This window comes from Acidithrix ferrooxidans, from assembly GCF_000949295.1.
GTDB lineage: Bacteria > Actinomycetota > Acidimicrobiia > Acidimicrobiales > Acidimicrobiaceae > Acidithrix > Acidithrix ferrooxidans.
The window spans coordinates 1-49,113 of the sequence record NZ_JXYS01000073.1; the positions used below are offsets into that span (position 1 = coordinate 1).

39 protein-coding genes are annotated in these 49,113 nt (G+C 48.0%); 23 read left to right on the forward strand and 16 right to left on the reverse strand.

The annotated features are described in order from the left end of the window. Positions 1–199: 199 nt before the first annotated feature. The 6 genes from AXFE_RS18535 (at position 200) to AXFE_RS11090 (ending at position 3,046) form a co-directional block, all read left to right on the forward strand. Complete coding sequence (locus tag AXFE_RS18535) at positions 200–478, forward strand: zinc ribbon domain-containing protein (RefSeq protein ID WP_082058688.1); 279 nt, start codon at positions 200–202, stop codon at positions 476–478. Further along, positions 479–742 carry a hypothetical protein gene (locus AXFE_RS19385; protein WP_152626043.1) on the forward strand — a complete coding sequence of 88 codons (264 nt, stop codon included), beginning with the start codon at positions 479–481 and terminating at the stop codon, positions 740–742. 196 nt (positions 743–938) lie between these two features. Further along, the gene (locus AXFE_RS11070; RefSeq protein ID WP_052605922.1) at positions 939–1,265 is read left to right on the forward strand and encodes a hypothetical protein; all 327 of its coding nucleotides are present in this window, start codon (positions 939–941) and stop codon (positions 1,263–1,265) included. Positions 1,266–2,116: 851 nt separating this feature from the next. Further along, complete coding sequence (locus tag AXFE_RS11080; protein WP_052605924.1) at positions 2,117–2,299, forward strand: hypothetical protein; 183 nt, start codon at positions 2,117–2,119, stop codon at positions 2,297–2,299. 70 nt (positions 2,300–2,369) lie between these two features. Then, on the forward strand, positions 2,370–2,648 hold the full coding sequence (locus AXFE_RS11085; protein WP_268749158.1) for a type II toxin-antitoxin system Phd/YefM family antitoxin: 279 nt from the start codon (positions 2,370–2,372) through the stop codon (positions 2,646–2,648). After that, positions 2,645–3,046 carry a type II toxin-antitoxin system VapC family toxin gene (locus tag AXFE_RS11090; protein WP_052605926.1) on the forward strand — a complete coding sequence of 134 codons (402 nt, stop codon included), beginning with the start codon at positions 2,645–2,647 and terminating at the stop codon, positions 3,044–3,046. The genes AXFE_RS11085 and AXFE_RS11090 overlap by 4 nt, the downstream gene beginning before the upstream one ends. A gap of 359 nt (positions 3,047–3,405) precedes the next feature. Here AXFE_RS11090 and AXFE_RS11095 read toward each other — a convergent pair whose 3' ends face one another. After that, positions 3,406–3,846, reverse strand: a complete 441-nt coding sequence (locus tag AXFE_RS11095; protein ID WP_052605927.1) for a hypothetical protein — start codon at positions 3,844–3,846, stop codon at positions 3,406–3,408. A 263-nt stretch (positions 3,847–4,109) separates the two neighbouring features. Between AXFE_RS11095 and AXFE_RS19390 the strand changes: the two genes are divergently transcribed. The 3 genes from AXFE_RS19390 (at position 4,110) to AXFE_RS11110 (ending at position 8,460) form a co-directional block, all read left to right on the forward strand. Then, positions 4,110–4,310, forward strand: a complete 201-nt coding sequence (locus tag AXFE_RS19390) for a hypothetical protein (protein ID WP_152626044.1) — start codon at positions 4,110–4,112, stop codon at positions 4,308–4,310. A gap of 186 nt (positions 4,311–4,496) precedes the next feature. Further along, positions 4,497–5,915: an ATP-binding protein gene (locus tag AXFE_RS11105; protein WP_052605929.1), complete on the forward strand. Its 1,419-nt coding sequence runs from the start codon at positions 4,497–4,499 to the stop codon at positions 5,913–5,915. A gap of 1,318 nt (positions 5,916–7,233) precedes the next feature. Continuing rightward, on the forward strand, positions 7,234–8,460 hold the full coding sequence (locus tag AXFE_RS11110; protein WP_052605930.1) for an MFS transporter: 1,227 nt from the start codon (positions 7,234–7,236) through the stop codon (positions 8,458–8,460). On the opposite strand, the gene AXFE_RS11115 is transcribed toward AXFE_RS11110, so the two are convergent. After that, entirely contained in the window at positions 8,457–9,320 is an 864-nt protein-coding gene (locus AXFE_RS11115; protein WP_052605931.1) for an SMP-30/gluconolactonase/LRE family protein, read from the reverse strand. The two genes, AXFE_RS11110 and AXFE_RS11115, sit on opposite strands and share 4 nt — an antisense overlap. A gap of 508 nt (positions 9,321–9,828) precedes the next feature. After that, positions 9,829–11,001 carry an ABC transporter ATP-binding protein gene (locus AXFE_RS11120; protein ID WP_052605955.1) on the reverse strand — a complete coding sequence of 391 codons (1,173 nt, stop codon included), beginning with the start codon at positions 10,999–11,001 and terminating at the stop codon, positions 9,829–9,831. A gap of 384 nt (positions 11,002–11,385) precedes the next feature. Between AXFE_RS11120 and AXFE_RS11125 the strand changes: the two genes are divergently transcribed. The 7 genes from AXFE_RS11125 to AXFE_RS11155 all read left to right on the forward strand — a co-directional run bounded on the left by AXFE_RS11125 (position 11,386) and on the right by AXFE_RS11155 (position 18,930). After that, positions 11,386–12,105: a FadR/GntR family transcriptional regulator gene (locus tag AXFE_RS11125; RefSeq protein WP_052605932.1), complete on the forward strand. Its 720-nt coding sequence runs from the start codon at positions 11,386–11,388 to the stop codon at positions 12,103–12,105. A gap of 111 nt (positions 12,106–12,216) precedes the next feature. Continuing rightward, complete coding sequence (locus tag AXFE_RS11130) at positions 12,217–12,513, forward strand: UxaA family hydrolase (protein WP_052605933.1); 297 nt, start codon at positions 12,217–12,219, stop codon at positions 12,511–12,513. Beyond that, positions 12,495–13,652 (forward strand): UxaA family hydrolase, encoded by a 1,158-nt coding sequence (locus AXFE_RS11135; protein ID WP_052605934.1) that lies wholly within the window; start codon positions 12,495–12,497, stop codon positions 13,650–13,652. The genes AXFE_RS11130 and AXFE_RS11135 overlap by 19 nt, the downstream gene beginning before the upstream one ends. 2 nt (positions 13,653–13,654) lie before the next feature. Then, positions 13,655–15,127: an NAD-dependent succinate-semialdehyde dehydrogenase gene (locus AXFE_RS11140; RefSeq protein WP_200891267.1), complete on the forward strand. Its 1,473-nt coding sequence runs from the start codon at positions 13,655–13,657 to the stop codon at positions 15,125–15,127. Next, on the forward strand, positions 15,124–16,842 hold the full coding sequence (locus AXFE_RS11145) for an IlvD/Edd family dehydratase (RefSeq protein ID WP_052605935.1): 1,719 nt from the start codon (positions 15,124–15,126) through the stop codon (positions 16,840–16,842). Before AXFE_RS11140 ends, AXFE_RS11145 begins: the two co-directional genes overlap by 4 nt. Beyond that, positions 16,839–17,630, forward strand: a complete 792-nt coding sequence (locus tag AXFE_RS11150; protein WP_052605936.1) for an SDR family NAD(P)-dependent oxidoreductase — start codon at positions 16,839–16,841, stop codon at positions 17,628–17,630. The genes AXFE_RS11145 and AXFE_RS11150 overlap by 4 nt, the downstream gene beginning before the upstream one ends. Positions 17,631–18,021: 391 nt before the next feature. Then, positions 18,022–18,930 (forward strand): dihydrodipicolinate synthase family protein, encoded by a 909-nt coding sequence (locus AXFE_RS11155; protein WP_052605937.1) that lies wholly within the window; start codon positions 18,022–18,024, stop codon positions 18,928–18,930. Here AXFE_RS11155 and AXFE_RS11160 read toward each other — a convergent pair. Continuing rightward, positions 18,927–19,967, reverse strand: coding sequence for an Ldh family oxidoreductase (locus AXFE_RS11160; RefSeq protein WP_052605938.1), 1,041 nt, complete (start codon positions 19,965–19,967; stop codon positions 18,927–18,929). The two genes, AXFE_RS11155 and AXFE_RS11160, sit on opposite strands and share 4 nt — an antisense overlap. 158 nt (positions 19,968–20,125) lie before the next feature. On the opposite strand from AXFE_RS11160, the gene AXFE_RS11165 reads away from it, so the two are divergent. Then, positions 20,126–21,121 (forward strand): hydroxyacid dehydrogenase, encoded by a 996-nt coding sequence (locus AXFE_RS11165; protein WP_052605939.1) that lies wholly within the window; start codon positions 20,126–20,128, stop codon positions 21,119–21,121. A gap of 73 nt (positions 21,122–21,194) precedes the next feature. Here the strand turns inward: AXFE_RS11165 and AXFE_RS20035 are convergent, their stop codons facing one another. The 9 genes from AXFE_RS20035 to AXFE_RS11210 all read right to left on the reverse strand — a co-directional run bounded on the left by AXFE_RS20035 (position 21,195) and on the right by AXFE_RS11210 (position 36,486). Continuing rightward, positions 21,195–21,341: a hypothetical protein gene (locus AXFE_RS20035; protein WP_160291835.1), complete on the reverse strand. Its 147-nt coding sequence runs from the start codon at positions 21,339–21,341 to the stop codon at positions 21,195–21,197. Between the two features lie 20 nt (positions 21,342–21,361). Beyond that, a complete protein-coding gene (locus AXFE_RS11170) occupies positions 21,362–22,738 on the reverse strand; it encodes an ABC transporter substrate-binding protein (protein ID WP_052605940.1) in 1,377 nt (458 codons plus the stop codon). A gap of 214 nt (positions 22,739–22,952) precedes the next feature. After that, a complete protein-coding gene (locus tag AXFE_RS11175; protein ID WP_052605941.1) occupies positions 22,953–25,367 on the reverse strand; it encodes a glycoside hydrolase family 31 protein in 2,415 nt (804 codons plus the stop codon). Next, positions 25,367–26,266 carry a carbohydrate ABC transporter permease gene (locus AXFE_RS11180; protein ID WP_160291836.1) on the reverse strand — a complete coding sequence of 300 codons (900 nt, stop codon included), beginning with the start codon at positions 26,264–26,266 and terminating at the stop codon, positions 25,367–25,369. Before AXFE_RS11180 ends, AXFE_RS11175 begins: the two co-directional genes overlap by 1 nt. Positions 26,267–26,292: 26 nt before the next feature. After that, on the reverse strand, positions 26,293–27,249 hold the full coding sequence (locus AXFE_RS11185) for a carbohydrate ABC transporter permease (RefSeq protein ID WP_052605943.1): 957 nt from the start codon (positions 27,247–27,249) through the stop codon (positions 26,293–26,295). 1,420 nt (positions 27,250–28,669) lie between these two features. Continuing rightward, entirely contained in the window at positions 28,670–29,251 is a 582-nt protein-coding gene (locus AXFE_RS11190; RefSeq protein ID WP_152626046.1) for a signal peptidase I, read from the reverse strand. 420 nt (positions 29,252–29,671) lie between these two features. Next, a complete protein-coding gene (locus AXFE_RS11200) occupies positions 29,672–30,277 on the reverse strand; it encodes a hypothetical protein (RefSeq protein WP_052605946.1) in 606 nt (201 codons plus the stop codon). Between the two features lie 1,448 nt (positions 30,278–31,725). After that, positions 31,726–33,837 carry a DEAD/DEAH box helicase gene (locus tag AXFE_RS11205; RefSeq protein WP_052605947.1) on the reverse strand — a complete coding sequence of 704 codons (2,112 nt, stop codon included), beginning with the start codon at positions 33,835–33,837 and terminating at the stop codon, positions 31,726–31,728. A 1,125-nt stretch (positions 33,838–34,962) separates the two neighbouring features. After that, positions 34,963–36,486, reverse strand: a complete 1,524-nt coding sequence (locus tag AXFE_RS11210; RefSeq protein ID WP_082058692.1) for an MFS transporter — start codon at positions 36,484–36,486, stop codon at positions 34,963–34,965. 133 nt (positions 36,487–36,619) lie between these two features. Here AXFE_RS11210 and AXFE_RS11215 point away from each other — a divergent pair, with 133 nt between their 5' ends. Beyond that, positions 36,620–37,279: a TetR/AcrR family transcriptional regulator gene (locus tag AXFE_RS11215; RefSeq protein ID WP_052605958.1), complete on the forward strand. Its 660-nt coding sequence runs from the start codon at positions 36,620–36,622 to the stop codon at positions 37,277–37,279. Between the two features lie 1,471 nt (positions 37,280–38,750). Here the strand turns inward: AXFE_RS11215 and AXFE_RS11220 are convergent. The 3 genes from AXFE_RS11220 to AXFE_RS11230 all read right to left on the reverse strand — a co-directional run bounded on the left by AXFE_RS11220 (position 38,751) and on the right by AXFE_RS11230 (position 42,379). Beyond that, positions 38,751–39,683 carry an LLM class F420-dependent oxidoreductase gene (locus tag AXFE_RS11220; protein ID WP_052605948.1) on the reverse strand — a complete coding sequence of 311 codons (933 nt, stop codon included), beginning with the start codon at positions 39,681–39,683 and terminating at the stop codon, positions 38,751–38,753. 342 nt (positions 39,684–40,025) lie between these two features. Further along, complete coding sequence (locus tag AXFE_RS11225; RefSeq protein WP_052605949.1) at positions 40,026–41,684, reverse strand: serine/threonine protein kinase; 1,659 nt, start codon at positions 41,682–41,684, stop codon at positions 40,026–40,028. After that, the gene (locus tag AXFE_RS11230; protein WP_052605950.1) at positions 41,684–42,379 is read right to left on the reverse strand and encodes a hypothetical protein; all 696 of its coding nucleotides are present in this window, start codon (positions 42,377–42,379) and stop codon (positions 41,684–41,686) included. The genes AXFE_RS11225 and AXFE_RS11230 overlap by 1 nt, the downstream gene beginning before the upstream one ends. Positions 42,380–42,927: 548 nt before the next feature. Between AXFE_RS11230 and AXFE_RS11235 the strand changes: the two genes are divergently transcribed. From AXFE_RS11235 to AXFE_RS11255, 5 genes are all read left to right on the forward strand, one after another. Then, the gene (locus tag AXFE_RS11235; RefSeq protein ID WP_052605951.1) at positions 42,928–44,550 is read left to right on the forward strand and encodes a hypothetical protein; all 1,623 of its coding nucleotides are present in this window, start codon (positions 42,928–42,930) and stop codon (positions 44,548–44,550) included. A 660-nt stretch (positions 44,551–45,210) separates the two neighbouring features. Continuing rightward, positions 45,211–46,173, forward strand: coding sequence for a N(4)-(beta-N-acetylglucosaminyl)-L-asparaginase (locus AXFE_RS11240; RefSeq protein WP_200891268.1), 963 nt, complete (start codon positions 45,211–45,213; stop codon positions 46,171–46,173). A 343-nt stretch (positions 46,174–46,516) separates the two neighbouring features. Continuing rightward, the gene (locus AXFE_RS11245) at positions 46,517–47,485 is read left to right on the forward strand and encodes an aldo/keto reductase (RefSeq protein WP_052605952.1); all 969 of its coding nucleotides are present in this window, start codon (positions 46,517–46,519) and stop codon (positions 47,483–47,485) included. Positions 47,486–48,316: 831 nt separating this feature from the next. Then, positions 48,317–48,730, forward strand: coding sequence for a hypothetical protein (locus tag AXFE_RS20040; RefSeq protein WP_052605953.1), 414 nt, complete (start codon positions 48,317–48,319; stop codon positions 48,728–48,730). Next, a complete protein-coding gene (locus AXFE_RS11255) occupies positions 48,630–49,109 on the forward strand; it encodes an IS630 family transposase (RefSeq protein WP_160291837.1) in 480 nt (159 codons plus the stop codon). Before AXFE_RS20040 ends, AXFE_RS11255 begins: the two co-directional genes overlap by 101 nt. The last annotated feature ends 4 nt before the right edge of the window (positions 49,110–49,113 follow it).

Below are 49,113 nucleotides of genomic sequence, written 5' to 3' on the forward strand. Positions count from 1 at the left end.
TCGGGCGCTGCAATCAAAGAAGTGGTCTACGGAGAGGGCAATCGCACCAGAGCTAATGGACGAGCTCCCCAACATCCATCACAACGGCCAAAAGAAATCATCACCGAAGATCTGTCTCACCTAGGGGGTAAGGGCTAAGTCTAAGAAGATATCTCGACTCTGCTCATCGTGGGCAAGGGACGAGAACCAAGAACGCATTATGGTACATGCGCATGTCGGAACCTCCGGCATTAAAACGGTCAACGCGGCCTACACCAGCCAAACATCTCCTAATCCAACGTGTGGGTATGTCTCTTTCGACAACCGAAGCGGGGATGTGTTTCACTGTCGTAACCCTTATTGGGATTGCAATTGGCAGGGCGATGCAGATCACGTAGCCTCCATGAACATCAAATCAAGGATCCAAGATCACCAGATCGACCGGTTCACTCCCTACACGGAAGTGAGAAAGATTCTTGACGCGAGGTTCCTACGCTAAATGGAAAGCCGGAACATCCTCGAAGATGCCAAGGATAGCGCTCACGGCAGGACTCCAAGGATACCACGACAACGCGAGTTGGACGTGGGAGGTGTGCAACCACCGACTCGCCCTAGTTCTGCCCCGTGGATGGGGCAGAACACGCAAAGGCGTCTGGAGAGCGAAAACAAAAGAGGTGCATATGAATGTATATGTATTTCGGAGCGGATTGGAACTAGGGCGCTGGGACCCTACTCTCCCTATTCGAATAAGAGCCTAAAATAAGCACTCCAAAAAATAACCATGACGAGAGAAGATCTTGAACGAACTGATGATTGTTTGGTGTTATTGAACCTAAATCGGGTGTGGTTTTCGAACCGGACTTGTAACGGCGACTGGGATAAGGAATATCTCTTTAGTTCTTCAGTTTGATATGATTGGTTTGATCGGACCCATGACCGACAGATAAGGGAGGTCGAAGATGACAGCAACCCTGAAGATGACGCATAAATCCATCGGGGCGGAAGTTAGAAGGGGTACCTATGATATTTTAGTCGATGGCCGACTGGCGGGATCGGTTAAAATGAATGCAACCACAGAGATTAAAATTGTCCCCGGACCCCACAGCTTGCAACTTCGCAATGGTCGAAATTCCAGCCGCGTTCAGAAGTTTGAGGCTGCCGAGAGTCAAACCGTCTCTTATCGATGCACCGGCAAGAGCTTTCTCCCTATCTTCCTTGCATCTTTTGTCATCTCCGATTTGGCCCTTCAGCTACGTCGTGTCGATGATGGCCACTCTCAATTGTGAAGCTTTTGCTAGTGGGTATTTAGCCATTAGTGCTGAATTGGATGACCCGGAACTAATTCTTCCTAACTGCGACCCCCAACTTCTTTTTTTCATCTTCATATCGGGTGATTTTGACTCCTTTATATCTTTCGATAACCCCAATGGCTGGTAGGACTCTCCTTGTTTATTTGCCGAGCTGTCCAAGGGGTGCCAACACCAGAGTGTTCTTGTGGTCGACCTCTAAAATATGGCTTTGTGGGAGATACTTAAATTGGAGAGGTCGAGGCATACTGCCCCTTGATATGCCTGACTAGTGGACCTTGGCAATCGTTGACAATCATTTGAAGGAGACTTCCTTGGGAGTTGACGATAGCGATGAAGGAAGTTGACGTTCTCTCCAACATAGATCTTTCTATTCTTGTCGAGTAGGTACACGACAGGCCAATTTTGAAGTTTGTATGTTACGGAAACTACTGCTTCGTCGAGCAATTCTTCTGGACTTTTTCGTATAATAGAGAATTGAGCAGGTCCGCTAGGGGCAATTTCAATGTTCACTTTACCTCGATACCTTTAGGTCGATATTTTCTAGGCTATCTGATTCGAGTCCGTGATGGGTGAGGTGTAACGCGGATTTTATTTTGAATTACTCGTGTCGATGCGATGGCACTGATTCGAATTTACAGCAATATTTTGATTTGTGCTCCTACTTAACGAGAGATAAATTCGGCCATACGAAATCAGATCGATCATCCGGATTATTAGGCGCGCTGAAATCCACAGATTTAGTTTTAGGTACTCGCAACGCGAATCTCGAATCTTATCGCTTGAGCATTAATAGTTGTATTTGTTATGGGATTTCCGTAACAGGAAGGGTGGCTGAAAATGTTAGTGCAGGAGGCTCTCACGACCGGACCCTACGTGGAAGCCATGGAATGAGAGCGCTTGCCTGTCTTCAAGCGATTCTTGACGTGATCCAGCCGACAATGGAAAAGGCGGAACTGATGCTTCTTGGATCGATATTGAATGCTGATCGATCCAAGAGGGTTCGTTTTTAGATATCTCTGGTTTGAATCTCAATATATCAACTTTCAGATAAAGTAGCACTTAATGTGCTACTTTATCTATATGATTAGGATTGGTGTTAAAGAGTTGCGGCAGAATGCCAGTAAGTATCTAGAGCAAGTGAAGCGCGGCGAAATTATTGAAGTTACCGCGCGAGGAGCTTTGGTAGCACTTATTTCTTCTCCCTATCGAGAGTCCGACGGATTCGAAGGGCTCGTCGCAAGGGGCCAAATAATTCCACCTGTCAATCAATTTCAAATCCCTAAGCATCGACGCAAGTTATCGCCGGGTGTCGTTTCCGATGATGTCCTTAATGATCTGCGTGAAGAGCGATTCGAATGATTTATTTGGACACTTCTGCCCTTGTCAAGCTGGTCATCGACGAGGAGGAAAGTGTGGCTCTGATAGATTGGCTCGGGATAAATGCAGATGCCTTGAAAGTTACTAGTCAACTAGCTCACGTTGAGCTGATTCGAGCGTGCAACCGACTTGACGATACTTTGACTCCCTTTGCCCGATCTCTTTTATCTGGCATTGGTAGCATCCCGATAACTAGCAATGTCTTGAATATTGCTTCTGACCTAAAACCATATGAGTTACGAAGTTTAGATTCGATTCATTTGGCAAGTGCGATCTCAATTGGTAGCTCACTTTCATATTTTGTTGCGTATGATTTGCGTTTATGTGCAGCAGCTGGCGAAGCGGGGTTCAGCGTCGAGTCGCCATCGAGAGTGGATTAGAGTCCGACTTCGGATTAGCAGCGGTCAATTGTGTTGCAACTATCAGGTAGTTCCAGCCACGCAAATCGGAAGTGTCGCATAAGTCGATGAGCGTCGGAAACCCTTAGGGGACTAAAGCTTAAATTAGATCGTTTTGAATCGTTCGTTGGCAGTGAGGGCGACGTTTTAGTACGCCGATTGCGATTTCCGACCAATTGCTCAAGGCGTTGTATTTTTCGAAGTTGCCTTGCGCAGTGATGGCGTCTCCAAATTTGTATCAGAGGAAGTTCACGTAAATCGCTCAAATTCATGTGCCAATAATCTCCAAGGTGACAGTACGTCTTTCGTTGGCGTAGGAAGAATGTAGCAATGGTTGCTGCCTAAATGCCACCAATTTTTTGCGTCAAAGTCGACGTTAGGATGCCGACCAATACTTCTCGACTAACGCCGACGGCTGAGTCAAGGAACTGCTTAAGTTTGGAACGTTTTTCAGGATCCGTTTCCGATTCAATGGCAATTGGAACGCCACGAATTAGAGATTCAATCACTAACTCCTCGGATGGCCACTGCCCGGATGCGCGCCGTGCGGCTGATGTGACTAGGTAGGGTCCAGGGTCTCCTCCATTAATGAATTCTCTGAGGGTGATGTACTCCTCTCCGAGAGCATGAGTAGCTGCGCGGACTTCCTCTTTTGATCTGGACAAGTGCTCGGCGACCTCGTTTATTGAGAGTAAACTATGGGGCCTTTTCTCATTGAGAAGCTCGATGATGGCTTCAAGTACCGGAAGGTCTCGTTCAAACCAAGTGGACGGAACTGACATGTAACTCCCCTTCTGAGCCCGATTGATGGTGGTAAGTTCAGCTTCCCACTGTTACCTGAGAGAGGTGCGGTCGGGAAAGGGCAACTGAAATTTGCCACTCCCTTTGCTGTTTTCATTGCTGTAGCACCTTTGTAAGTCACCATTATTATTCTGCCTAGCGGCAGTTACAGTCTCTGCGCCCATTAACGTTCCTGTGCTAATGGGGAGCGAATGTCGCACCGCAGCCTTTTGTAAACCTTGTTACTAGATCCAGTGAGAATGTTGTGATTCCTTCGGAAGGCACTCGATACTTGTTACGTAGGTCGCTCGAGCACTGCTACGGTTTACGCATGTTGCGGTGTTGTGTTCACGACTGCAACTTTCGCTCCGCGCAAGAGGCCCTCGACTTTTTGAGCAGCGTCTTTCATGAAAATCAGCTTGATGCAAGGTCGAAGTTCGCACTGTTGGAGATGCTTGAGAGCTAAGTTGCACCTTGGAGACTTGACCCAGGGAAGGTAGATTCCAGGTCCGCGTTGACGCTTTGGTGAAAGCCAGTTCTCTGCATTCATAGCGGTTGGTGCGTTAATGTACGAAAAACAATCCTTTAGATACTAACATTTATGTTACTTACATTAATGTTAGTAACATGAATTATTGGCTTGTGAGGTATTATGCCGGGCTTTGTTGGTCGTCAGACTCAGTTGAATTCGCTTGATCGATTGCTAGGGCGTATTCGGTCAGAGATTAATACCGATCTTCCGGGACGTTGCATACTCATGCGTGGTCGACGTCGGGTTGGCAAGAGTCGACTGGTGGAGGTCTTTGCCAACCGTTCGGGGATACCGACGCTCTATTTCACGGCATCGCGCCAGCGAAGCCATGAACTGGAGTTGTTTGCAGAAGCGGTCGTGGAGTCGAATCTTCCGAATGCTGATCTGTTCAGAGGTACTCACCTGGATAATTGGGATGTTGCACTGCGATTGCTCGGGCAGACTTTGCCGCACGACACTCCGAGCATTGTGATCTTTGACGAGTTTCCGTATCTTGTCGAACAAGATGTGAGTATCGAAGCTATCTTCCAAAAGCAGTGGGACCGTATTCTATCCCACAAGCCAGTTCTGCTGATCTTGGTCGGTTCTGACCTCGCTATGATGGAGGCTCTGAACTCTCATGACCGGGCGTTCTACCAGCGGGGAACCGAGATGATAATCCCGCCGCTGTCACCACTCGAGACGGCACAAATCGTTGGTTCACCTGATGAAACATCGGCTTTCGACTCCTACCTTATCACCGGGGGACTTCCACTCATCTGTGACGATTGGCCTGTAGGTCTTCCTATGTGGGATTACCTCGAAGGGGCGCTCTCAGAGACAACGTCAGCTCTGATCGTCAGTGCCGAACGGTCTTTGGCCGCCGAGTTCCCGGTAGAAGCATTAGCCCGTGAGGTTTTAGGAAAGATCGGGGCAGGGGAGACGACCTTTACCAATATTTCGCGTGCTGCCGGTGGGCTCCAAGCAGTTAGTGCTTCCCGAGCACTTGAACTACTTACCGCGAAGCGAATTGTCATTCGAGAGGTTCCATTATCGACCAAGCCCTCAAAAGAGGCAAGATATCGCGTCGATGATCCCTACCTGAGATTTTGGCTTACCTTCATTGGACCTCATCTAGCGGAAATCGAACGTGGACGCTCCGATCGGGTGTTGGCGCGAATAAAAGCTAGCTGGACCTCTTGGAGAGGGCGAGCAATAGAGCCGATAGTTAGGGAGTCTCTGGCCCGACTTCTTCCACTTGATGGCCTTGTTGCGGAAGCCGTAGGCGGATACTGGACCCGAACTAACGTCCCTGAGGTTGATATCATCGGCGCCGACCGCAATCCCTTAGCGAAGGTGATTACCTTTGCAGGCTCAATAAAGTGGCTTGAAACCGAACCTTTTGACAACGGCGATCTAAACGCTCTAGCTGCCGCAACTCTTCAGGTTCCGGGCGCTAGCAAAGATACGCCGTTAATCGCTGTTAGCCGTAGTGGGGTGGGGCCAAACGTCAACGCTGCGTTCAAATTTGGCCCAGATGACCTGATCAAAGCTTGGTAAATTGAACGGGAATGCTCGTAGTTGCTGAAGGAAAATCTCCGATCGTATTGATCCGTGTGTTCGAGGTATAGTTTGCGCCAACCGCTAAGTGACGGATTGGATACGTAATCCACGGTAACTGCACAATTTGTTTGATAGGGATCGAAATCGGTCACGCTCAATCGTCCGAACTTTAAAAAGGTCCTTTGGTCCAGCTGTAATTCGATTACTGCTCTGAATCTTAGATTGCCATTTTCGTGTACAGCATTTGAATTTAAGGCGCGAGGTCGAGGCTCGTTCTATCGAGGTACGTAGCCCTGTACCTAAATCACCCAGGAAGGATTGACGACAGGTGGCTCATCCTCCGAGCCGACGAAGTGACTCATTTTGAAGACAACAATATTAGTGCCCGCCATTACAGTCAATGAAATGTTGCCGACACCTGTGCCCCAAGCCTAACGCCGGAATCAATGACTTCGCGGTGAGGCCATTAGTGTGACGAAGGGACTTGACTACAGTTGATCAAAGGCTATTGAGACCGAAAATGCCAAATACTTCAAATCGAATGGGTTGACCCCCCCCATACGCTTCCTGGGAATGTCCATCCGCAAGATCAACTTTGGTCGGGCAAGACGGATCACTTTCGCCCGTGTTGTACATCGGAAGGATATGGGGCTCACTAGGGGTTTATTTCTCAATTACGGCTGTTATTGGTGGCGTGAGGTGATTCACAAAGTCCATACGATCTGTCTGGGTGACTTCGTTTCTCATCAGGCGCACCAAGTCATTGAAACTATACAAAAACTTAGGTGCTTGCGATTATCGCGGCGAACTTTTCGTTGGTAAAGAACGCGAATCCCATTGCCAAGCTTTCATCCTGGCGAAAACCGATCGAGGATAAGAAGAATGCCATAAACGAATTGATCATTAGAGACCAACTGTTATGATCGTTCTGGAGATCCTACCCACAGCCCACAACTCCTATTGTGTCTTGCTTTGGCCCGTATAGTTGCCGACGCAGTTTTCCATGGCGCTGCTATGAGGATAGAAAATATCCGCCCTTTTGTGGGTTCAGGGCCCAAATGGTATCGATACAGACAAATCGAGTAACTGTGAGAACAGAAGTGGCTATGGCATTGATGAACTTTGGGTATGAATTGTTTTTTGGAGTGGATCTTTGCGACGTCTTTGAATCTCTTTTGTGACGAATCGCACAGCTAAGGTAACTGTCCTTACCACTAGGATGGAAGTCGAAGTTGGGCCGAGTGGCTAATCTCTCATTGTCAAGTTACCACTTGTGCCTTTTTCCCTTTTCTGTTCGTCTATCCTTGGAGATCAAGTGAATGAGACAAGAGGCATAGCTGCTTCAGTGCGGCGTCTCTTAGAGTTATCTGGTCAAGAGCTCTTTATTATTGCAACTTACCTGATCGTTACCGGCCTCTTTAGAGCTAGCCAGAACGCAGCACAGACCACTATGCCATTGATCGGTCACGACCTGCTTGGAATTGGTGTTAGCCAGATTGGCTTGGTTGCAACGATCTGGGGTGGCGCAAGTGTTGTTACCAATATTTTTATAGCATCCATTCGAGGATCTAGCCGTTACATCTTTGTTGGTGGTTTGATTGCATTTCCATTTGGAATCTTGGCTCTTGTCTTTTCCCACACCTATCTCCAATTGATAGCCTCTATCTTGCTTTTGGCAATTAGCGGTGGGATAGTAATGCCTGCGCTAGCGAGCTCATCAGCAACCCTAGGATCGGTTTCCTCCAAGCGAGGCGCAGTTGCCTTTACTGTTGCACTCAGCTTGAGCCTCGCCATTGGTCCGCTAATCGAGGCAGGCGCCCTGCGCGCAAGTCACGATTCTTTGCGCATTGCGCTCGCTTTCTTTGTGCCATTGGCAGCTGTGGGATCTGTCCTTGGGATATTAAAGTTGGGTCGCACCAAAGATCAGCCTTCTTCAGGGTCATCCGCGGGCCAAAGAGCTTACGTGCTCTTTCGACAGCGAGACTTTCGCGACGCAGTCTTTAGCCTTGCCCTGTACCAGTTTCCATTTGTCGCAATAATCAACTTTGGTGCAATCTTGGCTCGCACCCGCTTTGGTGCCAGTGCGGCCTTTTCACAAGAGGCATTGACTTCATTCTTTTTAGTTTCGTTTATCTCACGGGCGGTCTTGTTATTTCATCCAACCAAAAATAGAGATAAAACTTGGCTTAGAGGTGCAGCGATCTTGACGATTTTGGGTGTCGTTATAGTTGGGTTGGCTGGAAGTTCTCTATGGTTTGTAGTTGCAATGGGGCTTCTTGGGATACCTCATGGCCTCACATATCCGCTGGCCCTCAACCTTTTGAATGAGTCGGCTACTCCGGATCAGCTCGCAAAGGGAAATTCAATTCTCTCGGCTACCACTGGATTGATCTCTTTGACTGGGCCATTTGTCATCGGCCTTTTATCTGCTAGTTTTGGTATCTCAACTATGTTTTTGTTGATGGCGCTTCCAACTATTGGATTTTCTATGCCGCTATTCTTTCACCACCATAAAACTGCCTCTGGGGCCCCAGTACTTTAGAGGCCGCTGTAAGCGACACTGGGCAGACCCTGGACCCCTGGTTCTAGAACAAAGATTGATCCGGCTGTTGGGTAGTCTTGTCTTTGGTCGGTTGGAATCAGAAATGCTCCACTTGTGACGTAGAGCTTTTCAAGGTTTTCTCCGCCAAAGCAGCAACTTGTTGTACCAATGTACCCAAGGTTGATAAGACTATCAAGGCTTCCATTTGGGTGGTAACGTCGAAGATCCCCAGAACGGATCATAGATACCCAGATTCCTCCTTCGCTATCGACGCAAAGGCCATCGGGGTTTCCTGGCAATTCACCAAAGTCCACCACGATTCGAGTGGCCCCTATGGTACCGCTCGATAAGTCGTACTCAAATGCTCTTAGTTGTCGGGTTGGGGTATCGATGAAGTACATCTCATCTCCAGCGGGACTCCATCCCATTCCATTGGAGAGTGTTACATCCTCTATTACGGGCACTAGCCCATTATCAGCCTCGTAACGATATAGACCACACGCTTTAGGAGTTCTAGCATAGGAGAGGGTCCCGATATAAAATCGTCCCAAGGGGTCACACTTTCCGTCGTTGAATCTATCTCCGCTTGGCGCGCTACATAGTTTTGCGGTGGAGCCATCTGTTTGGAGGTGCAATAGATCGAGGTCAACGCCGACTAAGAAACCACCGCTTGTTTGTGGAATTGCGGGCGTACATTTGCCCTTGAAGGTCGCAATGTTGTGGTTTTCGTGGTCTCCACTGAGACAATTTAGACTGGAGCCGTCGATGTCGACCCAAAAGAGTGATTGACTCTTTTGGTCCCAAAAGGGAGATTCTCCCAACTCGGCTTTGGTCTCAATAATCTCTATCTCTAGTGTCACTGTGATTTCCTAAAATATAAGGTTTGAACTTCAAATTAACGGCCATAGTCTGGCACGTATCGCCTCTTGAGCTTGGTTGTTTCAGTAACCTCAACCTTTAGATAATTGGACGGCGCAAGGCATGCTCGTCTTTAGGTATGGCCCAATTGGATTGGGTTCGACTTCTAAAGTGGAAGCGGTGATACCAAAGTCACGAGGAAGCGCCATATCGACTGCCATCTTTGGGGCGACGATGAGCCTATGAGGTTTCGGCCACTATCAAACCAGTTAGCGATCTTACTTTTTTGCGATCCGACTTGAACCCATTGGGTCAGTGTTTGCCTGGAGGAACGCCCATGGCTAACTATAGGAGCCATGGGCGTTTGCCTATCGAACATATCTCCAATAGCTCCAGCTAGCAATATCTTCTAATGGATGGCGCTGGTTCTGCTCAGATAACTGCTCAATCAACAACGGGAGAGTCTCTCAATCGCTCTAGCACTTTGGGTATTAGATTGCATCTAGGGTCTTAGATTGCATCGCCTGTTGCGATATCAAAGAAGTGAATTCTTTGGGTGTCAAGGTTTAGTTCCAGAGTTTGTCCCTGTTGAAATTGGTAATAGGGTGGTATGCGAGCTACGCCAAGGCCAATGCCGGCTCCCTTTTCAACGCCGACTTCAATGTCGCCCAAATCCTCTTCCTCTGCAATTGCACCAGCAACTTTGATCGCCTTAGCATCAAATCTAAAATAGACCAGTAGTTCAGAACCCAGTGCCTCAACCAGGTCGATTTGAACCTTCAATTTGGCAGCTCCTTGTGCTGTTGTTGCTACCGATAAGTTTTCAGGACGAAAGCCAACTGCAATCTTTTTGCCTCGATATTTTCTGAGATTTTCACTATAGCCCATAGGGTCAAGTTCGAGACGTTGACCGCCCATGGCGAAGTAGGTTCCATCTTCGGAGAGGCCAGCTTCAAAGATGTTCATCGAAGGTGAGCCGATGAAGCTAGCTACAAAGAGGTTTGCTGGCTTTGAGTAGAGCGTTTGTGGATGATCGCACTGTTGAAGATCTCCGGCATGCATGACTGCAACCCTATCGCCCATGGTCATTGCTTCCACTTGGTCGTGGGTTACATAGAGTGTGGCAACGCCGAGTTTTCGCTGGACTCTAGAGACCTCTGCACGCATTTTAACGCGAAGGTTCGCATCTAAGTTGGAGAGGGGTTCGTCCATGAGAAAGACTGCAGGATCTCGAACTATCGCTCGACCCATGGCCACTCGTTGACGTTGTCCTCCCGAGAGCTGTCCCGGCTTTTTATCGAGCTGCTCCGTTAGGCCAAGGACGTCAGCCGCATTGGTGACTGCCCTTGCTATCTCATCCTTGGAGGTCTTTTTTAATTTGAGTGCAAAGCCAATATTTTGAGCCACCGTCATGTGGGGATAGAGAGCGTAGTTCTGAAAGACCATAGCAATATCCCGCTCCCTAGCGGGTAGGTCGTTTACGACTCTATCTCCGATTCTAAGGGTGCCATCGGAGATTTCTTCGAGACCGGCGACCATTCTTAGGGTAGTGGTTTTACCACATCCGGAGGGGCCAACCAAGACAACAAATTCACCCTCTCCGATAGTTAGATCTAAACCGTGGACAACCTTTTGGCCGTTCGGATAGACCTTGGTCAGCTTCTCCATGGTGACTGTTGCCATTGAAATCTCCTCATTGCCCACCTTCGCCTTCGCGAAGCTTCGCCCCCCATGGCGAAAATTCTTTGCTAAGCAGTTAAGAGTTCTTACCACTTGCGTTATGCAAATGCTAGCATAGAGGATAATTTATATTGACAATGACAGTTTGTATTTAAAGTCCTAGAATGGCGAAAATCATTCAAATAGGCGATTAGATGATAGATTGCTACAAAGATCAAGTGGTAAGACGCTATATGAGGGGGCCGAAATGAATGCGAATCTGATATGTTGTGCACTGGCTGGCGCCCCGGTAGAGGTCAATTCAGTCCGATTTGGTTCAAGAGATAATCGTCAACGCTAGGTCTTTGTTATTTTGACTTTAGCCCAAAGAGCGACCCGGAGGAAGCAATGGATACCATCTGGCGGCCCATCAAAGAGACGGGCCATCTAACCGAGAAGATCGTCTCGCGAATTGAACAGATAATCGATGAATCTAATTTAATTGCAGGATCACGTCTTCCCTCTGAGCGGGACTTAGCGAGACTCCTAGGGGTCTCTCGACCAGCACTTCGGGAGGCTGTGAAAACCCTTGAAGCACATGGTCGAGTAGTAGTTCGCCATGGTCAGGGTGTCTTTGTCAACGCAAGCGCCGATGAGGTTATGAGAATCCGGCTCGCAAATCAAGAGGTTTCCATGACAGAGCTCTACGCCATGCGAAATGTACTTGAGGCACCGGCAGCCGGTTGGGCTGCAAATAGCGCGACCGATGAAGAGATAGAACGCCTTCGCGTAGCACTTGAGGCAGAGGAAGAGATCAGAACTCAGCCCACCGATTATGGGCGTCTTGCCGAATTAGATGCCGGTTTTCATCTAATGATAGTTGAAATCGCCAAGAACCGCTTTCTCCTGCAGACTGTTGGGATCCTACAGGAGATGATGGCTGCCGGTATGGAAACCACGCTGACTGTTCCGGGTCGTCTTGATCGCTCCCGTCAAGACCATCGGGCGATCTTTGAAGCTATCCGAGATCATGATGGCGAAGCTGCTCGAATTGCATGTTCCTCACATATCATTGGAGCGCGGGAGGCCGCTTTGCTCAGAATACGTGGGGTGGAATCGCCCGAGTGAGAGTTGCTATTAAAAGAGTCAGTCATTTCAATTGACAGAATGCAAATCAGAGGCTAAGGTTATTGGACAGAGGTCATACCTTGAAACCAAACTTAGACACTGAGGTGACACATGAGTGATGAATTGGCCTTATTGGCCCATCTAGCGGGGGATTCCGTGGCTATCGCGGTGAGAGATGTTGAAGTCGGGCCTGCCCGATTGGCGTTTCTTGACTCTGAGGATCAAAGAGATATTACCGTTGCAGAGCCAATTCCGCTCGGACACAAAGTTGCTTTAGTGCAGATTCCGGCGGATGCCCAAATTATTGAGTACGGAGAGATTATCGGATCCTCTCGCCAAGAGATCGAAGTTGGAGAGTTGGTCCACATCCATAACATTAGGAGCAATAGATGGCAAATCAAGGCCTAACCGGTTTTCGTCGCGCAAATGGCGCTGTAGGTATTCGTAACTATGTGGTGATCCTAGCCGTCGATGATCTCTCGAACGCAGCGGTTGAGGGAATCGCCGCACTGGTTCCAGGGACGATAGCGATACCTCACTCCTATGGTCGTCTTCAATTTGGAGAGGATCTAGAACTTACCTTCCGAACCCTAATTGGAACTGGCGCAAATCCAAATGTCGCGGCTGTGGTCGTAGTTGGTATTGAACCATCGTGGACCGATCGGGTAGCCGATGGCATTGCCTTAACTCAAAAGCCAGTTGGGCGCCTCTCGATCGAGCGAAATGGAGATCTCAACACTATCGCTTCAGGAGCTCGTATGGCTGCTAAATTTCTCCAGGATGCCAGCGAGATTCAAAGAACACCTGTTGAACGACATGAAGTGATGATGTCAATCAAGTGCGGGGAATCCGATACCACAAGTGGCCTCGGGGCTTGCCCTACGACATCGCAGGCTGTTGATCGCACTGTGGCCGCCGGTGGAACTGTTTTATTTGGAGAGACCACCGAGCTGACAGGAGGAGAGCATCTTATCGCCAAGCGTTGTATCAATGACGCTGTAAGGGATAAGTTTATGGCTTTCTTCGACGACTATATGGCTACGGTAGAAGAACAAGGCGTAGATCTATTGGGTTCGCAACCTACCCAGGGCAACATCAGAGGTGGTTTATCTACCATTGAGGAGAAGGCGATGGGAAATATTGCTAAGACCGGTTCGGTGCCAGTAGTAGATGCCCTTGAGCCCGCGGTTGCACCTAGTGTTCAAGGCTTAAATTTCATGGATACCTCTTCGGCCGCTGCGGAATGCATCACCCTTATGGCCGCTGCGGGAGCCGTGATTCACCTTTTTCCAACTGGACAGGGCAATATTATTGGCAACCCAATCGAGCCAGTAATCAAGATCACCGCCAATCCTCTTACTGCTAGTACGATGACAGAGCACATAGACTTAGACGTCTCTGGCCTTTTGCGCCGTGATTATGGCCTAAAAGAGGCGGGGGATCAGATCATGGAGTTGATCGATCGAACCATCAACGGTCGCCTTACAGCTGCTGAGGCGATTGGTCACAAAGAGTTCGTGATTACGAAACTTTATCGGAGCGCATAAATATGGCAATTACAACTCGCGCACTTTTAGATGCGGGGGCGGTAGTTCCGATGTTGATTGGAGGCGAATGGGTTCCTTCGTTCGCCTCCAATCTTCGAGAGGTCACCAATCCAGTAGATGATAGGGTTATTGCTCAGATCGCCTACGGTGGTGTCAGCGAAGCTCAAAGTGCCGCCGACCAAGCAACAGCGGCATTTGAGAGTTGGTCTAATACCTCGAGCCGCTATCGAGCTGATATATTGTGGCGAACATACGAATTGATTCTCGAGCGCGCCGATGAGATAGGCGCGCTTTTGTCTTTAGAGACCGGCAAGCTCCTCTCAGAGGGGATCGGCGAGACTCGCTTTAGTGCCGAATATTTCAGATGGTTTAGTGAAGAGATTCGCCGTCCTCAAGGTGAGGTCTTCGCTAGTGAAGATAGGAGCCGCAAACAACTTTCGATCTCGCGTCCAATTGGTGTAGCTGCAACGTTGACTCCTTGGAACTTCCCCCTTTCGATTCAAGCTCGAAAGGTGGCTCCGGCGCTGGCTGCTGGATGCACCGTAGTGGCTCGTCCGTCCGAAAAGGCACCCTTGGCTGTTGGGGAGCTATTTAGAGCTCTAGTCGATGCGGGTCTTCCCCCAGGAGTGGCGAACCTTATCTATGGCCCAGCATCAATACAGTCCAATGCGCTAATCGACCACGATGGCATAGGCGTGATCAGCTTTACTGGCTCCACTCCGGTTGGGTCGGCCCTTATGCGTCAAGCCTCTAACCGAATCGTTAGATGCGCCCTTGAACTTGGGGGAGATGCCCCCTATATCATCTTTAGCGATGCCAATATAGATCGAGCCATTGAGGGGCTAGCTATCGCTAAGTTTAGAAATAATGGCCAGTCTTGTATTGCTGCAAATCGTGTCTTTGTAGAGGACTCCATTATGGATCAGGTCTGCGAGAGGCTCGCAAAGCTCACCTCCTCGATGCGAATTGGTGATCCCCTAGGGCACGAAAGAGTCGACCTAGGTCCGTTGATTGATAGTAGTCGGGTTCGTGATGTCGATCGAATTTGTAGAGATGCTCTTGATAGTGGTGCTAGTTTTCTAGGTGAATCTCCGATTGTTCCTGATGGCGCTAACTTTATGCGCCCTGGCTTTTTAGTTGATGCGGCTTTTGACTCTGCTCTCGCCAAAGAAGAGGTCTTTGGTCCAATTGCTGGAGTATTTTCTTTTTCAGACGAAGACGAAGTTATCCATCGGGCAAACGATACCAAGATGGGTTTAGCGGGTTATGCCTATACGAATAATCAAAGTCGAATTTGGCGCCTAGCCGAAAAGCTAGAGGTTGGTATTTTGGGGTTGAACCATCCACTTCCGTCGGTGGTCTACTCCCCAATGGGTGGCCTCAAAGGTAGTGGACTCGGTCGTGAAGGAGCCCATGACGGTCTCTTAGAATATCTAGAGACCAAATATATCTCTATAGGCATCGAGGAAAAGTGAGCGATCAACTACGCAGTTCGAATTGGTTCGCCCAAACCGGTAAGCTGGGCTTCTATCATCGGTCACATACTAAATCAGAGGGCTTTCCCGATGATATGTTCTCTGGGAAACCCGTCATAGGAATTGGGGCATCTTGGTCTGATCTAGCTCCATGTAACGCCCATCTCCATGATCTTGCCCAGTCGGTAAAGGCTGGAATCTACGAAGCGGGTGGTTTTCCTTTTGAATTTCCAACCATGGCTCTCGGTGAGACCCTTATGCGCCCTAGCGCGATGCTATATCGCAACCTCGCAGCCATGGAGATCGAGGAGCTGATTCGTTCTAATCCTCTAGACGGAGTGGTTCTCCTTACCGGCTGTGATAAGACCACTCCAGCTGCGATCATGGGTGCCCTAAGCGTCGATCTCCCGACGATTATTTTGACCGGCGGACCGATGATGAACGGAGTCTTTCGTGGTGAGACCGTGGGCTCTGGGACCGATCTTTGGCGATTCTCCGAAGACGTCCGCGCAGGAGTGATGACCCAGGAGGACTTCGTCTCCTCGGAGGCGTGTGTCTCTCGAAGTGTGGGCCATTGTACCACCATGGGTACAGCTTCTACGATGGCCTGTTTGGCTGAGGCGCTTGGACTCGTTCCAAGTGGAACTTCCACAATTCCAGCGACAGATGGTGCTAGAAGAAGCGCTGCACAATTGGCAGGTAGGCAGATCGTCTCACTGGTAGCTAAGGATCTTCGCCCTTCTTCGATACTTAGTCGCGAGAGCTTTGAAAATGCGATAGTTGCCAATGTCGCTTTGGGTGGCTCAACAAATGCCATCATTCATCTCTTGGCAATTGCCGGTCGCGCTGAGATCGACCTAGAGCTGGAGGACTTTGATCGGCTGGGCTTGGCGATTCCGACCCTTGTAGATCTAAAGCCGAGTGGCCGTTTTCTAATGGCAGACTTCCATGGTGCTGGTGGTCTGCCTGCCCTTCTGAGCGAGATCTCGGAGTTTTTGCATCTTGGGGCACGGACCGTTTCTTCTAGGACACTTGGTGAAGATATAGCTAATGCTAAGAATTGGAATCAAACGGTAATTCGAAAGGTGGATGCGCCTCTTTTACCGCCTGGGAATGGGAGTGTGGTTCTCTTTGGGAATCTAGCTCCTAACGGGGCAGTCCTAAAGCTTTCGGCCGCCGATCCAAATCTTTGTGTTCATCGAGGGTCAGCTTTGGTCTTTGACTCAATTGAAGAGTACAACTCTACGATCGACCAGGAAGATTTTATCGTGGATCCAAACAGCGTTTTGATCCTTAGAAACGCGGGCCCAAAGGGCTATCCCGGAATGCCCGAGGTGGGCAATCTTGCAATTCCAAAGTCACTAGTAAAACAGGGCCTTCGGGATATGGTTCGAATCTCTGATGCGAGAATGAGTGGTACCTCTTTTGGAACAGTGGTACTGCACGTAGCGCCGGAATCGGCTAGTGGCGGTCCTCTTAGTCTGGTCCAAAATGGCGATTCGATCTTTTTAGATGTTCCAAATAGAACTTTGTCACTTGAGGTATCTGAGGCGGAGTTGCTCAAACGCAGAGAAGAAAAATCCCCATTTAACCCAGATGATAGCGGCGGTTATGTCAGCTTGTATCGCACTCATGTGATGGGGGCCGAGACAGGAGCGGACTTTGATTTTCTTCGCGGACGTAGAGGATCTGACGTACCAAGGAGATCGACATGAATAACCTCCTTGACTCTCAAGTCTCTCTGGTAACCGGTGGAGGTGGAGGTATCGGTGCAGCTATATCGATGACGCTAGCCATGGCCGGAGCTAAGGTAGCCGTCGTTGATCGGGACCAGGTTGGAGCTGATGCTACAGTTGGGGCGATCCTAGAGGCTGGCGGAGTAGCTAGTAGCTTTGTTGGCGACATAGCAACTTCGTCCGAGCGTATCGAGATCTACAATCGCGCTAAGGGGGCTTTGGGTGAGATTGACATCTTAGTGAATAACGCCGCCGATCATGGGTCCCGCCTTAGTTTTTTAGAGATCGAAATCGATGAGTGGGAGAGAATCCTAGCCACTAACTTAGGTGCTACCTGGCATTTTTCTCAATTGGTGGCCCGATCGATGATCGAGCGCCAAGGTGGCGCTATCGTCAATCTCGGTGCTATTCAAGCGTCGCTTCCAGTTGCAACCTATGTTTCTTACGTTGCTACTAAGGGCGGCATCATCTCACTCACCAAGGCTTTAGCGGTTGAGCTTTCTCCCCATGGAATTAGGGTGAACTCTATATCGCCAGGAGCCATTGCCACTCCTTCTACACAGAGTGCTCTTTCGAACATTGGTACCACCGAGAAGGCTCCCACACTGTTGGGGAGGATGGGATCGTCCCGCGACATTGCTAATGGCGTCTTATTCCTGGTTTCACCAGCTTCATCTTTTATCACAGGGGAGAATTTGGTGGTGGATGGGGGCCGCTCCCTCTCTAGGGATCCCGATCCATTTTCCTCTTTTGGAAGTCGGACGTAACTTTAATTCGCTTTCGAAGGGGTAAAAACTAAAGATCGCCTTGGGTATCTAAGTGGTCGTAGCGCGAGGATTTTGGATCGTAAGAAACCCATTGGGTGGCCTTTTAGTTGATGACCTATGGTAATCTCCGACTAACTCCTGTTTTTGGGAGGATATCGGACCATTTGTTCGCCCTGTGTCTTTGTAGATTGGCTGGTGACATTAGTCGCGCGCAAGTATTAGATCCGCAAGTATTAGATGTGCACAATTAGATGCACAATTAGAAAGAGTTGGCTTTTTGAAAGTTAGGCGAGCTTATTCGATAGGGCGTGGGTTTGATGTGGTGTGAGATGACGGACCTAACTTGCACAGGTGGCGAACGAAATTTGTTTAAGAAAAGGAATTTGATCAGGTGAAGCAATTAAAAAAGGCGCCCGAGGGCGTTTTGGGAGCCTTGGCTACCCCGTTGAATTTAGATGGAACTATAGACTACGACTCGCTTGAGAGTCTTGTGGCTCACATGGTGAGCGGAGGCGCAGATGGAATCTGTCCGGTTGGTTCAACCGGAGAGGGACCCCTGCTTGACCGTCAGGATCGCATTGGTGTGACCCGCCACGTAAGGGCACAAATTGGCCAAGAGCTTCACCTCATCCCTGCTACCGTTAGTGTTACGCCTGGTGATGTAATGGCCGATTTGGCTGCATACCACGAAGTCGGTGCAACTAGTGCTTTGGTGCCACCCCCGTTTTACTATCCCTTAGATGCAAATGCTACCAAAGACTTCTTCCTTAGGGTGGCAGACGAGTCGCCGCTTCCAATAGTGATCTATAACATCCCTCAAATGACCAAGGTAGCTGTAGCTCCAGTGATCGTTGGTGAGCTGGCGAGGCATGAAAACATTATCGGAATCAAGGATTCAAGTAGGGACTTTGAATACTTTTCTAGCGTTTGTGATCAGGTGACTTTGCTAGAGCCGGAGAACTTTAGTGTCCTAACAGGCTCTGATACCATGCTTAGTGCATGTAACTTGGTGGGTGGTTCTGGGACAATTGCTGCATCGGTTAATTTGGTGCCAAGATTGGTGGTAGATCTTCATCTAGCTAGTAAGAGTGGTGACCTAGACAAGGCTCGCATAGATCAGGCACGACTACTTAGAATCGTCCAAGCCTGTCGAGTCCCGGGTTTTCCGGCAGGGTGGAAGGCGGCCCTTTCGCTCATGGGCCTTTGTGGAGCGACGCCCGCCAAGCCAGCTAGGACGGCCCAGGATCAGCAAATTGAGACCTTGAGAGTCGCCCTAGTGGCTCTTGGAGTGCTTGACTAGAGAGCTAGTTCCCAACTCGGTGGCAACTCGATATTTGCTGTTTTTGCCATTTGGACTATCTCTTTTGCCACCGAGTCCGCGATTTGGATCTTTGTCTGTGGCGTTATCTCATTGGGTAGTGGTCGACCCGCACCAGGAAGGCGTCCGTTGGAGGATACAACTTGATGAGCCATCTCATTTAGGCGTTCGGTTGAGGAGCTATCTATCCCAAAGGCACTTGGATCGATCGCCATGAGCAGGTGACTCAATCGTTGCGGAGTAGCTATGGCATCCAAAGAGAGCGGATCAGCGACCTGTGTTGAGAGGGATGGCCCGACTAGACCGCCAGTGAGTGCCTCGACCATCAAAGCTAACGCAAAGCCCTTGGCTCCAGCCATTGGAGCCAACATCCCATTTAGCGCTATCTTGGGATCGTTTGTGGGGATCCCGTTGGAATCGAAGGCCCAGCCATCTGGGATCTCTTCGTCGGCGGCTGCTGCTTGGGCGATTCTACCTCGTGCGACAGTTGAGGTTGCCATGTCGATAATGGTTGGTCGTGGCTGACTTGGAATTCCAGCAGCTAGGGGGCTAGTCGAAAGGAGTGGTCGATTTCCATCCCATGCCGGCATGACAGCTGGACCGTTTGTGAAAGCCAATCCAATCAGCCCTTGCTCTAACATCTCTAAAACATATAGTCCCAAGACGCCACAGTGGTTGGAGTCGGCGACTGAGACGACTCCAACACCATATCTTTGTGCTCGCTGGGTGGCTAGAACGCTAGCTCGATGGGCTTGGAAGTGGCCCATCCCACCATGGCCATCGAGAGCAAGGACGGCTCCAGTCTCTTTTATCACGCTAAGTTCCGCCTTAGCGTTGATTCCGCCTGCTTTGAGACGCCTAAGGTAGTGGGGGAGGCGGAGCAATCCATGAGAGCCGCGACCCCAGGCGTCCGCCATAGTTATCTCATGTGAGGATCGTTCTGCCACCTCTGGACTTAATCCATATTCGCATAGAAGTGCTTTGGCGACCGATTGTGACTCGGAAAAATTTGATTGCATTTTACCCCCGGGGTATGGTAATTATTTGTGGTTTAATCCTAGCAGTGGTAAGACCAATTGGCCAAAATTGACGATTAGCATAGAGATAGGAATAGACCAGCTCTCTAGGGCATCAGATGAAAACCCCTTGGAGTGCAATTGAATAAGGAGTTATCGCCTTGAATGAGAAGTCGCAAGAGTCGACGTCATCGCTACCCATGGACGTCTTGGTGGTTGAAGACGTTTGGGGTAGTGCATTTGATGAGATTGGTCAGAGACTAACCATCACCTACTTGCCTCAACTTTGGGAGGATGATTCGGCCCTTAAAGACTACATTGGCAACGTCAGAGCGCTGGTAATTCGCAATAGGACCCAAGTTACTAGAGACCTCCTAGCTGCCGCTCCAATGTTAGAGGTCATCGCCAGAGCTGGTGTCGGTCTCGACAATATCGACCTTGTTGCAGCTAATGAGGCAGGTGTTGTTGTGGTAGCTGCCCTGGGAGCAAATGCCACAAGTGTAGGTGAACACGCCGTTGGTATGGCCTTTGCCTTTTCCAAAAACCTTATCAGCCAAGATCTCAAGACAAAAGAGGGAGGTTGGGATAGGCGCCTTGGCTTTGAACTTCAAGATCGATCTTGGGGGGTTATCGGCCTTGGAGCCACCGGACGCGAGACGGCTCGAATTGCCCATGCTATTGGCATGAAAGTCTATGGCTATGATCCAAATATCCCAATCGATAGATTCATCGAGGGCGTTGACACAAGGGTAGATACTATCGAAGAAACGCTCGCCTCGTGTGATTTCATCTCATTACATGTCCCCCTTACCCCAGGGACTTCAAAGATGGTTAGTTCTGGCTTTTTATCTAAGATGCGGAGGGGCTCTTATCTGATCAATTCATCAAGAGGTGGCTTGGTAGATGAGGATGCTCTTCTTGAAGCCCTTGACAACGACCATTTAGCTGGGGCAGCCCTAGATGTTCGAGTTAGTGAGCCTCCTGCTTTGCATCCTTTGAATTCCCATGCCAAAGTGATTCATTCACCTCATGTGGCGGGGTTGACCTATGAGTCGCAAGATCGAATCACTGAGATCTTGGCCTTTGAGATTGATACTGTTCTTGGAGGAGAACCAGCGACGATGAATGTAGGAATTCACCAGATCGCCAATAGATAAACCTAGTATCTCGATCTTTCATCTTTAGATAATTAGAGAGATCCTATTTGTATAGCCCCCTTGATTCCCCTGTCTAGGCTGGGGAATCAAGGGGGTATTTTCTCTGTGCCAAGGTTCGCTGTGTGCCAAGGTTCGCTTTATAAAAGATCTCATCCATAACAAAGACTCCCCAGTTCGCAACCTTTTGGACGCGTAACTGGGGAGTCTTTGGGGGTGTCACCGTGAGGGGGAACTTATTTGTTAGGCGACTACTGCGCTAGCTACTGCTGCTTGCATCGCTGCGAGTCCTGCTGAGACCGAAGATTGGTTCGCCATTACCGAGTTGAGCGGAGCTTGTAGCGTAGCTGAGACCGCAGGGTAGTTTTGAATCGATGGACGGGCTTTAGCACTTGCAAGAATCGTAGGTAGATTCTTTAGATTTGGTGATTTGAGCACTAGTTGTGTATCGGTCTGAACATCTTTTCGAGCAGATAAAAGGCCAGCTCCGGAGGTGAGCTGAATCTGCTGGGCTTGGGAGGTTAGATACTGGATTACTCTCCAAGCCGCCTCTGGTCGAGCTGACTTAGCGTTGATGCTATACATCCAGCCACCGGTGCAGCCATGGCCGCTTCCATTGGTCAGACCAGGAAGAGGAGCATTATTGACCTTACCAGGTACCTTGGATTGCGTTGGACTATTGGCCAGCGTATAGGCATAAGTCCAGTTTCTCATAAAGAGAGCATTACCATTTTGCATCAATACCAAAGCATCGTTTGGCTTCATTGTAGAGGTTCCAGGAGGCGAAATCTTGGTAGTATAGACGGTGTCATAGAGAAACTGTAGCGACTTATTCCCGGCTGGAGTATTTAGGGTAACCTTGGATCCGGAGGAGATTTCTCCGCCGTAACCCCAGGTGTACTCACAGAATTCATCGACAATAGCCTCAATCTGTGCGCCTTCCCAGACGTAACCCCAGAAGTTAGGATTGGTTGCCCTTTCGGCAGTTTGAATCTTTTGTGAAATTCGAACTAGTTCCGCGTAGGTCGTCGGAACGGTCTCATTGTACTTTGTCAATAGATCGGTTCGGTAGTAGAGCTGGCCGACATCGATCGATTGTGGAATTGCATAGAGCTTACCCTTATACTTGCCTATATTTAGAGCAGTTGGGATAAATGCCGATTGGAATGCCGCACTTGCATATTGATCAAGTGGTGCAACCCATCCCGCTGCAGCGAAGGTACCTGGGTAGGTAACGTCCATCGTCAATATGTCCGGAGTAGATGCCCCACCAGCTAAAGCCGTTACGTATTGATTATAGACGTCGTTGGTCACTGGCGGGATTGTCTGGAAGGTCACAGGAGTCTCTGGGTTGGCATTGTTCCACTGATTGATCAAAATAGTGGTGGTCCCTGAGTTATCCTGAGGACCTGCAATGACAATCGGTCCAGTCTGGCGCGCTGGTGCACCTGAAGTTGTGGTTCCAGCAGCTGCAGCGGCAGTTGTGGTACTCGATGAGGTTCCACTACCGCAAGCTGCTAAAACTGCGCCACCAACGGCCGCTACTCCAAAGCCAAGAAATTTTCGCCTTCCAATTCCTCCATCTGAGATTATCTCATTGCCTTCAGTTTCTGAACCCATCGTTTGGCTCCCTTTCCCCCGTGCAGGTGCACATATTCACTAAATCGCGAGATTTCCCACATCGATAGTGAAGTTTATAAACTAAGCAGTGGCCTGTCCACTGACCAGTTATTCTAACAGTTCTTTACATGTATGTCAAGTATTGAAGTGGTTGCGAAGATAGATATGTGCTATATGACTCTAGTTGATATCTATCCATCTCATAACTGTCCAACTAGTGTTGGTGAATCAGTTGGATCTCTAGATGCACTACTGTCCCATCAGTTTTATGCAGATGGGCCTGAGTAGTCCTAGGCATTGGTTCGTCACAGATGAGCTTTGGCGCGGTCCCAAGCTCTGGGTTTGATGGAATATAGCGGTATCTAAATTCGTGACCTTCTTGGTAGATGGTGCTCTCACATTGAGGGCTTTCCCAAATCTCGATCTCCCAAGTATCGCTTGGGATCTCTCCGGTGTGTTGGCCTAGGGGTCCGAATGCTATGGCTGCGCCGCTTCGTACAAAGATGGGAATCTTGTCCAGCGGAACCTCCATCTCAAATTTCTTTGGACCAAGGTGCGACTCTCCACTCCAAAAATCTGACCAATGCCCAGATGGAAGTACCACCTCGACCGTTGCAGTTGGTGCGTCGTTTGAGAGGACTGCGACAACCAGAAGGTTTGATCCGATTAGAAATTCATGTTCAACTCGATAGAGGTCTAGATTTGTCTCGTCGGCGAAGATAAGTGGCCTTAGCATTGGCCACCCGAACTTTTCGCCTTCGAATGCCGCACTGATCAAGTTGGGAATAAGTTGATATCGAAGGTTTACAAAGCGTCTTACGATATCGCAGGCTTCTTCTCCAAAGTGCCATGGTTCTCTAGGCGTGAGACCGTGAAAGCGAGTTAAGGGAGATAGGGATCCAACCTGTGCCCATCTTATATATAGCTCCTTAGAGGGACCCATTCCATAGAAGCCGCCGACGTCATGTGACCACATTCCTGGAGCAGATAGTGCCCAGCTCAAACCACCCCTTAGGCTATTAGCGAGGCCGGCAAAGCTTGCTTCTGGATCTCCGCCCCACTGAGCTGGATAGCGCTGGGAAGATGCCCATCCACTACGACTCCAGACCAATGGGTTTGAGTCACGCTCTTCATCGATAGCCTCAGATACAGTGCGTGAATACCAAAACGGGTAGAGGTTGCGCCAATTTCTACCCGTCCTCCCGTCTGACATTAAAGCAGAGTTGGGAAGTCCTTCGCCGAAGTCACACTTGAGAACTGAGACACCAAGTGCAAGTAACTCCTTGTTCTTTTCTTTCCACCATTGGCGTGCGGCGGGATTTGAAAAGTCTAAAAGGCGTCTAGGTCGACCGTCTCTGGAGAAGGTTCGATCGACTTTGGCAGGTGCGCCACTAGAGTCGCGGACCAAGTACCCATTTTCTTTGGCTTCGGCGGTAATGGGTGATGCTTCATCTAGGTAGGGGAGTTCCCATAGTGAGATGTGAAAGCCTTCCTCCAAAAGAGTCGCCATCATCTCCTTGGGATCTGGATACTTCTCCTGCGACCAGATAAAGTCACAATTCAATCGGTCTAAAACAAGCCAGTCGGGGTCAATGTGCAAGACGTCGCATGGGATCTGATGGTCTCTCATCCCATGGGCTGCTTCCTCGAGAGAAGCTCGATTTGGATAACGACATCTAGACATCCATAGGCCAAATGCCCATCGAGGTGGGACTCGCATGCGACCAGTTAGTTCGGTGTAGAGGCTAAGGCGACTTGGCAGATCGACGCCAGCTATCAAAAAGAGATCAAGGCGGGCCTCCTCATTTGCCACCTTAAGAACGCTTGGATATGGATTTCCAACGTCGACTTTCATCGGTCCGGGGCCATGAACAAAGGCGCTATAGCCCCTTGAGGAGTGAAAGATCGGAGCTGGTTTATAGACGAGCCCCGTCCCAACCCCTAGGCCATCGTTGGCTATTAACTCGAATGAGGCGCCATTGTGGATAAAGGGTGTGAACTGCTCGCCAAGGCCGACTATGTATTCGCTGGGTTGAATTTCAAGCGAGAAGGTCGATGCGTTATCGCTAAAGCCGATGGTGGGTTCGAATGGAAAGCCAGCTACTTGACGGCGATTGCCACCGCCCATGGTCACTACGTTTCCAGATAGGTCGAGAAGTTCGAAGCTAAAGGGTTCTTTGGTAAGGCGCAAAGTTAGCTGGGTTGTCGAGATGTCTAAGTGGGTGCCGGTCTCGACAAGTGTAACTGGTACGAGCTGCGGTAGTCGATCTATGAGAATCCCAAATTCTATACCATCGTGGTCATTTGTCTTGAGATGGTCAGGGACCATTGTGATTCGGATGGTATTTGGGCTATATGCACGAATATAGAGGCTCGCGCTTGCTCTTACCGTGGGGTCTGGTGCGTCGTCATCTGAATTGATGCTCGGAGCATTTGGCAGTAGTGATTCGAGTCCCTGCTTGTTTGGGGGCTCCGAGGTTATGATTCCTGCAACGCTTCCTAATGGTTGGTAACTTACGGCCCCGAGACGTAGCTGGACGCCACTGGCATCTTGGCTATAGCTCTCGATCGTTCTGATCAAAAAGTCGCCCTCGAGCTCTTTGGTATCTAATCTCTCAACGTTGGTCATTACTTTACTGCTCCTAGTGTCATTCCACTTATTAGACGCTTTTGAAAGACTGAGACTGCTAATGCGACGGGAACGAGTGCCAAAACCGTTGCGGCTGAGATAATTCCCCATGGGAAGGTATATTGGCCAGGATACAAAGCGATACCTACTGGAAGGGTTCGCATTGAGTTGTTGGTCATGAAAGTTAGAGCTAAGAGAAATTCATTCCAGTCGCCGGCGAAGATGATAAGGCCCGCTGTGACGATTCCAGGTACCGAGACCCTCAAGATGATCTTAAAGAAGGCGCCAAAATAGCCAAGACCATCGACCATTGCCGCCTCTTCAAGCTCCTTGGGGAGGTCTTGAAGGTAGGCATTCATTAGCCATACGCAGATTGGAAGGCTCAAAAAGGTATAGGGGATGATAAGAGCCCAATAGGTATTTAGGAGGTTGAAGTGGCGGAATAGGTTAAAGAGTGGAACGACAAGCGTTATAGGTGGCAGGAATGAAAATGCAAGGATGACCAGCAAGATCACCTTTTTAAATCTAAATCGTAGACGCGCTATTGCATATCCAGCAAAGGTACCTAAGATCAGGCTTGCCAAGGTGGCAGTTACGCTGACGACTAGGGAATTTATGTAGTAGCGACCAAAGGGTGCCTGGCCAAGGGCCGTTCGGTAGCTACCCAGTGTCAGCGATGATGGTATCAAGGTGACCGGCTGAGTTGTCAACTGGGCCTGTGGCTTTAGGGATGTTATCAGGATCCAAAGGACTGGAAAGAGGGCGTAGAAGCCTAGAACTATTGCACTAGCGTTGAATAGGCCCATTCGAGCTTTCGCCCACGCTCCTCTTTTTGATCGACGAACTGGGCCACTTTTATAGGCCCGCTTAGAGATCTTTTGATTTGGTATCTTTGTCATTGACATCTATTTGCTCAATTCGCTCTTTAACCCAGGGACTCTGGGCGGTATAGGACTTTTACATATAGGAATGCAAAGGCCGAGATCATGATCGCAAGGATAACCCCCATTGCAGAACCATATCCGAAGTTGAGGCCCTGTATTGCTTGTTGGTATAGGTAAAGTGGAAGGTTCAAAGTTGAGTAGCCTGGTCCTCCTAGGGTGAGGCCATAGATTATGTCGAATGCTTGAAGGGCTTCAACGGTACGAAGTACTAGAACAACCAAGATGGTGGGGCGCAACATCGGCATTGTAATCCTGGTGAACCTTTGCCAAGCGGTGGCACCATCGACATCTGCCGCCTCATAGACAGAGGCAGGAATCGATTGAAGACCGGCCAAGAATACTAAGGCTGCAAATGAGTTGACCTTCCAGATCGCCACGAGAAAGAGGGCGATTACCGCTAACGTAGGTGAACCAAGCCAGACAAAAGAGTGTGGTAATCCAAGGCGTTGTAGTACTCCGTTGAATAGTCCATAGTTGGGGTCGTACATAAAGCGCCATACAACTGCGGTGATAACTGTCGGCATCATCCACGGAAAGAGCAGGGCTGCTCGAAATAGACCGCGACCTCGAAACTCTCGATTAGCCATAAGTGCTACTCCAAGGCCTACCAAAGTTTGGCCAAGCACGCTCAAAATCGCATAAAAGAGGGTGAATTTGAGGGCCAACCAAAAGACATGGTCGTGGATCAATTGAGTGTAGTTAGAGAGGGTAAAGTTATGTTGAAGTGGGTCAGTTAGAATATAGTGCTGGAATGACCATGTAATAGTCTGAAGCGATGGATACAACAAGATCGCACAGAGTCCAAGAATTGTAGGGAGAATAAGCCAAAAGGCAAATCTTCGCTCCCTAGCACCGAGACTTTTTCCTCGCTTTTTTTTGCCGCTACTTACCATGGAACCAGACAAAGTCCTGGGTTCACTACGAGTAATTTCTTTCAACGATTCCCCTCCTACCATAAACCGCATTTTTTATGATGCGGTTAGGCAACCGCGTTGTTGATCTTGTTTTATGATCAATTAGAGGTTATCATCCAGCGGAGTTCGATCTTGACCTCCGTTGGTATGACCTCTGTCCTTTGAGCATAGACGAATCATGGTTCACTGTCAAACGACTTTGGCTTGGTTCGTGGAATTTATCATTGAGATATTTGAAACCAGTTTGGGACATCACTAATGTTATGCCAAACCCTACCGGCAGGACGCTGATTTTTATGTTTTGAAAGATATGTTGTTATTTAACGGGTAGCCGGGTTTCGGTTGCATGCACTAAAATACCAGTGTTTGCGCTCAGAGGGTCCCTATCGGAATTCTGACCCTAAACGAACAGGTGAAGGAATTCTTTTGCTCGAGGATCGCCTCGATTGAGTGCCAGCTTGACATAGGCGATATCTGGAAATCGCTTTTGTACGACTGTCTGCCTAGTTGGTTCGAAATCGTCAGCAGGCTACGATTTCACCGAAGGTGTAATGATTCTGCGGAATCAGTAAAGAAAGATGCCTGTTGACTTTCACCTCAAACGTCTTTTTGATCCAGTAGCTCTTGGTTGCTTGCGACTTTCTGGCCATCGCTGTTGTTTGACTGGGCGGTCGAACCTAACCTAAGAGAGGTACCTCTTCGTAGAATTTGTTATGGCCAGTTCGCTAGATTGAAATATTGTTAGACGATGTTTTCTTGGGCGTATTTTGGGTCGTCGTTCAACTCTTTTAGGATCGTAGTGCTAGTTTTCTTTTGATAGGTAGCTTTTCTTTATTCTTCGGGCTATTTTTTTTGGACGGAACTATCATCGCTTCATCAAAGTTCTCACTCCAAATGCCTACTTGCTTTTCAAAGAGTCAGAGTTGCTGTGATACGTAGGGTCTCTGTCGAAACCGAGGGGTTGGGGACTTCTCTTAAGTCATTGGACCACCTCGCTAAAATCTTTGAACCATCTAGTTTTACATGATCAGCTTTCTTTGTAATGCCGTAAATTGCGAACTTCAAGGCTAGAACAGGTCGATGATGGTTGGATTAGGAAGAATTTTCTTGGCTAGCAATGGCGGCTCTCTCTAGATCGCCCGTATAGAAGGGTTTTAGGAATGATTGTTTGAAGTGCGAGTTATGGGCGATCTTTTCGGGGGCGTTGGCTAGCTTCGTGGCATGTTGGAACGAGAATCTTTTTGGTGAGCCTTGTTTAAAATGAAGTTGTTTGAATGAAGTTAGAAGAGTGCAGCAAATCTTTACAGGGTTCTAGCTTGAGTAAGGTTCACATTTTGGTAAAAGTTTCTGGAGCTATTCGATCTTTGTGGATATTTGTGAGGTATCAAAGTGGCCAAGTGTGATTGCTCAATTGATCTTTTTGCGATTTAACATCAATTTGTATCTACTCGTGAAGGGCCGATCTTCTTGTGGAGGAGTTTGAAATGAGGTTCATGTCTTCCATATAAAATTGAACTTTTGGTGTGGATTTTCTTCTTCCCTTTGCACTTCCCCATCCAAAGATAAGTAGTGCTGCCAGCAGTGTGACCTTCAATCCAGGACTTAGCTCTAGTTGTAGCCAGTAGAGTCCGTAGCTGGGGGAATTGAATATTACCTGAGGAAAACCAAGATAGGGTATGACGAGTACGACCTTACCTACGATGTTATTAAGGGTACGCGGTGGCACAAAGACGTCGATCTTATTTTGAGGATTGTCACCCTTGGTTACGATTTGGCCGTTGCTTCGAATTGCCACTATGCGGTGTATCCAAAGCAGCCCATTGCCATGGAATTCGACGACATCTCCTTTTTTGTAAGTGTTCTCGTGCGAGATGAAGACCATGGACCCAGGATTGATTGTTGGATACATCGATGGCGTGGTTATATATGCGTGAGGATAGAAAATAAACGCACCAATCAAGACGGCTACTCCGAAAAAAGACAGCCATTTCGTGATTTTCCATTGGGGCGTGTTCTCAATTTGCAACTTAGGACTTCCTGTCAAAGCAAAGGTATGAATTCTCGGGTCTTGCGCTCTTTTGGCTAGAGATAATTCGGTTCAAGACGAAATTATTTTGTCATTCGATCGCATCGACCTTGAAAGCGGAGGAATTTTGGATCTTGATAGGCAAAGTATTTGGCTTCTCTCTAACTTTTCGCCATAATGGTAGTTTGAAAGCGATTGAACTTAGGACTATCTCAGCCTTCTTGGTCGGGATGGAAAATTATCGATTTTCATCAGTGCGACTAGCTCTCCAGATGATGAATTTCGTCGATTGGAGAGCTAGTCTAGGTAGTCCCAACTAGCACCTAAACTGGAGTTGGTTAGGACTAATCAACCACTTTCATTACCCCCGGATGTTGACTCCGAAGGGCTGATGGCGTCGTAGGTAACTGTAGCAGCTGACTAAGCGGAAGGCGTAGCAGTGACGGTGTAAGGGATATGAACGGTTGCTCCGTACCATGCATTTTGGATTGCAGTGCTACCAGTTTCGGCTGCCAGCGAGAACTTCAAAGTCACGCTCAAAGAATTAGCCGTGCTTCCAGTGCTAGATGCGGGTAAGGTGGCAATGTGAAGCACATTATTCCCGGTATTGCCAGAAAGAAGCGATTTGTAACTTTCTGTAACCGTATTAGCTGAGTTCGTGCTAGTGGGGTCTGGGTAAGTAACCATGAGTTGGTCTAGGTTGTTGGTTGCGCTCGTGGTCCCAGTAGGCGTTCCAATGGTGACATCAAAGCTCTCTCGGGTGTTCCCTGTGTTCTTTAGAGTGATCGTCTCTGTGCAGGGATTTCCGGAATAAGTCGTCGTATTGCTTGGTGGAATTAAGCCGCTACAACTGAAGCTTCCGTTAGTTACCGCCTCTCCCACGGTCCCACCTGTGAAAGTTGCAGTCTGTGCTGAGTTGGCGGAGAATTGTGTATGGGCTGGCGCGCCCCCGAAAAGTGCAAATGCAGTGCCACCTGTAACTGCTAATACAGCTACTTTTCGTGCAAGATGATTAATAATAAACATTTAGCTACCCCTTTAAATAAATGGATGAGTGGGTGCCGGTTTCGCTATTCGCTACACAGAATTAGAGCGACCAATTATGTATACTGTGTAAATACTTCACCCATTAGAGATTATATCGAATATATATTACACATAGAGACAAATTACTGTGAAATTATTAAATTCAGTATTCTCGTAGTGTATTTTCCTAAATGCAACTTGGTAGAAGATAAAAGTGGAGATAAAAGTCTAATCATAGAATGATTAATCTGGACCCGGCAGGGGTGACATGAACTGTTATCCCGGGAGATCGAGGATTTTTCCGAAATTGAGATGGAGAAAATACGCGTCGAAATTTGAATGGTCATATGTTTGAAGTGCATGTTTCTCATAAAAAGGTAGCGATTTGATGAGAACAGGAGGATGGAACTCTGCTGCATTGGATAGACGCACTCGAGGATGATTTATCGATGTAGTGCCTGACATGCCAAATACTTGGACGGCACCCTTGCATATTAACAGTAATCCCACTTGCTAAATGGACGCTAAATGTTTGATATTTTAATCGTGTATTCATCAGAATTTGCTTGAATATTTATATAACGTATCAGTTCGATTTATTTAATTATTTATAAAGCTAGAACTAAGCATTTGAAATTTCATGTATTTGATTGAATATGCTATCCGAAAGTTTTCATCCATGGTATCTATCTTTAGTGCCGAGTTGACTTGTTTATTCTGAGAGTTCAAAAAATGACATTCGGATTGGGGTCGTACATAAAGCGCGTGGTGGTACTTTTAAATGCTTGTAGGCTATCTGCCAAAGTAAGATTCCTCGGCGCATGCTCAAAGTCGCACCTATTTATCATGCATACATTAGGTGTTTTGGCACGATCTGTTTTATTACTAAAGGGAACGCCCAGCGGGACTATGGGAGTTTGCCATTTTGGCGGCCCTATGTGGAGGTCGTTAATTGACGAGCGGTGAATGCACTTGAATGTATGTTGTGGTCCAAAGATTCTGCCAATGGTGGTCCAGAGAATCAAAATAGTCAGGCCAAAGCCTTGATCAATTTAGACTAACCCGTACCAATCTGTAACTGTAGGGTTGGGAGTCATATCTTTGACTAACGCTATTTTCTTGTATTTGCACTTTAAAATCAAGTGTTAAGTAAATATCAAGTTTTAGTTCGACCGCTTTGGGCCTGTATCTACGTTTCCTGGCGCCGGGAGATATAGTTTTCTGCTCGCAGCCAAGATTGGAGATAAAGCGAAGCCTTTTATGGGCAAGCATTTTTGATTAGTTCAGATGGTTTGTATCCTCCTAAAGATAAAAGCACTTTGTGATCATCTGGCTACACATGGCCACTGTTTGGAGCGAAGTGCGGGATATGGCGCCTCGGTACGATTCGAGACGCTCGTCGCTAATCCAAATGGCAATGGTTCTGGAATAATTCCCAGCTTTATTTGTCATGCTCTTCGATGAATCAGCATCGGCAAAACCATAGTTGCCCCTGCTTCGAGGATCTTGGCTGCGGCGATAGTGATGGGCCAGATCGATGATGTTGCATCTATGACTAAAAGCACTGATTTACCGGTCAAGGAAGTCTTTTCTTCGAGGGTCAATTGTATCTCGCCTTGCCATAGAGCTGCCTCTTGGGAAGAGGATGCATCGGGCGACAATTTAGGGATGACTAATTGGTTGAATTGAAATCTCTCTAGCTTTCCGACTCTGGCGATATGGTCTGCTAGGCCATCAGTCAGCGCCGGATAACCCCCGGCAGGTAGCGATGCAGCTATTTGGGGTCGAGATCTCCAGCTTGACTTCCATTCGACCATCGTGTCGATCGCTAATTTACAAAGTGTTTCACTTGGTCCTTGATCGATTCCAAATGCCTCGGTAAGTATCTCTTGCCATTGCGGTGAATCTGCAAAGATTAGGGTACGTCCAGCTTCTGGTAATAGATGGCTTGGAATTCTCCCTCGTTTTCCAAAGACTCCGCCTGGCCACATCTTTCGGGGTTCTAAGATCAGGGTTTGGCGCCTCAGAAATTGGGTAATGATAGAGATGGCCTCTGGACTCACCTCCATCGAAAGCGGCTCGGGTAGTTTTTTGATACAGACCGAGCATCTATTGCACGCCTTTGCTTCAGGATCGTCCAATGACTCCTGTAGGAGCTGCATTAGACAGCGCTCCTGTCGGGCATAGGCTTTCATGATTGCAGATTCGCGTCGCCTAGCTGAAATGATTTCATCGATATGAGATTGATCGAAGTCGTAGCCCTTATTGGTCGAGCGCCAACCTTTTTCGCTTCTTTCAACAGCCTCTGCTACATTCATCTGCTTTAGGAGGAGCTCGACCATGGAACGTCTAATTCCAGTCTCTGCCTCTAGGGCTGGTATCGTCATAGACTCTTGATTGGGAGATTCTTCGAGCGCCTTGAGGAGCTTTTCGATTTGATCACCCTTGGGAAGGTTTGATGTAGCAAAGTATTCCCAGAGCCTCTCATCACTCTTGGATGGCAGCAGAACCACCAATGCGTGTTCTATTGCTCGGCCAGCTCGTCCAATCTGCTGGTAGTAGGAGACAGGCGAAGAAGGCGATCCGACATTGATGACAAAGCTAAGATCGGCTTTGTCGTAACCCATTCCAAGTGCCGAGGTGGCAACTACGGCTTTTAGCCTGTTGTTGCGAAGGTCATCTTCGATGACTTCTCTCTCAGACGAGGGCATTTGGCCGTGGTAGGCCTCTATTTGAATGGTATCTTTATGTACAGCCCGAATGGAGTCACATAGTGCGATTGCATCCGAAACGGTCAGGACATATATTATCCCTGATCCAGGAAGTATCGGGAGATGATCTGCGACCCAAGCATATCTCTCGATAGGGGAGAGGTCATCTATAACGGCCAGTTGAAGACTTTTTCTGGCAAGTGGTCCACGCATGACCAAAGTGGAACTTCCCAACTGCTTTGCGATGTCACTTGTGACTCTTTGGTTAGCTGTTGCCGTAGTTGCCAAGATCGGGGTTGTAGGTTCTAGCGTGCTTAGGATCTTTGCAATTCGTTGATAATCGGGTCTAAAGTCATGGCCCCAATCTGAGATCGAGTGGGCTTCGTCGATCACTAAAAGTCCTATATCCTTTGCGAGTGCCGCCAGGACCCTCTTTGAGAAGGCTGGATTCGCGAGTCGTTCTGGAGAGACCAAGATAACGTCGACCCTGTTGTGGGTTATTTCGTCTTCAAGTTCGGGCCAAGTCTCACTATTGGAGGAGTTCAAGGTGATAGCTCGGAGGCCTGCTTTTTGTGCCGCTGAAACTTGATCTCTCATCAGCGATAGTAGGGGAGAGATCACAAGGCTAGGGCCGTGGTTGGCGGCCCGTATGATTGAGGTTGCAGCCCAGTAGACTGCAGATTTCCCCCATCCAGTCGCCTGAACCACTAAGACGCGCGCTCCTGGAGTGCAAAGGGAGGCTATGGCTGTAGTTTGGTCGTCGCGAAGGGTTGCATCTGGCCCAGCTAGCAGCTTTATGACTTGGGTAGCAATCTCTTTTTGTTGGGGGTTTAATTCAATTGGCACCATAGTGATGCTAGATCCATAATGAACTAGTTGAACCCTAATCAAAGTCTTTGGGATCGCTTGCGAACTTGAATCTCACCAGGAGATAGGGTTCCCGATTGGGTTTTACATTTTGAATATTACTTCGGTTGATTGCCTGCACGAGGAAGCGCCTTGTCGCTCAGAAGGTGCAGCAAGGTACTTTGGCAGTTTCGTTTTAGGTCAATTCCCATCTCGCGCTCGGATCGTTTTTTCTAAATGATTACCTGGTGTAGGATTCTTTTGCGGTTAGCCTTGTCGATCACATCGAATTGATACTTCAGCGTGATGAGTGGTTTGGCGGTGTGGTTCAATTAGATCTAAATAGCCCAGGAGTAATGGATTACGATCCGAGGCTGCAGATCGCCATGAAGCTTGGTGGCTCCAAATAGTAATTAACAATTTAAATCACCATTTGAAAATGCACCATGTAGACATAAGACGATTCTTGAGTCTCCTCCAGACCTAATTCAAGTCGGAGACGTTTTTCACCTATCACACGGGCATTATTTTGGCTTAGCATGGCCGGCTTTCCCCTTTGCAAGAAAACCCGGCTGATAATCTTCGCCCTTAAACAAATTGTGACGATGTAGAGTTCTTATTCAATTTTGAGCTTTAAACGGTTCCTGCCATTTTGGGGCCAATTGAGTTATGGACTCAATAGGGGAGCTTTGTCTATCTGAGGTAGATAATAGGTTTATGGACGTCCCCTAAATCTATTTACTCGTAGGATTTCAATGGACAATTGCTAAACAAATTAAATTCCAAGTGCCTCTTGACCTGGTTCTTAGGCCTCGATCGTAGGTCTGGTTCATTGATCTGATCGCACTTTTTATCCTTTTTGGATTTGATAGCCAGTTTCTTGCAAGAAACGACAAAAGACCCACCTAGAGATCGATTATCTCTCAGTGGGTCTTTTGCCTCTGGATGAACTGTATGCGAAAAGGTTAAGTTGATGAGGTTATGGTTACGTTTGCTTTATTTTAGGCTTGATGTCGCCTTTGAAATTAGTATCAATAACGCCATGGTTGACCATTTTCTGAATTGGAAATCTTTGAACTGGAATACACTATGGGCCAATGGCTCGGTCTTGCAGATCTGCATAGAGCACTAAATGCCAGCGTGTACGAACTCGCCTTCGGACAGCTCTTGTTTTCCCCACTGTAGAACAATTAGCGAGACGACTGCACCTGCAACAAAGATCACTGCAGACCAACGGAACGCTGTTACGTAGCTATGGATTCCTGCTTGAGCTAGCAAAAGCTGGTTTGGAACCTTATGAGCCAAATACGCAGTTGCTGTAGTTGCAGCGAGAGTGTTAAGAAGCGCTGTTCCGATGGATCCACCGATCTGCTGGGAGGTATTTACCGTTGCGGAGGCAACTCCTGCATCTTCGGGGTCGATTCCAGCTGTTGCTGCGTTCATCGACGGTGCGAAGATGAATCCCATCCCGGCTCCAAGAACCAGTAGCGCAGGTAGGATCACAGATACATAGCCCGAATGGAGCGAAATCCTAGTCAGGAGCATTAAGCCTAAAGCTGCAATTAGCATTCCACCAACAACCATGGGCTTTGGCCCAACCCTAGGCAAAAGGACTGCGGTTCCAACTGCTGCGACGACCACTAGGACCGCAACCATAGGCAGGAAGGCGACACCAGTCTTGACTGGAGAATAGCCAAGCGTCGACTGCAAGTAGTAGGTCAGAAATAAAAAGACGCCGAACATCCCAACTGCTGCCAAAAAGACTGCAATGTAGGATCCGCCTCTGGTTCGATCCAAGACGACTCTCATCGGAAGAAGGGGGTGCTCGACTCTCTTCTCGATAAGCACGAAGGCAACGAGCAGTACGACGCCAATTGCCAAGAAAGCGAGGGTGATTCCATTTGACCAACCAGCTGTTTCGGCATGAGAAAAGCCATAGACCAACGAGAACATTGAAATAGATGCACTAAGGACTCCGGGGAGATCTAGCTTCTTCTTTTCGAGTTTTTCATCATGGCGAAGAAATATAACTGCACCAAATGTTGCGGCGATAGCAAAGACTAGGTTTACATAGAGGCTCCATCTCCAAGAGAGATATTGGGTCAAGAAACCACCCAGTAATAAGCCAATAGCTGCTCCACCACCAGCAATTGCCCCAAATACACCAAAGGCCTTACCTCGCTCTTTTGGATCAGAGAAGGTGGTCGTAAGTAAGGAAAGCGCTGTTGGAGCTAGAAGGGCGCCGAAGGCTCCCTGCACTACACGTGCACTTACTAGCATCGGAAACCCCGTAGCGGCTCCACCGATTGCTGACGCTACGGAAAAGCCTATCAATCCGACGAGGAATACTCTCTTGCGACCAAAGAAGTCAGCGACACGTCCTCCGAGCAGAAGGAGACTACCAAACGAGAGGGCGTATCCGGTTACGATCCATTGGCGGTCTGCGGTTGAAAAGGCTAACGCCTTTTGAGCTGATGGCAAGGCGATATTTACGACTGTTGAATCTAGAACTACCATCAACTGTGCAAGAGCAACTACCGCAAGGATCCACCAACGTCTGTTGTAAATATGGTGCGCTAGCTTCTCTGCGTGGGTTGCATCTGGTCCCAGAGCGTATCCGGGGCTACCCGGAGCATCTATGGATGACTTCAATTTAACTCCTTATTAAAGCATATGGAGAAGTTATCTCCACTTACTAACAACAACATAGACGTAAATGGAGATATTCCCTCCGTTTATGACTAGATTGTTAATTGTGGAAAAAGACCCTGAATGTTCCTTCGACTTGGAAAGCCGCAATGTTGAGCGATCCCTTAGGCGCGATGCCAGCGAAAACCGCGTGCGGATCCTGGAATCTGCCAGATCTCTCTTTGCTGAACGAGGTTTAGGTGTCACCCTTGATGATATAGCACATAACGCCAACCTTGGGGTGGGCACCGTTTATAGACGATTTCCTAACAAGGATCTCTTGGTGCAGGCTCTGTTTGAAGAGGCTGTTTTAGAGTTAATTGAAGTCGGCCGTCATGCTCTGGAATTTGAGGATGCTTGGGAGGGCTTTTTATTCTTGCTGAAGACCATGTTGGACATGGAGACAAAGGATCGAGGCCTTCGCGAAGTTATTTTGGGAAATGACTACATAGAAGGTCGAATTACCGAACTTAAAAAAGAGGTCGGTCCATTGATCGAAGAGATAGTTCGTAGAGCGCAGGATCAAGGAGGTCTCAGAGGGGATTTCCATGCTAATGATGTTCCTGTTATAGCCGCGATGGCGGGCGCCGCACAAGAATATAGTAAGAGTGTTTCGCCCAATCTCTGGAAACGCTATGTTGCCATAGTTTTAGACGGATTACGTGTGGATCGGCCCAGCCTTACTCCGATGTCAGAAGAGGCTCTGGACCAGGATCAGCTTATCCATGCAATGATAAATTGGAAAGCTCGTAAGTAGCAAGTTCTTGTATCTAGCTAATCTTCAAGTCTCGGAGATGTCGTCTTTTAGCTAATTAAAAATATCGCTCTTAGAGTATTTTGGTTTTGGGAATTGGATTTAATATAATTTGGATATTGTCTAGATCCTATTGCTTTAATTTGACCGAAATCTTTTAGTATCGATGTTGAGAAATCTCTTATCCGTAGCCTAGCAATTTATTCCGGTGCTCGAGTGCTAAAGCACCTAATATCTAGGGCACTAAAATACCCGTCTACCAAGAGACTTGCGAAGAGTTCTTCGCTTCGATGATTAAATAATTCGGTCGACCATTGTCTCGATCAATTGATAGGTTAGCTCGCGATAGAGGTATCGGTTATCCGATCGATCTCGAGAAATTCCGATACTTTTATCTCAAAGATTTTTTTTGGTGGCTGATAGACATTCCAGCTCTATTGCTTTTTCATAATTTAGTTTTTTATGTTTTTCAAACAGGATGTGGAAACACTTGGCCACAATGGCACCAACACGTTTGAGTTGGTGGCCCCACTCAACTTTCAATCATAATGTCGCGCTATGAGAGGTTTGGTGGTTGTTGAGAGATCTCAAGGAGATCGTTAGATTGCCCTAAGCTTTTAGAGCGTGGCGTGACATTACCATGGGTCTTGTGATTCATGTACTAATTGGCGTCTTATCAGCTGTTCATTGGCTCTACCGATAGGGTACCTATCAGTCTAGACTTCAAGCATGGCGCCTTGAGGGTTGACGTTGATGATTGTTTGTTGACAGACATTGTCGATCTTGAACCTGTTTAGATTTTTTGAGTTTAGGTGGTCAGACTCATCGAAGGCGATCTCTAAATAGATGTTACTTGGTGTAATAAAGCTGATCCGAGCCAATTAATTGATTTGAAATTTATCGTTTTGAGTCTTGCTATGACAGTCCAAGCCAACTTTGCGGGCACAACTTCAACGAGGACTATTGCTTGGGACTATTCGATTTTTTAACGATTTCGTTATCCCGTCTTATCAATGTAGGGGCTGCACACATTAGCAAAGAGCATGTTTGGTATAAATAGTGCGATATAAACGATTACTACTAACCCTATATTGGGTTGCGATAAGAGATGTGGTGCGGCATGAATGTGGCAATATGTTTATGATTATAGTTTTTTTAGGTTTTTCAATTTAGATGTTTGTAGGTATAAAGGAGCCAAATAGCTTTGATGATTTCACGATAAGAGGACCTATGAGGCGTGTTTCAATCGATGTGTGGTACTTATGATTGGTAAAACCACTGATTCGTATAGCTGTATCTGTGCCAACATCATCATCTGTTTGGTGAACAAATAGGAACTAGGGTCTGGTTATTGTATCCGAATGTGGAATTCGCGCAGGAGAACCCTTGGGTTGGCCAACTTTGAGGGTAAAGCTGGCCAAATTGTGTAATCTTGTCTAGGTAAAAATAGCCCGGAATGTTCTCTTGTTGCTAGCTATGCTAGCTGTTTTATTAGACCATCACTGAGGTCAGCGAGGTGGTCCAAGTCGTTGAGGTCTAGGATTTGTAGATAGATGCGCTTCGCACCTATCGCCCTGTAGCTTTCGATCTTTTCAATTATTTGAGCGCTCGATCCACAAAGTCCATTTTCGCTCAAGTCGTCAACACTTCTTCCAATTGATGCGGCTCTTCGCTTTAGAGTTTCGGAGTCGTTGCCAAGACAGGTCGCGAGTGCCACTGAATAGATTATTTCCGATGGAGATCGATTTGCTTGGTCGGCCGCATTGCTCACCGCGTCGAATTGTACTTTGCAATCTTCAACTGAAGCAAATGGTACGTTATATTCCTGAGCGAAGGCGCCAGCTAGCGCAGGTGTTTTTTTGGGGCCACGTCCACCTATTATTATCGGAGGATGTGGCTTTCGCACTGGCTTGGGTAATGCTGGTGAGTTTTCAAGTGTGTAGTAGCGGCCGTGATAACTAAATGTTTCCTCGAGACTTGTGCTCCAGAGCCCAATGATGATCTCTAGTTGTTCCTTGAGACGGTCGAAGCGTTCGGCGGTATCTGGAAAGTTGATTCCATAGGCGCTGTGTTCCTGCCCAAACCATCCAGCTCCGAGTCCTAATTCCACGCGACCATTGGACATCTCATCTACTTGGGCAACTGATATTGCAGTTACACCGGGTGTTCGAAATGTCGCTGAAGTCAAGAGGGTGCCGAGTGCTATGGTAGAGGTCTCTCGTGCTATTGCACCTAGTGTAATCCAAGAGTCTGTGGGACCTGGGTTCGGTTTGCTGTCGCCCATCCTTAGATAGTGGTCGGATCTAAAGAAGGCGTCAAAGCCAAGTGCTTCAGCACTCTTAGCAACTCTAAGTTGCGTCGAGTAAGTAGCCCCTTGTTGGGGCTCTATAAAGATTCGTAGTTGCATTGTTCTACGTTAGTTGATGCTCGGCGTCTATTGGTTGGAGCTGATTAATCCATTTTTGTCTTGGCTAAAAGAACCCCGAGGTGGCTAAAGATATCAGCCTCTGTTTTTTTTTAGCTTTTTAATGAGATATTCGGAGATAGATTTCATTGTTTGTCATGAGCATGCGTGTATTAGATCTAGGTTAGGTAAGATTTGCGATTACCTAAGGGAGAGTCTTGCCGGGCGCGGCTGCATTGGTTTGAGGGTTAGAACCACGAGTTCCAAAAGCAAATTGGTATTACTTGATGTCACTTTGTTGTTGAGCTGTTTTGGCAACTGGACCATTGATGAAATCGGAAAGTGTTATCGACAGATGGGTACTCTTGGGTCGTAAAAGCGGGTTCCTTCGAGTGGACCTGACGTTTTGCCGTTGTTATAAAATGCGTCAGCCGTCACATAGAACTTTCCGTTCCACGGAGGTGAGACGATGCGATACCACCATACATTGGAGTCTTGAACTTGAAATCCAGCGATTCTGCAACTGATTGCAAGTGTTTCCCCAATCTTTAGACTGGGACCTGGCGTTCCGTTTGCTGTCTGGTAGTTTTCTATAGTCTGAGCGGCACCTCCTGGAGTCTCAAGGTAGAGTGTTTGACCAGTAAGTAGGCTCTGCTTGGTCGTGAGCGCTATGGGGACTATCGTTGACTGTAGGCCTGAGTTAGAACTTTGGCTGTTCGTGCCGATAATTGTCAGGCTTCCGGTAGTTTCACCTTTTATCCCGTGGTAACTGAGTTTCCATTTTGAATCCTTTGTCCCAGCGGGACAGGTCAAGGGGATTATGAAGTTACCAGTGGGATCGGCTATGACTTTTTTGGGATATAGCAATGGGGTAGTGCCACCGAGAATCTTGACCGAAAGTGTCTCTCTGGCTTTTGCTCCTGTACCGATTACGGCACTATTGATGCCATCGCAGGTGATCACTTGATTTAGGGGCTTTGGCTGAACTTCTGCGGCCAATTTTGAAGTCGATCCGTCGCGGATTGCTAGTGGAAGGCTAAGTAACGCCAGAACGACAACGGCAGCACCAGAGGTAGAAGTGATGATACGCCGTCGTCTACGTCGATGGCATTCGAGGAAATTAGGGTCGATGAGTTGTTCGAGGCGGTCAGCCCAGCGAGTTAGATCGCGGTGACGCAGTGAAGGGTCTATTTCAAGTAGAGAGGTGAGGTGTTGTGCCAATAACTTTGGATCTAAGAACTCTAAATCTTGAGCACGTTCCTGAATCTTCATTTGGGTAAATGCGGAACTTTCGACTGCAGGTGGTTCTTCAAAGAGGATCCAATAGGCAAGCGAGCCTATGCTCCAGACGTCAGAGACCTTTCCCGGCTCTCCAATTCCTCCAGTCATCTCAGGAGCACGCCATCGATAGGTACCGACACCACGTGTTTGATCGGAGCCCAGATGTGGACGTGCAGTTCCAAAGTCAATTAGGATCGCTTCGCCCGACTCCGAAATTCGAATATTTGATGGCTTTATATCTCGATGGACGATACCTTCTGGAGCTAAGGGTGTCTTGAGGGAGTGAAGATAGGCGACCGATCGTGCGACCTGTGCGACCCATAGAAACCCTTGTGAGAGTCCACTGAGCTTGACTGCATTCGCGAAGGTCTCTCCGGGTATCCACTCTGAAGCGCTATAGATGACGTCAAAATCTTCGTCTCTCGGATCGTCGATATCAACTAAAGCAGTTCCTATAAAGCTTTCGTAGTAGTGCATTATCCCTGGGTGGTTAATTCCAGCCAGTGTTGACATTCGCGCGAGAAACTGTTCGTATTCATTGAAGGTTATATTTGACTGAAGTTTAAGGGCTATTTCATGAGATACCCCTTCGATCTCACGAACGCCACGATAGATGAGTCCCTCGCCTCCCTGGGCGATTGCAACTGGGACGCCTTTTTCAAGTTCAACTCGATAACGACGGTGATCTCCAATTGGCCCGGTCCACAATTGATCATATGACATCAGAGGTCAACCTGTTGGTTCTCAACTGGTATCGCATGGACGCGGATCGCCTCGACTACTGCGACTCTCTTGTCTGCAATGTCTGGAAGCGGTATATCGAGTTCGAACATTCGTAGCCAAATACTATATAGGATCTCGCGGACAGTATTTGGGTGTCGGTTTAGAATTGCTCCAACCTCGGAATGGGTGGCGGGTTCGAGTCGCCCCCGGCTTATTGGTCGATAGTATTCGGTCAGAACGCGCACTTGGATCTCGCTCAGCTCTAACTTGAATCGTTGAGTTGGCGGATCACTCGATGGAACGTCTGCTTTTGATGGATAAGAGAACCGTCCTGCAACGTTTAGGACCCAAGGAGCATTTGTTCCGTGGATAATAACGTCGAACTTTGGTTCACGAGGACTAAACCCCTCGCCAATTGGAACCTGTCTTTCAATTGCTCCAGTTCTGACAACCAAAGCACGATTGCCTTGTTCATCATTTGCTTCGATGTAGATCCTGCGGTCGCTAACAAAGAGATGGCCAGCAACTCGTGGCACCGTACGATCAGGTAGGGGAGCGTATCCAAAACGTATCTGACATTCGCTTGATCTTCCAAAGGCGACTCGGCTACCAGCATAAATAGTTACAGAATCAACTCCATGGGGAGCTTGAAAAATTACACCTGCTGTTGTATCGGTTTTAGGTCCATTGTTCACTGTGATTGGTATTATACATACTCTAAGTGAGGACAGGTATCAACAGATTTGTTATTTCGGAATTTAGATTCAAAAATCTTGACATATGACTTCGGCTCACCTTTGATCTCTGGGGAACTATTGCTAATTTATGTGAACTCTTTTTATCATACATGAAGTTCTATTCGTTGGTTGGATCCATGAATACTTCTTCCTATAAGCATCTTATACTGGTATTTAGACCTGGTTAAGTTGTGCTTTTGGGAATCTGTTGGCAGGGTTTTTATGAAGTTGTTTTTCCGGACTCTAGAAGAACTACGATTGGATACGAGCAATGATTGTGTGAAGGTTAGGACCGATTAGATCTGGAACAAGAGTCATTTGAAAGTTGCGCTAGCATTTTTGCAATCCTGCAATAATTTCCTTATTTATTGGCTTAGCGCAAAAGATTGGTAGTAGATAGCCATGTAATCTTGGTGTTGCTGTAGTCTCAATATATTGCGATCGTTGACGATGTTGATGTAGTGACTGCCATTTCATAAAATTCGGTCTTCTTAGGAAAAGATGCCATGCCTCTTTCTGTTTTTTTCTCTCGGAGTCGTAGACGTGCGACCGGGCTGATCCTTCTCTTTGTGATTACATCTCTCTTGAGTTCATGCGGGATTGCCACAGGAGCAAAGGCAAATTCGATAGCAAGTTCGACTGTATTGACCCTTCAAGGACAGTCACAGGTGCGGTTTGGGGGCAGTTCAGCCTCTGCCGCGAAATGGATAGCCACCACCATCCTGCCAAAGGGCGTCGATGAGAAGGTCTCGGCTCTTACCTGTATTTCCCCTTCGCTCTGTCTTGTTGGGGGCAATAGGGGAACTCTCTATGAGTTCAACTCAACTATCAATAAAAGCCAAAGCGTCAGTACCTTCGACAAAAGCGCAGTAACTGGCATAAGTTGTTCATTGGAGGGCTTATGCCTAAGCCAGAATGCAGACCGAGGGTTTGTCGTCTTCGATAACACCGGTGGTGTTCTAACCAAGGTGGGTCAAGGCGTGCTGCCTAGCCCCTTGGGCTCGAATTCGATCTCTTGTTCGGGAGCAGCTAACTGCTTGGGCGTTGATCGATACGGCAGAACCTACATTTTCTCAAGCGGCATTTGGACCAAGGGAACTAGCCAAAATTTACCAAATAATGCCAAGCGCTATCTTTCTTGTTTTTCTCCTGGATTGTGTCTTTCGATAGATTCGCTCGGTAATACCCGTGTTTTATCGAACAACGACAAATGGGGCGTTGTAGAAAAGGTTAATCTTCCCAAAGGTACTGTTATCAATGGGCTTTCATGTGCCAACTCTAGCTTTTGCATGGCTACCGATTCCTCCGGTCAAAGTCTTAGCTTCGTGAATGGCATTTGGTATGGTCCTACCTACATTTCCGGATCGAAGGGAGCTGCAATTATGGGGATCTCTTGTTCGAGTCGCAATTTCTGTATCGCGATCGATCGTGGCGGCTTTGTCTATAGATACGCTTTTGGCCGCTGGCACCAAAGGGTCAGGGTGGACGCTGCCAAGGGCGCCTCGCTTAATGGGGTTACCTGTGTTGGGCCGAACCTTTGCATTCTGATCGACAACAAAGGCAGATCATTTGCAAGTCGGGTTTTCAACTACTCGCTTTCGACATTGAGTTCTGGTGCATTAGGATCATTCGTTCCTCTAGCAACACGATCATCGTCTTCCCCGGCGCCTTCAATTGAGATTTCAAGTGGTGCTGGCGGCGCACCGACTGTTTCCTCAGCGAGTTTTTTAGTCTCGGGCTCTACGGTGATAGGGAATACTACTTCTGATCCCGGAATGCTTGGAAATATCTTTGCCCTTGACCCTGTCCCTTTCAACTGGATGGAATCAGAATATTGGAAGGTCGACTTGACAACAAGCAGCACTTTGACGCTCACCTATGTAACCCCAGACCCATCGTCTGTTCCACTTTTGCAACTCGTTGGCCCTGACATAGCCAATCACGCTATTGCTAGCGCAAGTGGTCTCAACTTTAGTGGCGTTCCAGATGGCAGCCACATAAGCAGTGCTGGTAGCTATACCTGGAATTTGAAGGAGCCTGGAATCTATGTGATTGCCTTAGGCCTTGGAAATCTCCATGGAAGCAGCGGACCTTACAAGTTCTCGCTCAAGCTCACGAGCACCATTTAAATAGCACCACTTAGTAGGCGTGTGGTCTTATTATTCGTCATAAGTTGGAGATGTCATCGCTTTCATTTTGGCGAGTAGTACCTGAAGAGCGAACGCAGATGACAGACTGGTTTTTCAGGTGGCATGGTCTTCAAATGAGACTCTGAAAGCTCTACTGGCAGATGAGGCCTATCGGCAGATGAAGCCTATCGTCAGATGAGGTTTATATAAAAGTAATTTATTGTTGTCGCTATGATTGTCGTTTTATCTATGGAGTGGCGTCGACCATTTGCTTTTGTCGATTCTGACCAGGTAGTACCCCCCCCTAAATCTCGCACCTAAAAGGATAGAACTGCGTTTTTCTCGAGTGTTGTGGCCAAAATACCTAGCTTGTCTTTTTTTGGCTTTATGGGTCACCACTGCCTAACTCTTTTTTGTTGGTGGCCTCAGCCTTGTTTGATTGGCTCTATCTGCCTTTGAGGCGATCGTTCCAGATTGGCCAAGTATTAAGGTGGCTTTGGCTTTGGCGGGGGCTGTCTTTGAGGCGATCGAACCTTGCGTGGCTCACATTTGTATTTGAGCTTTTGCCTTGTTCTTGTCGCAAGCTCAAAGATGGAAGTTGAAGAATCAGTTGAAGAATCATAGGAGTACGCCTTTAGCAATTCCATGGTTTTTGTCTCTGTGAGAGCCCTTGGGGCTGTATTGTGGCTCAATGAGTTCGATTCGGAGAGTGACATGTTATTAGTTGCAAGCGAAAATGGCGGAATTGGCATCGATGCCGTGTGGGATTTCATCTCAAATGGGGGAGATCTAATCTCTACTTTGGAGCAAGCATGCAAGGTGGTTGAAGACAACCCCAATGACCATAGTGTCGGTAGCGGTGGCCTCCCAAACTTGGTTGGTGAGGTAGAGCTCGATGCATCGATAATGGACGGAACTACCAGACAGGCCGGTGCCGTTGCAGGACTTAAGGGCTTCAAGAATCCAATAACTGTTGCGCGCGGTGTTATGGAACTCTTGCCGCACGTGCTCTTAGTCGGGGAAGGTGCTGCTAAGTTCGCTGATGAGATCGGCGCCCTTCGAGGTGAGCTTCTTAGCGACGAATCCAAACGAATATGGAGCGAGGGTGTCGCTAAGGTTCCAGCCGAGATCGCATCGGATACTCTAGCGCGGGCGCGTGCGCTTACCATGGATCCAGAGCGTGCAGTGGGTACAGTAAATTTCTTGGGTCTTGATGGCGATTCAAATATTGCTTCAGCGGTTTCAACTAGCGGGTGGGCGTGGAAGTGGCCGGGACGTGCCGGCGATACTCCAGTGTTTGGTGCTGGGAACTACTGTGATTCGCGTTATGGCGCGGCGGCTTGTACGGGATATGGTGAATTGTCTATAAGGGTTTCTCTAGCGAGAACGATTGTCTCACTTCTGGCTCGCGGAGCCTCACCAATGGAGGCCGGATCGGAAGCTCTTTCAGATATCTTCAATCTGGGAGAGCCAGTTGAAAACCTCATCATGCACGTTGTGGTTTTGGACAAGGCCGGAAATCACGCCGGTCTATCGACCCAGCCTTCAAAGTTTTATGCCTGGCGAGATGAATCGGTTGATTCATGTCAAATAACTCCTCGAATTCAGATAGTTCCGAATTAGGAATAGCGTTGAACTGATTCCTTGACGCCCGTTTTCCCGTTGAAGTTGTTCAATCCATCGAGAATGCGACGGTACATTTTTTAATCGATGGGGACGGATTGGGTTTTTTGATGATGGCTTTTATGTTGTCCGGGCTCAATTTAGATTCGCCATGTAAACCCAACTAGTTGATCTTAATGAGTTGACTTTATTGGCATTTGTGATTGGGTGAGAGTTAGAAGTTGGGATCTGGACACTTGTCACTAATAGACAATAGGTATTGGCAGCATTTGATTTGCCTTTGTACAAGTGGACGACTTTTCGAGGGATTCAACTACGGTATTTTTAGGAGGTCGACAAAGAGATGAAATATGTAAAGCTAGGATCTAGCGGATTAGAAGTATCAAAGATATGTCTAGGTTGTATGAGTTTTGGCGAAGCCAATCGAGGTTCACACACTTGGACTTTGAACGAGGAGAGTTCCCGCACGATCATCAAGGGCGCACTTGAGGCAGGAATTAACTTCTTCGATACCGCAAATGTCTACTCGGATGGAACCAGTGAGGAGATTACGGGTCGAGCCTTGGCGGATTTCGCAAATCGAGATGAGGTCGTTATAGCCACTAAGGTTCACGGTCGGATGAGGCCTGGACCCAATGGAGCGGGCCTTTCACGCAAGGCGATAATGGCCGAGATCGACAATAGTCTTCGTCGTCTAGGAACCGACTATGTCGATCTCTATCAAATTCATCGACTCGACCATAACACTCCGATTGAAGAGACGATGGAGGCGTTGCATGATGTCTGCAAAGCGGGTAAAGCTCGATACATCGGGGCCTCTTCGATGTATGCTTGGGAGTTTTCTAAGATGTTGCATGTCGCAACTCAAAACGGCTGGACAAAGTTTATCTCTATGCAGAACCACTACAACCTCATCTATCGAGAAGAGGAAAGGGAGATGCTTCCGCTTTGTAAAGACGCTGGAATTGGGGTAATTCCATGGAGCCCACTCGCTCGAGGACGTTTGACTAGACCTGTCAATGAGAGCACAGAACGTGCAAATACCGATGAATTCGGAAAGTCGCTCTATAGAGATTATGATAATGAAATTGTAGACCAGGTCGTAGCGATCGCCAATGAAAGAGGCTCTAAGCCAGCTCAAGTGGCTCTGGCATGGATCCTTTCTAAGTCTGTTGTATCTGCGCCAATTCTCGGAGTGACTAAGTTGACTCAACTTATGGATGCTGTTGATGCCATTGGCCTAGAACTCTCCCCGACGGAGATCGAGCGCCTCGAGGCGCCATATAAGCCACACGCGATCGCTGGCCATTGATTCTGCTGGCCATTTCCATTGGCGGCTAAATCTAATACCAAGAACCTTTTTGGGCTTCATGTGCTGTAACTCATGGAGTCCAATTTCGGCACAATGTGGCGAAAAGGATAAGTAGCCTTGAGTCAAATTGATCGGAACTTCTAGAAGATCTATTAGCCGTAACGATTTGGACTAGTTCTGCTTTAGCGTTCAATAGTGGGGCTATCCGAAATGAATTATCTTTTTACTTTCGATGGCGAACTGCTCTATCGATATGGCATCACTAGCTATTAAGGGTGTTGCCATGTCAATTCGGCAACGCCACTGACCGTAAGCGACGAGAACTTTAATAGAAATGCATATCCTAAAGATCAAAAGATGGTGTTGCCAAGGCAGAAAGCCCGAGGTATCAAAGGGGGCTGTTGTCTGTGTGATTTGGACCCATGGTTGAATTGTATCAAATTAGCCAAAATGACGATTCCTAAATTTTGCGACCAGGCAATATGAGATTCGGCCCAAGAACCAACTCAAAGATTATCAAAGACAACGCCTCCACGATTGGTTTGGACGGGTTGTGAAATTGCACGTTTAGGAGTCGAATTTATCCAATCGGCATAGCCGTTGGTAGCGCTCAGCAAAGAGATGTGGTCGAAAGTGAAAGCTGCCACGTGGATTTCTATTGAGTCATCTGATCCACAATGTATGTCTTTATGATTGAATGCTGAGTTGGCCGCTCGCCCAGAGTTATTGGGGGCTATCCCAATTGCAGGGAGCGGATTGAGGGAGCGAATCCAGGGAGGCTCGATACCCCTTCTGCGAGAGCTTCATGGTAAGAGTTGGAGTCGATGACCTTTGTTCGATGATGATCCTAGTGTCCCCTCTCATAATTTCCCTGAAACTGAGGAATTAATCCCTTCTAAGGTTGTTCTCCTTGGTAAGGACATAACCTTGCAAGGGAGAACGATGCAAAGTCACACCGTTTCAGAGGAGCCAAACATTGATGCCAACCAGAGCAAGCCGCCCAAGAAGAGATCTGGACGACAAGCTTCGGTGGTTCCGCTCAGTCCCAAAGAACGTAGCGAATTAGAAGCAGTGGTAAGAAAGTCCACAGCTCCCATAGGACAGGTGGCAAGGGCCAGCATTGCCCTATGGAGTAACGAAGGGGTTGGACACCAACGAGATCGCGCAAAGACTTCAGATATCTACAGAGACGGTATGCAAATGGAAGCGGCGTTTTATCAACTACGGAGTGGAACTTCTCGATGACGCACCGAGAAGTGGAAAACCGAGAAGCATTGATGACGAAAAGATCGCCGAGATTCTAAGGATCACTTTGGAAGAAGAGCCCCCGCTTGCTACCCAGTGGTCGACGTCTTCAATGTCCAAGCGGATCGGGGTATCACCAGCGAGCATCTCACGTATCTGGAGAACCTTTGGCCTCAAGCCCCATGTCTTGGGATACTTCAACATCAGTACCGATCCGGCCTTTACCGAAAAGGTCCGCGACATAACTGGGATCTATCTCAATCCCCCTGATGCTGCACTGGTACTATGTATTGACGAAAAGACACAGATCCAGGCGTTGGATAGAACCCAGCCACTGCTTCCCATGAGACCTTTTGTTCCAAGAGCGGCAAACACATGACTAC

Excerpts from the sequence above, each read along its gene's own strand:
- AXFE_RS11235 (WP_052605951.1), top strand. The coding sequence starts at position 42,928 with ATGCCTCTTTCTGTTTTTTTCTCTCGGAGTCGTAGACGTGCGACCGGG.
- AXFE_RS11160 (WP_052605938.1), bottom strand. The coding sequence starts at position 19,967 with ATGCAATCAAATTTTTCCGAGTCACAATCGGTCGCCAAAGCACTTCTA.
- AXFE_RS11205 (WP_052605947.1), bottom strand. The coding sequence starts at position 33,837 with ATGGTGCCAATTGAATTAAACCCCCAACAAAAAGAGATTGCTACCCAA.
- AXFE_RS11105 (WP_052605929.1), top strand. The coding sequence starts at position 4,497 with ATGCCGGGCTTTGTTGGTCGTCAGACTCAGTTGAATTCGCTTGATCGA.
- AXFE_RS11135 (WP_052605934.1), top strand. The coding sequence starts at position 12,495 with ATGGCAAATCAAGGCCTAACCGGTTTTCGTCGCGCAAATGGCGCTGTA.
- AXFE_RS11070 (WP_052605922.1), top strand. The coding sequence starts at position 939 with ATGACAGCAACCCTGAAGATGACGCATAAATCCATCGGGGCGGAAGTT.
- AXFE_RS11120 (WP_052605955.1), bottom strand. The coding sequence starts at position 11,001 with ATGGCAACAGTCACCATGGAGAAGCTGACCAAGGTCTATCCGAACGGC.
- AXFE_RS11225 (WP_052605949.1), bottom strand. The coding sequence starts at position 41,684 with ATGTCATATGATCAATTGTGGACCGGGCCAATTGGAGATCACCGTCGT.
- AXFE_RS11085 (WP_268749158.1), top strand. The coding sequence starts at position 2,370 with ATGATTAGGATTGGTGTTAAAGAGTTGCGGCAGAATGCCAGTAAGTAT.
- AXFE_RS11090 (WP_052605926.1), top strand. The coding sequence starts at position 2,645 with ATGATTTATTTGGACACTTCTGCCCTTGTCAAGCTGGTCATCGACGAG.
- AXFE_RS11130 (WP_052605933.1), top strand. The coding sequence starts at position 12,217 with ATGAGTGATGAATTGGCCTTATTGGCCCATCTAGCGGGGGATTCCGTG.
- AXFE_RS11175 (WP_052605941.1), bottom strand. The coding sequence starts at position 25,367 with ATGACCAACGTTGAGAGATTAGATACCAAAGAGCTCGAGGGCGACTTT.
- AXFE_RS11245 (WP_052605952.1), top strand. The coding sequence starts at position 46,517 with ATGAAATATGTAAAGCTAGGATCTAGCGGATTAGAAGTATCAAAGATA.
- AXFE_RS11170 (WP_052605940.1), bottom strand. The coding sequence starts at position 22,738 with ATGGGTTCAGAAACTGAAGGCAATGAGATAATCTCAGATGGAGGAATT.
- AXFE_RS11150 (WP_052605936.1), top strand. The coding sequence starts at position 16,839 with ATGAATAACCTCCTTGACTCTCAAGTCTCTCTGGTAACCGGTGGAGGT.
- AXFE_RS11200 (WP_052605946.1), bottom strand. The coding sequence starts at position 30,277 with ATGTTTATTATTAATCATCTTGCACGAAAAGTAGCTGTATTAGCAGTT.
- AXFE_RS11140 (WP_200891267.1), top strand. The coding sequence starts at position 13,655 with ATGGCAATTACAACTCGCGCACTTTTAGATGCGGGGGCGGTAGTTCCG.
- AXFE_RS19385 (WP_152626043.1), top strand. The coding sequence starts at position 479 with ATGGAAAGCCGGAACATCCTCGAAGATGCCAAGGATAGCGCTCACGGC.
- AXFE_RS11220 (WP_052605948.1), bottom strand. The coding sequence starts at position 39,683 with ATGCAACTACGAATCTTTATAGAGCCCCAACAAGGGGCTACTTACTCG.
- AXFE_RS18535 (WP_082058688.1), top strand. The coding sequence starts at position 200 with ATGGTACATGCGCATGTCGGAACCTCCGGCATTAAAACGGTCAACGCG.
- AXFE_RS11180 (WP_160291836.1), bottom strand. The coding sequence starts at position 26,266 with ATGACAAAGATACCAAATCAAAAGATCTCTAAGCGGGCCTATAAAAGT.
- AXFE_RS11095 (WP_052605927.1), bottom strand. The coding sequence starts at position 3,846 with ATGTCAGTTCCGTCCACTTGGTTTGAACGAGACCTTCCGGTACTTGAA.
- AXFE_RS11125 (WP_052605932.1), top strand. The coding sequence starts at position 11,386 with ATGGATACCATCTGGCGGCCCATCAAAGAGACGGGCCATCTAACCGAG.